Source organism: Mycobacterium sp. GA-1199, from assembly GCF_001500045.1.
Taxonomy (GTDB): domain Bacteria; phylum Actinomycetota; class Actinomycetes; order Mycobacteriales; family Mycobacteriaceae; genus Mycobacterium.
Map to the genome: position 1 here is coordinate 54033 of NZ_LQIX01000010.1, position 57671 is coordinate 111703.

At 67.5% G+C, this 57671-nt stretch carries 44 protein-coding genes and 1 tRNA gene (2 of these 45 cut by a window edge); 22 read left to right on the plus strand and 23 right to left on the minus strand.

Annotated elements, in window-relative coordinates; translation table 11 throughout:
* Positions 1 to 67: the 5' portion of a hypothetical protein gene (locus AU198_RS08300; protein ID WP_064347462.1), read on the minus strand. It extends 344 nt beyond the left edge of the window; the window shows 67 of its 411 coding nt (coding positions 1-67); the start codon lies at positions 65 to 67; the stop codon falls past the left edge of the window.
* A gap of 49 nt (positions 68 to 116) precedes the next feature.
* Here AU198_RS08300 and pdxR point away from each other — a divergent pair, with 49 nt between their 5' ends.
* A complete protein-coding gene (gene pdxR / locus AU198_RS08305; RefSeq protein ID WP_231744607.1) occupies positions 117 to 1508 on the plus strand; it encodes a MocR-like pyridoxine biosynthesis transcription factor PdxR in 1392 nt (463 codons plus the stop codon).
* Position 1509: 1 nt separating this feature from the next.
* On the opposite strand, the gene AU198_RS08310 is transcribed toward pdxR, so the two are convergent.
* Positions 1510 to 1596 (minus strand) — tRNA-Ser (locus tag AU198_RS08310).
* A gap of 49 nt (positions 1597 to 1645) precedes the next feature.
* The gene (locus tag AU198_RS08315) at positions 1646 to 2158 is read right to left on the minus strand and encodes a MarR family winged helix-turn-helix transcriptional regulator (protein ID WP_064347464.1); all 513 of its coding nucleotides are present in this window, start codon (positions 2156 to 2158) and stop codon (positions 1646 to 1648) included.
* Positions 2159 to 2236: 78 nt separating this feature from the next.
* Between AU198_RS08315 and AU198_RS08320 the strand changes: the two genes are divergently transcribed.
* Positions 2237 to 3211 (plus strand): NAD(P)H-quinone oxidoreductase, encoded by a 975-nt coding sequence (locus AU198_RS08320; RefSeq protein WP_064347466.1) that lies wholly within the window; start codon positions 2237 to 2239, stop codon positions 3209 to 3211.
* A gap of 8 nt (positions 3212 to 3219) precedes the next feature.
* On the opposite strand, the gene AU198_RS08325 is transcribed toward AU198_RS08320, so the two are convergent.
* Positions 3220 to 4416: a cysteine desulfurase-like protein gene (locus AU198_RS08325; protein WP_064347468.1), complete on the minus strand. Its 1197-nt coding sequence runs from the start codon at positions 4414 to 4416 to the stop codon at positions 3220 to 3222.
* 404 nt (positions 4417 to 4820) lie between these two features.
* Between AU198_RS08325 and AU198_RS08330 the strand changes: the two genes are divergently transcribed.
* From AU198_RS08330 to AU198_RS08350, 5 genes are read left to right on the plus strand one after another with little or no spacing between them, the layout of a single operon-like run.
* A complete protein-coding gene (locus tag AU198_RS08330; RefSeq protein WP_064347470.1) occupies positions 4821 to 5324 on the plus strand; it encodes a bacterial proteasome activator family protein in 504 nt (167 codons plus the stop codon).
* Between the two features lie 9 nt (positions 5325 to 5333).
* A complete protein-coding gene (gene wzt / locus AU198_RS08335; protein ID WP_064347472.1) occupies positions 5334 to 6125 on the plus strand; it encodes a galactan export ABC transporter ATP-binding subunit Wzt/RfbE in 792 nt (263 codons plus the stop codon).
* 38 nt (positions 6126 to 6163) lie between these two features.
* Positions 6164 to 7078, plus strand: a complete 915-nt coding sequence (gene glfT1 / locus AU198_RS08340) for a galactofuranosyltransferase GlfT1 (protein ID WP_082690927.1) — start codon at positions 6164 to 6166, stop codon at positions 7076 to 7078.
* Positions 7075 to 7905, plus strand: coding sequence for a galactan export ABC transporter permease subunit Wzm/RfbD (wzm, locus tag AU198_RS08345; protein ID WP_064347474.1), 831 nt, complete (start codon positions 7075 to 7077; stop codon positions 7903 to 7905). Before glfT1 ends, wzm begins: the two co-directional genes overlap by 4 nt.
* A 43-nt stretch (positions 7906 to 7948) precedes the next feature.
* Entirely contained in the window at positions 7949 to 8266 is a 318-nt protein-coding gene (locus tag AU198_RS08350; protein ID WP_064347475.1) for a TFIIB-type zinc ribbon-containing protein, read from the plus strand.
* Between the two features lie 6 nt (positions 8267 to 8272).
* On the opposite strand, the gene AU198_RS08355 is transcribed toward AU198_RS08350, so the two are convergent.
* Positions 8273 to 9010: a phosphotransferase family protein gene (locus tag AU198_RS08355; RefSeq protein WP_064347477.1), complete on the minus strand. Its 738-nt coding sequence runs from the start codon at positions 9008 to 9010 to the stop codon at positions 8273 to 8275.
* 107 nt (positions 9011 to 9117) lie between these two features.
* Here AU198_RS08355 and AU198_RS08360 point away from each other — a divergent pair, with 107 nt between their 5' ends.
* The 5 genes from AU198_RS08360 (at position 9118) to AU198_RS08380 (ending at position 16948) form a co-directional block, all read left to right on the plus strand.
* The gene (locus AU198_RS08360) at positions 9118 to 9513 is read left to right on the plus strand and encodes a GtrA family protein (RefSeq protein ID WP_064347557.1); all 396 of its coding nucleotides are present in this window, start codon (positions 9118 to 9120) and stop codon (positions 9511 to 9513) included.
* Positions 9514 to 9648: 135 nt separating this feature from the next.
* The gene (gene dprE1 / locus AU198_RS08365; protein ID WP_064347478.1) at positions 9649 to 11049 is read left to right on the plus strand and encodes a decaprenylphosphoryl-beta-D-ribose oxidase; all 1401 of its coding nucleotides are present in this window, start codon (positions 9649 to 9651) and stop codon (positions 11047 to 11049) included.
* Positions 11050 to 11832, plus strand: coding sequence for a decaprenylphospho-beta-D-erythro-pentofuranosid-2-ulose 2-reductase (dprE2, locus tag AU198_RS08370; RefSeq protein WP_064347480.1), 783 nt, complete (start codon positions 11050 to 11052; stop codon positions 11830 to 11832).
* Entirely contained in the window at positions 11832 to 13703 is a 1872-nt protein-coding gene (locus tag AU198_RS08375) for a galactan 5-O-arabinofuranosyltransferase (RefSeq protein ID WP_082690924.1), read from the plus strand. The genes dprE2 and AU198_RS08375 overlap by 1 nt, the downstream gene beginning before the upstream one ends.
* An 11-nt stretch (positions 13704 to 13714) precedes the next feature.
* Positions 13715 to 16948, plus strand: coding sequence for an arabinosyltransferase domain-containing protein (locus tag AU198_RS08380; protein ID WP_064347482.1), 3234 nt, complete (start codon positions 13715 to 13717; stop codon positions 16946 to 16948).
* Between the two features lie 53 nt (positions 16949 to 17001).
* On the opposite strand, the gene AU198_RS08385 is transcribed toward AU198_RS08380, so the two are convergent.
* Positions 17002 to 17964 (minus strand): hypothetical protein, encoded by a 963-nt coding sequence (locus AU198_RS08385; RefSeq protein WP_082690928.1) that lies wholly within the window; start codon positions 17962 to 17964, stop codon positions 17002 to 17004.
* Between the two features lie 192 nt (positions 17965 to 18156).
* On the opposite strand from AU198_RS08385, the gene AU198_RS08390 reads away from it, so the two are divergent.
* The 6 genes from AU198_RS08390 to AU198_RS08415 all read left to right on the plus strand — a co-directional run bounded on the left by AU198_RS08390 (position 18157) and on the right by AU198_RS08415 (position 28531).
* Entirely contained in the window at positions 18157 to 21417 is a 3261-nt protein-coding gene (locus AU198_RS08390; RefSeq protein ID WP_064347484.1) for an arabinosyltransferase domain-containing protein, read from the plus strand.
* Positions 21414 to 24623 carry an arabinosyltransferase domain-containing protein gene (locus tag AU198_RS08395; RefSeq protein WP_064347486.1) on the plus strand — a complete coding sequence of 1070 codons (3210 nt, stop codon included), beginning with the start codon at positions 21414 to 21416 and terminating at the stop codon, positions 24621 to 24623. Before AU198_RS08390 ends, AU198_RS08395 begins: the two co-directional genes overlap by 4 nt.
* Before the next feature lie 35 nt (positions 24624 to 24658).
* Positions 24659 to 25567: an MBL fold metallo-hydrolase gene (locus AU198_RS08400; RefSeq protein ID WP_064347488.1), complete on the plus strand. Its 909-nt coding sequence runs from the start codon at positions 24659 to 24661 to the stop codon at positions 25565 to 25567.
* 119 nt (positions 25568 to 25686) lie between these two features.
* Entirely contained in the window at positions 25687 to 26310 is a 624-nt protein-coding gene (folE, locus tag AU198_RS25710) for a GTP cyclohydrolase I FolE (protein WP_082690929.1), read from the plus strand.
* A 5-nt stretch (positions 26311 to 26315) separates the two neighbouring features.
* Complete coding sequence (locus tag AU198_RS08410) at positions 26316 to 27782, plus strand: DHA2 family efflux MFS transporter permease subunit (RefSeq protein ID WP_231744608.1); 1467 nt, start codon at positions 26316 to 26318, stop codon at positions 27780 to 27782.
* Positions 27779 to 28531, plus strand: coding sequence for a dihydrofolate reductase family protein (locus AU198_RS08415; RefSeq protein ID WP_064347491.1), 753 nt, complete (start codon positions 27779 to 27781; stop codon positions 28529 to 28531). The genes AU198_RS08410 and AU198_RS08415 overlap by 4 nt, the downstream gene beginning before the upstream one ends.
* 92 nt (positions 28532 to 28623) lie before the next feature.
* On the opposite strand, the gene AU198_RS08420 is transcribed toward AU198_RS08415, so the two are convergent.
* From AU198_RS08420 to glf, 12 genes are all read right to left on the minus strand, one after another.
* On the minus strand, positions 28624 to 30174 hold the full coding sequence (locus AU198_RS08420) for an acyl-CoA carboxylase subunit beta (protein ID WP_064347494.1): 1551 nt from the start codon (positions 30172 to 30174) through the stop codon (positions 28624 to 28626).
* Entirely contained in the window at positions 30171 to 35612 is a 5442-nt protein-coding gene (gene pks13, locus AU198_RS08425; RefSeq protein WP_197416065.1) for a polyketide synthase Pks13, read from the minus strand. The genes AU198_RS08420 and pks13 overlap by 4 nt, the downstream gene beginning before the upstream one ends.
* Positions 35613 to 35662: 50 nt before the next feature.
* Positions 35663 to 37552: a long-chain-fatty-acid--AMP ligase FadD32 gene (fadD32, locus tag AU198_RS08430; protein ID WP_064347498.1), complete on the minus strand. Its 1890-nt coding sequence runs from the start codon at positions 37550 to 37552 to the stop codon at positions 35663 to 35665.
* Between the two features lie 168 nt (positions 37553 to 37720).
* Positions 37721 to 38725: a carboxylesterase Culp6 gene (gene culp6 / locus AU198_RS08435; protein WP_064347500.1), complete on the minus strand. Its 1005-nt coding sequence runs from the start codon at positions 38723 to 38725 to the stop codon at positions 37721 to 37723.
* An 18-nt stretch (positions 38726 to 38743) separates the two neighbouring features.
* Positions 38744 to 39199 (minus strand): DUF732 domain-containing protein, encoded by a 456-nt coding sequence (locus AU198_RS08440; protein ID WP_064347502.1) that lies wholly within the window; start codon positions 39197 to 39199, stop codon positions 38744 to 38746.
* 57 nt (positions 39200 to 39256) lie between these two features.
* Positions 39257 to 40144: an alpha/beta hydrolase-fold protein gene (locus AU198_RS08445; protein ID WP_064347563.1), complete on the minus strand. Its 888-nt coding sequence runs from the start codon at positions 40142 to 40144 to the stop codon at positions 39257 to 39259.
* Positions 40145 to 40338: 194 nt separating this feature from the next.
* Positions 40339 to 41388: an esterase family protein gene (locus AU198_RS08450; protein WP_064347504.1), complete on the minus strand. Its 1050-nt coding sequence runs from the start codon at positions 41386 to 41388 to the stop codon at positions 40339 to 40341.
* Positions 41389 to 42031: 643 nt separating this feature from the next.
* Positions 42032 to 44104, minus strand: a complete 2073-nt coding sequence (gene aftB, locus AU198_RS08455) for a terminal beta-(1->2)-arabinofuranosyltransferase (RefSeq protein ID WP_064347506.1) — start codon at positions 44102 to 44104, stop codon at positions 42032 to 42034.
* Entirely contained in the window at positions 44082 to 45014 is a 933-nt protein-coding gene (locus AU198_RS08460; protein WP_064347508.1) for a decaprenyl-phosphate phosphoribosyltransferase, read from the minus strand. The genes aftB and AU198_RS08460 overlap by 23 nt, the downstream gene beginning before the upstream one ends.
* Before the next feature lie 38 nt (positions 45015 to 45052).
* Entirely contained in the window at positions 45053 to 45625 is a 573-nt protein-coding gene (locus AU198_RS08465; protein ID WP_082690925.1) for a phosphatase PAP2 family protein, read from the minus strand.
* Entirely contained in the window at positions 45618 to 47555 is a 1938-nt protein-coding gene (locus tag AU198_RS08470; RefSeq protein ID WP_064347510.1) for a glycosyltransferase, read from the minus strand. Before AU198_RS08470 ends, AU198_RS08465 begins: the two co-directional genes overlap by 8 nt.
* Entirely contained in the window at positions 47552 to 48766 is a 1215-nt protein-coding gene (glf, locus tag AU198_RS08475; RefSeq protein ID WP_197416066.1) for a UDP-galactopyranose mutase, read from the minus strand. Before glf ends, AU198_RS08470 begins: the two co-directional genes overlap by 4 nt.
* 224 nt (positions 48767 to 48990) lie before the next feature.
* Between glf and AU198_RS08480 the strand changes: the two genes are divergently transcribed.
* Both AU198_RS08480 and AU198_RS08485 read left to right on the plus strand, forming a co-directional pair.
* The gene (locus AU198_RS08480) at positions 48991 to 49890 is read left to right on the plus strand and encodes a hypothetical protein (protein WP_064347515.1); all 900 of its coding nucleotides are present in this window, start codon (positions 48991 to 48993) and stop codon (positions 49888 to 49890) included.
* Between the two features lie 193 nt (positions 49891 to 50083).
* Positions 50084 to 51640 carry an N-acetylmuramoyl-L-alanine amidase gene (locus AU198_RS08485; protein ID WP_502689274.1) on the plus strand — a complete coding sequence of 519 codons (1557 nt, stop codon included), beginning with the start codon at positions 50084 to 50086 and terminating at the stop codon, positions 51638 to 51640.
* Between the two features lie 3 nt (positions 51641 to 51643).
* On the opposite strand, the gene AU198_RS08490 is transcribed toward AU198_RS08485, so the two are convergent.
* Genes AU198_RS08490 through AU198_RS08500 form a run of 3 tightly spaced genes read right to left on the minus strand, consistent with a single transcriptional unit; the run spans position 51644 to position 54028 of the window.
* Positions 51644 to 52459: a Cof-type HAD-IIB family hydrolase gene (locus AU198_RS08490; RefSeq protein WP_064347569.1), complete on the minus strand. Its 816-nt coding sequence runs from the start codon at positions 52457 to 52459 to the stop codon at positions 51644 to 51646.
* A gap of 25 nt (positions 52460 to 52484) precedes the next feature.
* Positions 52485 to 53246, minus strand: a complete 762-nt coding sequence (locus tag AU198_RS08495; RefSeq protein WP_064347518.1) for a lysophospholipid acyltransferase family protein — start codon at positions 53244 to 53246, stop codon at positions 52485 to 52487.
* A gap of 5 nt (positions 53247 to 53251) precedes the next feature.
* Positions 53252 to 54028 carry a lysophospholipid acyltransferase family protein gene (locus AU198_RS08500; RefSeq protein WP_064347520.1) on the minus strand — a complete coding sequence of 259 codons (777 nt, stop codon included), beginning with the start codon at positions 54026 to 54028 and terminating at the stop codon, positions 53252 to 53254.
* 176 nt (positions 54029 to 54204) lie between these two features.
* Between AU198_RS08500 and AU198_RS08505 the strand changes: the two genes are divergently transcribed.
* Both AU198_RS08505 and AU198_RS08510 read left to right on the plus strand, forming a co-directional pair.
* Positions 54205 to 55755, plus strand: coding sequence for an MBL fold metallo-hydrolase (locus tag AU198_RS08505; protein ID WP_064347522.1), 1551 nt, complete (start codon positions 54205 to 54207; stop codon positions 55753 to 55755).
* Positions 55752 to 56084: a hypothetical protein gene (locus tag AU198_RS08510; RefSeq protein WP_064347524.1), complete on the plus strand. Its 333-nt coding sequence runs from the start codon at positions 55752 to 55754 to the stop codon at positions 56082 to 56084. The genes AU198_RS08505 and AU198_RS08510 overlap by 4 nt, the downstream gene beginning before the upstream one ends.
* Here AU198_RS08510 and AU198_RS08515 read toward each other — a convergent pair.
* Together AU198_RS08515 and AU198_RS08520 are read right to left on the minus strand one after the other, a co-directional pair.
* Entirely contained in the window at positions 56081 to 56644 is a 564-nt protein-coding gene (locus tag AU198_RS08515; protein ID WP_064347525.1) for a hypothetical protein, read from the minus strand. The two genes, AU198_RS08510 and AU198_RS08515, sit on opposite strands and share 4 nt — an antisense overlap.
* Before the next feature lie 11 nt (positions 56645 to 56655).
* Positions 56656 to 57671 carry the 3' portion of a zinc-dependent alcohol dehydrogenase gene (locus AU198_RS08520; RefSeq protein ID WP_064347527.1) on the minus strand. The gene runs 133 nt beyond the window's last position, so 1016 of the gene's 1149 nt are visible here — the last part of the coding sequence; the start codon falls outside the window, past its right edge — the gene reads right to left on this strand; it ends in the stop codon at positions 56656 to 56658.

The window sequence follows — 57671 nt, forward strand, 5'->3', positions numbered from 1 at the left end:
AGAGCCCGAACACGATGAGCGTCACCTCGACGAACCCGGCCCTTGTGCGCGTCGGTGTCGATGTCATACGGTCACGCTAGTTCGTCACTGGCCTCAAGATAGGCACCACTTTGACAGTGAAATCGGGTACCACTTCAGGTCCCGAGTTGCTCGTAGAACTCGACCGGGACGCCGCCGATCCGCTGCACCGCCAACTGGCCGACGGGCTGCGGACGGCCATCAGAACGGGCCGCCTCGCACCGGGCACTCGACTGCCGTCCAGTCGCCTGCTCGCCGCCGACCTGGGAGTGTCCCGTCGGCTCGTGGTCGATGCCTACAGTCAGCTCGTCGCCGAGGGATTCCTGCTCGGCAGGCACGGATCGGGCACGGTGGTCGCCACGGTCGACACCGTCGACCGGCCGTCCCGCAGCGAGGCCGGGCCGGCGGCTCGCTACGACGTCGACTTCCTGCCGGGGTCACCGGATCTGCGGAGTTTCCCACGCGACGCCTGGCTGCGGGCGTTGAAGCAGGGCCTGGCCGATGTCGGGCCGGATGCGCTCGGTTACGTGGCGCCTCAGGGATTGTTCACCACGCGCGTCGCAGTGGCCGATTACCTGCGACGCGTGCGCGGTGTGCTCGCCGAACCGCAACACATTGTGCTGTGCTCGGGAGCGACACAGGCCATTGCGTTGCTCGCCCGGTCACTGCCGACATCTTCGCTTGCCATGGAGGACCCGGGATTCTGGTTACACCGAATGGTGCTGCGGAACAACGGGATCGAGCCCGTACCTGTTCCGGTGGACGAGGACGGCCTCGATGTCGGCGCGCTGACGGCCAGCGGTGCCGATGCAGTGCTCACCACCCCCGCGCACCAGTCCCCGACCGGGGTCGTGCTGTCGGCCGCGCGGCGCACCGAGCTGATGGACTGGGTTCGAGCCGGAAATCTGATCATCGAGGATGACTACGACGCCGAATACCGCTACGACCGTGCACCCGTCGGCGCGCTGCAGGGGATCGCGCCCGACCGCGTCGTCTATGTCGGCTCGACGAGCAAGACCCTGGCGCCCGGTCTTCGCATCGGCTGGATGGTGCTGCCCGCGCATCTCGTCGGCGCGGTCAAACTTGCCAAAGGTCTTGCGGACACCGGAAGTTCGGTGATGGACCAGTTGGCGTTCGCGCAGCTCCTGCGATCGGGAGGATACGACAGGCACCTGCGCCAGATGCGTCGCCGATACCTGACCCGGCGCAATGCCCTGCTGGGGGCCCTGGGTCGGCACCTGCCGCAAGCGACCGTGCTCGGGGCCGCGGCCGGGGTTCACCTGACGGTGCGCTTCCCCGACGGGTTCCCGCTCGAGGAGTTGGTCCGGCGGGCCACCGAACAACGGGTGCGGGTCGAGCCGCTTGCACCCTGCTACGCCGATCCGTCGTCCGCCCCGCCCGGTCTGCTCCTGGGCTACGCGAACCTCAGCGAGTCACAGATCGATTCGGGCGTACGGGTGTTGGCGCGCATCGCGCACCCCATGTCGTGAGCGGTGGCGGAGGGATTTGAACCCCCGGACGGTGTTAGCCGTCTCTCGCTTTCAAGGCGAGTGCATTAGGCCGCTCTGCCACGCCACCGCCGACAAGAGTACGGGGCGGCTCACACCGTCCGCGACGGGGAATCCCCTCAGACCCGGCCGAGCTTGGCGTTCATCGACCCGTTCTTGAGCCCGACGCTGATGCGCCGGCAGTTCTCACCCATCGCCGCGACCTGGGGCCGCGACAACCGGTCGAGGAAGTGCGCGCGCACGCTCTCGCCGTAGGTGATCATCGCCTCACGCACCGCCGTGCGCCCGTCGTCGGTGATGCTGGCGAGCACACCGCGGCCGTCGTCGGGACTGGCCCCGCGACGCACCAGGCCTGCCATCTCCAGGCGACGGATCTGCCGGGTGACCCGGCTCGGCAACGACATCAATCCCTCGGCGAGATCACCCATTCGGGCCGATCCGGTCGGTGACTTGTCGAGGATGTCGAGCAGCCTGACGTCGTTGAGCGTCAGGTGATGCTTATCCACCAGCGACCGATTCAAAGTCGCATACAGCCGCAGCGCGGCATCCAAAAAGTTTTGCCAGGACCGCTGCTCCGCGATGTCCAGCCCCGGCATGTCCCCCGCGGTACGACCCGCAATTATCCCCTCCATGCGGTCATAGTAAACGGCCCTGACATTGCTGGCGACCAATTCTCAAGACTGTTGTCGCAGGCTAGTAGCGTTATCGGAATGCATGCAATCGTGGCCGGCCCGGGAGGCCGATTGAACTGGCAAGAGGTTCCCGACATCGCACCGAACAAGGGCGAAATTCTGATCAAGGTGGCCTCTGCCGGCATCAATCGGGCCGACCTGTTGCAGGCCGCGGGCAAGTATCCACCGCCGCCCGGCGCCAGCGAAATCCTCGGACTCGAGGTGTCAGGAACGGTCGAGGCGGTCGGTGAGCAGGCCTCCGATTGGGCAGTCGGACAACAGGTCTGCGCGTTGCTGGCGGGCGGGGGCTACGCCGAGTACGTGGCTGTACCGGCCGGGCAGGTGATGGCGCTTCCGGACTCGGTGTCCCTGCACGAGGCCGCCGGCCTGCCCGAGGTGGCTTGCACCGTGTGGTCGAACCTGGTGATGACAGCGGGGTTGACGGCCGGGCAGCTGGTTCTCATCCATGGGGGTGCCAGCGGCATCGGCACCCACGCCGTCCAGGTGGCCCGCGCGCTCGGATGCCGCGTGGCCGTGACCGCCGGATCGGCCCACAAGCTGGACCTGTGCGCCGAACTCGGGGCCGAGGTGGCGATCAACTACCGCGACGAAGACTTCGTCGAACGCGTCAAGGCCGAGGGTGGCGCCGACGTGATCCTCGACATCATGGGCGCGGCCTACCTCGACCGCAACATCGACGCGCTCGCCAACGACGGGCGACTGGTGATCATCGGGATGCAGGGCGGCGTGAAGGCCGAGCTCAACATCGGCAAGCTGCTCGCAAAGCGCGCGGGCGTCTTCGCCACCGCTCTTCGCGCGCGGCCGGTCAGCGGCCAGGGAAGCAAGAGTGACGTCGTCGCCGAGGTCGTGGCCAACGTCTGGCCCATGATCGAGCGCGGTCAGGTGCGGCCGATCATCGGCGCCGAATACCCGGTTCAGGAAGCCGCGGCGGCGCACGAGCTGCTGCAGTCAGGCGAGGTGTCGGGGAAAGTGGTTCTGCGCGTGGCCGATTAGCGCAACCGTCAGCCCAGCGAGGCGAGCGCGCGCACCAGCTGATCGACTTCGGCGGTGGTGGTGTAGTGCGCCAGTCCCACCGTTACCGCGCCGCCGACGTCGTTGACGCCGATCACGTCCAGCACGCGCGAACTCGCATTCGATATCGCCAGGATGCCGTTGTCGGCCAGGCGCTGAACCACCCGTTCAGCGGGTACGCCGTTGACCGCGAAACTGAGCACGGGGATTCGCGATTCGGGCTGACCGATGACCATCACCGTCGATAAGGATCGTAGCGAGATCAGCAGATAGTCGAACAGCCGGCTCATATAGGCGTTTGCGGAATGCATCGAGATCGCGAGGCGTTCGCGGCGCGTGCCACGCGCGTTCTCGTCCAGGGAGGCCAGATACTCGATGCTGGCCACCACTCCGGCAAGCAGACCGAACTGATGCGCGCCGACTTCGAGCCGCGCCGCTCCGGTCGCATCCGGATCCAGCGACACCGAACCGAAGGAGTCGATGAGCGCCGGATCGCGAAAGACCAAGGCCCCGATGGGCGGACCACCCCACCCCAATGCGTTGACCGCGACCACGTCAGCTTCGATCTCATCGATGTCCATCAGCTGGTACGGCGCGGCCGCGGAGTGGTCGACGACGACCAGTGCACCCTGATCGTGTGCCAGCTTCGTCACCGCGCGCAGGTCGGTCACGGTGCCCAAAGTCGATGAGGCAGAGGTGATTGCGACCAAGCGCGTCGGCTTGGTCACCAGGCTCTCCCACTGCCAGCTGGGCAGCTCGCCGGTCTCGATGTCGACCTCGGCCCACTTCACCTTGGCCCCATAGCGATTCGCGGCGCGCAGCCACGGCGCGATGTTCGCCTCGTCATCAAGACGGGTGACCACCACTTCGTAACCGAGACCGACACGCGACGACGACGCGTCGGCCAGCGAGGTCAGCAGGATTGCGCGGTCGGCGCCCAGCACCACACCGCGGGGATCGGCGTTGACCAGATCGGCCACGGCCAGCCGGGCGGCCTCCAACACCGCGGCGCTGCGCTGCGCCGACGGGTGCGGACCCACCGGGGTGGGCATCGACCCGCGGAACGCCGTGGACACCGCGCGGCCGACCGTGTCAGGCGACAACATGCCGTGCTGGGCGTCGAAACGCACCCACCCGTCGCCCAGAGAGGGGTGCAAGCCGCGCACCCGGGCGACGTCGTATGCCATGCCAGCCCACCTTCGAGCGTCCGTGAGTTCGCGAACTCACACGATTCTGGCCGATACTCGGCCCGACCCGCCATGTCGGACTGGGTCTGCTGGGCAGCCATACTAGTCCAGTGACCTTGGCGTTCGGAGTGCTAAACCGGTTGCCGTTGCTGGTCACCCCCGCACGACGGCCGGGACGCGGCATTGAGTTAACGTACGTCTGCATCACCCGTGGTGACATTCGGTGACTCCGTTTGCTCGACCGCCGAGGACAGCCGACGGGCCGGTTTGCGGTCACCTACCGGACTTCGCCCGTCCCCGGCGTGGGGACCGCCTCGCGCACGACCGGACTAGTGTCGCTAGTTGGCTCGGGATCGCGGGGCGCAGCGACGAATGCCGTGGAGATTAGAGGGAACGCAGGGAGTATGACCGACGACGACAACATCGAGATCATCAGCGGTGCCGACACCGACGCCGAAAATGACGAGACCAACGACGGCAAGTCGTTGACCGACCTCGTCGAGCAGCCGGCGAAGGTGATGCGGATCGGCACCATGATCAAGCAGTTGCTCGAGGAGGTGCGCGCAGCGCCGCTCGACGACGCCAGCCGCAATCGGCTCCGCGAGATCCACCGCACGAGCATCACCGAACTCGAGGACGGCCTGGCTCCCGAGCTTCGCGACGAGCTCGAGCGGCTCACGCTGCCGTTCACCGAGGAGGCGGTGCCTTCGGACGCCGAGCTGCGCATCGCGCAGGCACAGCTGGTGGGGTGGCTGGAGGGCCTGTTCCACGGCATCCAGACCGCGCTGTTCGCCCAGCAGATGGCCGCACGCCAGCAGCTGGAGCAGATGCGGGGCCAGGGCGCGCTGCCGCCGGGGGTCGCGGTGCGCGGCGGTCCGTCGCATCCGGGGACCGGACAGTACCTGTAGGGGCATGCGTTGGTCCCACACATCGAGACCCGCAACGCGTGGGTGGAGTTCCCGATCTTCGATGCGAAGTCACGCTCGCTGAAGAAGGCGTTCCTCGGTAAGGCCGGCGGCGCGATCGGACGCAACGACTCCAACGTCGTGGTCATCGAGGCGCTGAGGGACATCACGATGTCGTTGGAACTCGGCGACCGGGTGGGTCTGGTGGGGCACAACGGTGCGGGCAAGTCGACTCTGCTGCGGCTGCTGTCGGGTATCTACGAGCCCACCCGGGGGGTGGCGACCGTCCGCGGCCGGGTGGCGCCGGTGTTCGACCTCGGCGTCGGGATGGATCCGGAGATCTCCGGCTTCGAGAACATCATCATCCGCGGCCTGTTCCTGGGGCAGACGCGCAAGCAGATGTTGGCCAAGATCGACGAGATCGCCGAGTTCACCGAGCTCGGGGATTACCTGTCGATGCCGTTGCGCACCTATTCCACCGGAATGCGGGTGCGTCTGGCGATGGGGGTGGTGACCAGCATCGACCCCGAGATCCTGTTGCTCGACGAGGGCATCGGCGCGGTGGATGCCGAGTTTCTGAAGAAGGCGCAGACCCGGTTGGCCGAACTCGTCGCGCGCTCGGGCATCCTGGTGTTCGCCAGCCACTCCAACGAGTTCCTGGCCCGGCTGTGCAACACCGCGATGTGGATCGACCACGGCACGATCAAGATGACCGGCGGCATCGAGGACGTCGTGCGTGCCTATGAGGGCGAAGACGCCGCCCGGCATGTCCGGGAAGTGCTCGAAGAGACGCGCCAGAAGTGACCGCCGACGAGCGCTTGCCCGAGGAGCCCAGCCCCGTCATATGCGCGGTGGTGGTCACCCACCGTCGTCCCGACGACTTGGCGAAGTCACTGGAGTCGGTGTCGGCCCAGACCCGCGCCCCCGACCACCTGATCGTCGTCGACAACGACGACGATCCCCGCGTCGCCGAGCTGGTCGCCGGGCAACCCCTCCCATCCACCTATCTCGGATCCCGCCGAAACCTCGGCGGGGCAGGCGGTTTCGCGTTGGGCATGCTGCACGCGCTGGCGCTCGGCGCGGACTGGGTGTGGTTGGCCGACGACGACGGCCGTCCCGCCGACTCGGAGGTGCTGGGCACGCTGATCGACTGCGCCGCCCGACACGGACTCGCCGAGGTGTCGCCGATGGTCTGTGACATGACCGACCCCGGACGGCTGGCGTTTCCGCTGCGTCGCGGGCTGGTGTGGCGTCGCCGCGTCGACGAGTTGCGCACCGAATCGACTGAGGTGGGGGCACCTCCCGCTTGCGGGGGACTGTTGCCGGGCATCGCATCACTGTTCAACGGCGCGCTGTTCGCCGCTGCGACGCTGGAGGCGACCGGCGTGCCTGACCTGCGCCTGTTCGTGCGCGGCGACGAGACCGAACTGCATCGCAGGCTGGTCCGGTCCGGGCTGCCGTTCGGCACCTGCCTCGACGCGGTGTACCTGCATCCGCAGGGCGGTGACGAGTTCAAACCGATCCTCGGCGGCCGGATGCATACGCAATATCCGGACAACGCGGCCAAACGCTTCTACACCTACCGCAATCGCGGATATCTGTTGTCCCAGCCGGGATTGCGTCGACTGCAGTTACAGGAATGGGCGCGCTTCGGTTGGTTCTTCCTGGTGTCCCGCCGCGACCCGGCCGGGCTGATGGAGTGGATCCGGTTGCGGCGCATGGGCCGCAAGGAGAGGTTCGGGAGGCTTCAGCCGTGACGTTCACCGACGCCGCTGCGCAGTCGAAGACCATGAGCCGGGCCTGGGGCGACCTGGTCGCCGGCTTCGGCAAGCACGAACTGTGGTTGCACCTCGGCTGGCAAGACATCAAACAGCGTTACCGCCGCTCGGTTCTCGGCCCGTTCTGGATCACGATCGCCACCGGCGCGACAGCGGTCGCGATGGGGCTGCTCTACTCGAAGCTGTTCAAACTCGAGCTCTCCGAACATCTTCCGTACGTCACCCTCGGACTGATCGTGTGGAACCTGATCAACGCGGCGATCCTGGAGGGCGCCGACGTGTTCGTCGCCAACGAGGGTTTGATCAAACAGCTGCCAACACCGCTGTCGGTACACGTCTACCGGCTGGTGTGGCGACAGATGATCCTGTTCGCCCACAACATGATCATCTTCGTGATCATCGCGATCATCTACCCCAAGCCGTGGAGTTGGACGGACTTGGCGGTCATTCCGGCGCTGGGTCTGATCGTGCTCAACTGCATCTGGGTGGCGTTGTGTTTCGGCATCCTGGCCACCCGCTACCGCGACATCAGCCCGCTGCTGGTCAGCCTGGTGCAGCTGTTGTTCTTCATGACCCCGATCATCTGGAACGAGTCCACCCTGCGACAGCAGGGCGCCGAGCGGTACACCAAGATCGTCGAGCTCAATCCGCTGCTGCACTATCTCGACATCGTGCGGGCCCCGCTGCTCGGCGCCGACCAGGAACTGCGCCACTGGGTGGTGGTGATCGTGCTGACCGTGGTCGGGTGGATCTTCGCGGCGTTCGCCATGCGGCAGTACCGCGGCCGCGTCGCATACTGGGTGTGAGCCCACGCGGAACTTCGGCGTCGGCCGCTACCGTTATGCGGTTATGAGCATCCCGCCATATCAGCCGCCGTCATCTCCGCCGTCCGCGCCGACGGGCACGTTGACCTGCCCGAAGTGTGCGGGCTCGATGCGGACCTACGAACGCAACGGCATCCACCTGGAGCAGTGCGACACCTGCCGGGGCATCTTCCTGGACTTCGGCGAGCTCGAGTCGCTGACGCAGATGGAGAACCGGTTCGTGCAGGCAGCGCCGCCCCCGCCGCCGGCCCAGCCGGGATACGGATACGGCCCGGGTTGGGGGCATCGCGGCAACAAGTACTACCGCAAGCAGGGGTTCGGCCGGCTGTTCTTCTCCAGCTAAGGGGTACTAGAGCATCCGCGCGCAGGCAGCCATCAGCAGTTCGTCGTCGCGATGGTGCGCGGCGGCCTGCACGACGGCCGCGCGCGCGAACGCGTCGAGCACCGGCCAGGGGTCTCCGTCGGGCAGCGCGGGACCGCCGGCGGCGCGGTAGGCGTCGACGAAGTTGGTCCAGTCGGCATCCGGGATCAGCCCTGCCGCCCAGAATCCGGCCGGTCGAGCCAGATCCCATGCCGGATCGCCGACGCCCAGGTCGTCGACGTCGAGAAGAATCCACCGTGAGTCGTGACGGCCGAGCTGACCCAAATGGAAGTCGCCGTGCACGAGTGTGGTTGGACGGTCGGCAGAACCCGCGCGCCAGACCGCGTCGGGAAGGCCGGCCGCGGCACGGCGCAGTGTCGGCTCGCCGCCGCGAATCGCGCCGACCGCCCGGCGCAGGCGGTGAGGCCAGCCGTGTGCAGGCGTCCGGGGCGGTGGTGGTTCCCGGTGCAGCCGGGCCAGCAGTTGTCCGGCTTGCGCCCACGGCACCGATTCCGGTTGTGGTGCAGGAATTTCCACGCGTGGCCACCGGCTGCGCCACCGCGCTCCGACCCGCTCGGGAACCGCCGACAGCGGTGACAGCAGGCAGTCCGACCGGGCGGCGATGCCCAGCCGGACCGTCAACGCCCGAGGGTCGGTACCCGGCCGGTGCAGCTTGTGGACGACGTCGCCGTCGACGGTGATCTCCGCACCGGACCGGGTCTGCACACCTGAAACCTAGCGAGGTGGCGGCGGCAGTCGCAGACGCATTCACGTGCGCGCCGGGTGTCGATGGGTTCGCGCCCACGTAAGCTGCCCGGGTGGCCGAGCCCCCGATGCAGCCCACCCTGAGCCTGGGCACCCAGATCTGGCGGTTCATCGTCACCGGCGGTTTCTCGGCGATCGTCGACTTCGGTCTGTACGTCGCCATGCTCGCCGCCGGTCTGCACGTCAACGTGGCCAAGACGCTGAGCTTCATCGCGGGCACCACAACGGCGTATCTGATCAACCGCCGGTGGACCTTTCAGGCGCCGCCGAGCACCGCGCGGTTCATCGCGGTGTGTGTGCTCTACGCGGTGACCTACGCCGCGCAGGTCGGCATCAACTATGTGCTGTACATGGCGTGGGACGACAAACCGTGGCGGGTGCCGGTCGCGTTCGTCATCGCCCAGGGCACGGCGACGGTGATCAATTTCGTCGTCCAACGTGCGGTCATCTTCCGGCTGCGCTGACGCGGCGTGTGGCGAGCGTGGACTTGTGTCACGCCGCCGGCCACAATTGCGTGACACAACCCCACACTGGGCGCGACCGTGGGACCTGAGTTCGGCTGGGCGGGGCGCCGGTGAGCGCACGGTACCCTCGTCACGATGTCCGAGAACCTGCCGACGACCTCGCGTGCCCTGACCGGCTTCGGCCGCACGGCACCGTCGGTCGCGCAGGTGCTGACCACGCCGGACGTCGACGTGATCGCCCGTGCGGTCCGTGAGACCGCCGACCGCGGCGCCTCCAGCCCGTCTTTCCTGCACCGCGGCGTCCTCGCCCGCGGGCTGGGCCGCTCCTACGGCGATCAGGCGTGCAACGGCGGTGGCCTGGTCGTGGACATGACCGCGCTGCACAGAATCCACTCGATCAGCGCCGACACGGCGGTGGCCGACGTCGACGCGGGCGTCAGTCTCGACCAGCTGATGAAGGCCGCGTTGCCGTTCGGGCTGTGGGTGCCCGTGCTGCCGGGCACCCGGCAGGTCACCGTCGGCGGGGCGATCGCCTCCGACATCCACGGCAAGAACCACCACAGCGCGGGCAGCTTCGGCAATCACGTGCTGTCGATGGACCTGCTGATGGCCGACGGCGAGGTCCACACCCTCACACCCGACGGGCCGGACGCCGAGCTGTTCTGGGCGACGGTCGGCGGTAACGGCCTCACCGGGATCGTGGTGCGCGCCCGAATCGCGATGACGCGCACCGAAACCGCGTACTTCATCGCCGACGGCGTGTCCACCGCCGACCTGGATGAGACCGTCGCCGTGCACCTCGACGGCAGCGAGGACCGCTACACCTACTCCAGCGCGTGGTTCGACCTGATCAGCCCGCCGCCGAAACTCGGAAGGGCCGCGATCAGCCGCGGCAGCCTCGCGACGCTGGATCAGTTGCCGCCAAAGCTGGCCAGGAACCCGCTGAAATTCGATGCGCCTCAGCTACTTTCGGTGCCCGACATCTTCCCCGTCAGCGCCATGAACAAACTCTCGTTCATGGCGATCGGCGAGGTGTACTACCGCCTCGGCGGAACCTACACCGGCAAGATCATGAACCTGTCGCAGTTCTACCACATGCTCGACCTGGTCAGCGGGTGGAACAACGCTTACGGCCCAGCGGGTTTCGCGCAGCACCAGTTCCTTGTGCCGCCCGATGCTCTCGAGGAGTTCAAGGCCATCATCCGCTGGATCCAGACCCGCGGGCATTACTCGGCGCTGAACGTGTTCAAACTGTTCGGGCCCGGTAACCGCGCGCCACTGAGCTTCCCGATGGCGGGCTGGAACGTGGCGATGGATTTCCCGAACAAGCCCGGCATCAACGAATTCCTCAACGAGCTCGACGAACGCGTCATGGAATTCGGCGGCCGGGTCTACACCGCGAAGGACTCCCGGGTCAGCGCCGAGCGGTTCCACAAGATGTATCCGCGGATCGACGAGTGGATCGCCGTGCGCCGCAAGGCCGACCCGAACGGCGTCTTCGCATCCGACATGGCACGACGCTTGGAGCTGCTGTAGATGGTTCTTGATGCCGTAGGTAACCCCCAGACCATCCTGCTGCTCGGCGGGACATCGGAGATCGGCCTGGCGATCTGCGAGCGCTACCTGCGCAACGCGCACGCCCGCATCATCCTGGCCGACTTGCCGAACCACCCCCGCAAGGACGAAGCCATCGCCGCAATGACCGCCGCGGGGGCCAAGTCCGTTGAATGGATCGACTTCGACGGCGCCGACACCGCCGGTCACCGCGCCGTGATCGACAACGCCTGGAGCGACGGTGACGTAGACGTCGCGATCGTGGCCTTCGGGCTGCTCGGCAACGCCGAGGAGCTGTGGCAGGACCAGTCCAAGGCCGTGCAGGTGGCCCAGATCAACTACACCGCAGCGGTTTCGGTCGGCGTACTGATCGGCGAGAAGATGCGGGCCCAGGGCTTCGGGCAGATCATCGCGATGAGCTCGGCGGCCGGTGAACGGGTGCGGCGGTCCAACTTCGTGTACGGATCGACCAAGGCCGGCCTCGACGGCTTCTACCTCGGCCTCGGAGAGGCGTTGCGGGAGCACGGAGTTCGGGTGCTGGTGATCCGGCCCGGCCAGGTCCGCACCACGACCACCATCGAGCACTGGAAGGCCACCGGCGCGAAGGAGGCGCCGTTCACCGTCGACAAGGAAGACGTCGCCGAACTGGCCGTCACGGCCGCCGCCAAAGGCAAGGAACTGGTATGGGCGCCGGGAGCGTTCCGGTACGTGATGATGGTGTTGCGCCACATCCCGCGGCCGATCTTCCGCAAGCTACCCATCTGATGCCAGGCGGCGCACGGGCCCTGCCGATCAAGGTCGCCGGCCAGATGGTGGCGGCCGCCGCGGTGGCGATCGTCGTCGCGATCGTTTCACTGGCCGCGATCGCGCGGGTGGAGTGGCCCGCGTACAACTCGTCCAATCAGCTGCACGCGCTGACCACGGTGGGCCAGTTCGCCTGTCTGGCCGGGCTATTGGGCAGCGGATGGATCTGGCGGCGCGGCCGCCGGCTGCTCGCGAAGACCGGGGCGACGCTGTTCCTGTCCGCCTTCTCGGTGGTGACGCTCGCGATGCCCCTCGGCGCGACCCGGCTCTACCTGTACGGCATCTCGGTCGATCAGCAGTTCCGCACCGAGTACCTCACCCGGCTGGCCGAGGACGCAGCGCTGCGGGATATGACCTACATGGGTCTGCCGCCGTTCTACCCGCCGGGTTGGTTCTGGATCGGCGGCCGCCTGGCCGCGCTGACCGGAACCCCCGCGTGGGAGATGTTCAAGCCGTGGGCGATCATGTCGATCACCGCCGCGATCGCGGTGGCGTTCGTGTTGTGGGCGGCCATGATTCGCTTCGAGTACGCGCTCGTCGTCACCACCGCCACCGCCGCGGCCACGCTGGCGTACTCCCCGGCCGAGCCCTACGCGGCGATCATCTGCGTGCTGCTGCCGCCGGTGTTCGTGCTGGCGTGGTCGGGTCTGCGGGGGGCGACGCGTAACGGCGGCTGGCCCGCCGTCGTCGGCACCGGACTCTTCCTCGGCGTCGCCGCGCTGTCGTACACACTGCTGTTCGCCTACGCCGCATTCACGTTGGCGATCATGGGGCTGCTGCTGGCCGTCGCGCGTAAACGCATCGACCCGCTGCTACGGCTGGTGGTCATCGCCGTCATCTCGGGTGCCATCGCGCTGATCGGCTGGGCACCGTGGCTGCTGGCCGCGGCCGACGGCGAACCCGCCGACTCGGGAACCGCGCAGCACTATCTGCCGACCGACGGCGCACAGTTGGAGTTCCCGATGCTGCACTTCACGCTGCTCGGAGCGCTGTGCATGCTCGGCACGCTGTGGCTGGTCTGGCGTGCGCGCTCCTCCACCCGGGCCGGCGCTCTGGCGATCGCCGTGCTCGCCGTCTACGCCTGGTCGCTGCTGTCGATGCTGACCACGCTGGCGGGCACCACATTGTTGTCGTTCCGACTGAACCCGACGCTGACCGTGCTGCTGACGGCGGCGGGCGCCTTCGGTTTCATCGAAGTCACGCGTGCCGTCGCGGCGCGGGTGCGACCCGAGAACGCGCGGCGCGTCGTCGCGGCGGCCACCACGCTGGGCGCGATCGGCGCCGTCACCTACAGCCAGGACATCCCCGACGTGCTGCGGTCCGACATCGTCGTCGCCTATACCGACACCGACGGATACGGTCAGCGCGCCGACCGGCGGCCGCCGGGTGCCGAGCGCTACTACCGCGAGATCGACGACAGGATTACCGAGGTGACCGGTCGACCCCGCGACGAGACCGTCGTGCTGACCGCCGACTACAGCTTCCTGTCCTATTACCCCTACTACGGCTTCCAGGGATTGACCTCGCACTACGCGAATCCGCTCGCGCAGTTCGAGAAGCGTGCCGAAGCGATCGAAAGTTGGGCCACGCTCACCGACGCCGATGAGTTCATCGAGGCGCTCGACGCGTTGCCGTGGGAGCCGCCGACGGTGTTCTTGATGCGCCGCGGCGCTGACGACACCTACACGTTGCGGTTGGCCTCCGACGTCTACCCGAACCAGCCCAACGTGCGCCGCTACCACGTCGCCCTGGACGAGACATTGTTCGACGACCCCCGCTTCGAGGTCTCCAGCATCGGCCCGTTCGTGTTGGCGATCCGCAAGCCCAATTAGGATCGAACGCCGTGGTCGGTGAAGCCGGGGTCGGATCGAACCATCGGACGGTGCGCCTCATTGCCATCGTCGCCGGATTGCTCGGCGCACTCCTGGCGATCGCGACGCCGTTGATGCCGGTCACGCAGACGACCGCCCAACTGAACTGGCCGCAGAACGGCGTCCTGCGCAGCGTTGACGCCCCGCTCATCGGCTACGTCGCGACCGACCTCGAGATCTCGGTGCCGTGTCGCGCGGCGGCCGGGCTGGCCGGGCCCGGCGATCAGGGCCGCACGGTGCTGTTGTCGACCGTGCCCAAACAGGCGCCCAAGGCCATCGACCGCGGCCTTCTCATCGAGCGGGTCAACGACGACCTGCTGGTGATCGTGCGCAACACCCCGGTGGTCAGCGCACCGCTGGATCAGGTGCTCAGCCCGCAATGCCAGCGGCTGACGTTCACCGCACACGCCGACAAGGTGACCGGTGAGTTCGTCGGGCTCGTCCAGGGTCCGGGACGGATTCCGAGCGAGGACCCGGGCGAACCACTGCGCGGTGAGCGCGGCGGCTACGACTTCCGCCCCCAGATCGTCGGCGTCTTCACCGACCTCAGCGGTCCGGCGCCACCGGGACTGGAATTCTCCGCGACGCTCGACACCCGCTACAGCACATCGCCGACGCTGCTCAAGACGCTGGCGATGCTCATCGGGGTGGCGATGACCGTCATCGCCCTGGTCGCACTTCATCTTCTCGACACCGCCGACGGCCGCGGCGTCAGACGGTTCCTGCCCCCGCGGTGGTGGACGCTGCGCCCGCTCGACGGCGTCGTCACCGCGGTCCTGGTGTGGTGGCACTTCGTCGGCGCCAACACCGCCGACGACGGCTACATCCTGACGATGGCGCGGGTCTCCGAGCACGCCGGCTACATGGCCAACTACTACCGGTGGTTCGGCACGCCCGAAGCGCCGTTCGGCTGGTACTACGACCTGCTGGCGTTGTGGGCGCACGTCAGCACGCACAGCGTGTGGATGCGGCTGCCGACGTTGGTGATGGCGCTGGCGTGCTGGTGGGTGATCAGCCGTGAGGTGATCCCGCGCCTGGGCCACGCGGTGAAGTCCACGCCGGCGGCGGCGTGGACGGCGGCGGGTCTGTTCCTGGCGTTCTGGCTGCCGCTGAACAACGGGCTACGGCCCGAACCGATCATCGCGCTGGGCATCCTTCTCACGTGGTGCTCGGTCGAGCGCGGGGTGGCCACCAGCAGGCTGCTGCCCGTGGCGATCGCGATCATCATCGGTGCGCTGACGCTGTTCTCCGGCCCGACGGGCATCGCCGCCGTGGGCGCGCTGCTGGTGGCCGTCGGGCCACTGAAAACCATTGTCGCCGCGCATGTCTCGCGATTCGGCTACTTGGCGCTGCTGGCACCGATCCTGGCCGCGGCCACCGTCACGATCATCCTGATCTTCCGGGACCAGACGCTGGCCTCCGAACTGCAGGCCAGCGCCTTCAAATCCGCGGTCGGGCCGAGCCTGAGCTGGTTCGACGAGCACATCCGCTACGAGCGGTTGTTCACGCTGAGCCCCGACGGTTCGGTGGCGCGCCGGTTCGCCGTGCTCACGCTGCTGCTGGCGCTGGCCGTTGCCGTCGCGATGTCGTTGCGCAAGTTCAAGATTCCCGGCACGGCGTTAGGGCCCAGCCGCCGCATCATCGGCATCACGGTCATCTCGTTTTTGGCGATGATGTTCACCCCGACCAAGTGGACCCATCACTTCGGTGTATTCGCCGGGCTGGCCGGCTCACTGGGCGCGCTGGCCGCAGTCGCCGTCACCGCCACGGCGATGCGCTCGCGCCGCAACCGCTCGGTGTTCGGCGCCGCGGTGCTGTTCGCGATGGCGTTGTCGTTCGCCACCGTCAACGGCTGGTGGTACGTGTCGAACTTCGGTGTGCCGTGGTCGAATGCCATGCCCGAGTGGAAGTTCGGCTTCTCGACGATGCTGCTCGGGCTGGCCGTGCTGGCCCTGCTCGCTGCCGCGTGGTTCCACTTCTCCGGGCGCGACTCGTCGCCGCCCGGCCCGCAACGGCGCTGGCAACGAATGCTGCAGGCGCCGTTGGCCATCGCCACATGGCTGTTGGTGGTTTTCGAGGTGCTCTCGCTGACGTTGGCCATGATCGACCAGTATCCGGCGTGGAGCGTCGGCCGGTCCAACCTCGAAGCCGTGGCCGGCAGGACGTGCGGGATGGCCCAGGATGTGCTGGTCGAGGAGGACCCCAACGTCGGCATGCTGACGCCGATCGACACGCCCGTCGGTGAGGCGCTCGGCGCAGGCACCGCACAAGGGTTCAACCCCAACGGGATTCCCAGCGACGTCTCCGCCGACGAGACCATGAGCGGACAGGGCACCTCCACCAACTTCGCCGACACCGACAGCGACGACGACCAGGCGGGCAACGGCGGGACCGAGGGCGGCACGACCGCCGCCGCCGGTGTCAACGGTTCACGGGCCCGTCTGCCCTACAAACTCGATCCGGCCACCACGCCGGTGATGGGCAGCTGGCGTGCCGGCACCCAGCAGCCCGCGCAGTTGCGCTCGGCCTGGTACCGGCTGCCGGACCGCGACGACGCCGGCCCGCTGCTGGTCATCTCGGCCGCCGGCCGGTTCGACGCGGGTGAGGTCACGGTCCAGTGGGCGACCGACGAGCAGGCGGCCGCCGACGAGCCGGGTGGTGCGATCGGGTTCGCCGACGTCGGCGCCTCCCCCGCGTGGCGGAACCTGCGGGCTCCGCTGTCCGCGATACCGCGCGACGCGACCCAGATTCGGCTGGTGGCCTCCGACGAAGACCTCGACCCGCAGCATTGGATCGCGGTGACGCCGCCGCGGATCCCGGAGCTGCGCACGCTGCAGGACGTCGTCGGATCGTCCGATCCGGTGCTGCTCGACTGGCTGGTCGGGTTGGCGTTCCCCTGCCAGCGGCCGTTCGGCCATCAGAACGGCATCGTCGAGGTGCCCAAGTGGCGGATCCTGCCCGACCGGTTCGGGGCCGAGGCGAACTCGCCGGTGATGGACTACCTCGGTGGCGGGCCGCTCGGCATCACCGAACTGCTGGTGCGCGCCACGACGGTGCCCACGTATCTGCAGGACGACTGGTTCCGCGACTGGGGCTCGCTGCAGCAGCTCACGCCGTGGTACCCGAATGCCGCCGATGCCCGCCTCGACCTCGGCACGGCGACGCGCAGCGGGTTGTGGAGCCCGGCGCCGCTGCGCCTGTCCTGATTTGTTGCTCGATTGCCCTTAGCTGGTTGAGCGCAAGCGCCTGGTGCATGCGATCAACCCGTTAGTGCGACCGCAGGACCGCATGCCGGGCACCCGCGCACGCGACCCGTCCAGCCGCGACGCCTGAGCACGCCGCCGATCAGCTGGGCGGTGCGGCATGTATCGCCGAAGACCAGTCCGTAGGTAAGCCGAATGGTGACCAGATCCGACCGGCTCAACTCCGCGAGATCACGCAGCGCATCGCGGTCGCGGTCGCGCGGCGAATCGTGGAACGCGCGACCGTCGAGCTCGACGACAACACCTTGGCGCCCGTAGCGCACATCCTGGTAGGTGGCCCGGCCGGTCGCGGTGCTGCGCGTCTGCCGCTTTCCTCTGGGCAACCCGTGCGCTCGTTCGACCCGAAGCAGATAGCCGCGCTCCAGCACCGAACACGCGCCGTCGCGAAGGTCGATGAGCATCGCCTCCAAGGTGCGCCGCCCCGGGACACGCCCGCGAGTTTCCAACGTCTGCAGTGTCCGCTGCGGGGTGGTGCGCCACGTTGCACACACTCGCGCCAACTCTGCGAACGCCGCCGCGACGTCCTCCTCTCGGAGTTCGGCGGCGATCACGTCGATCAGCGCGTGCTCCACTCGAATCGCCGGAGGATTGCGAAAGAGGTCGGCGCGGTCCGCGAAATCGGGCGTCCGGTGCAGCACGATGCTTGGCAGGCTCCGCAGATGGCGCGACGAGTCGATCGCGATGTGTACAACAGTCGGCGGCGGATCGGGCAGTGCCGAGGCATGTGACAGCGCCGCCGGCCAGAACGCCAACACCGCGGCCCAGTGCCGCTGGATCTGCGTGAGGCGGCCACTGTGATTGACGTAGACACCGCGCTCGAGCGGTACCAGTTCGCGACGGCGCACCAGTCGGGCGATATCGAAATCGGTGCCACCCGCGGCCAGTACTTGGCGACGCGCGAGCACTCCGTCCTGCGACGCCGTGGTGGCCGCGACGTGCCCGAGATGCCAGCGCGTCACGCGGATAAGCGTGTACCTGTCGCCGCCCGAGGGCCAGGCCGACGCCGCCACAGCTGTGGATAACCACCTACCCGGTGGATCGCACGTACGTGGTACTTGGGATCCACCGGTTAAACCTCACCACGTGCGACCCGGTCGCGATCGGCCGTGCGTCATCAACTCCGGTGAGCGCTTCGCCTACCATCGACGCTCGTGCCTGCCCATCGGATCGCGCGATTGATCGCCGTCGTCGCAGGCATCGCCGGTGTGCTGCTGTGCGGGCTGGTCCCGCTGTTGCCGGTCAAACAGACCACTGCGACCATTCTGTGGCCGCAGGGCACCGGACCCGACGGGTTCGTCAGCGACATCACCGCCCCGCTGGTCTCCGGCGCGCCGCAGGCCCTCGACATCTCGATCCCCTGCCGGGCTGTCGCCACGCTGCCCGACGACGGCGGCCTGGTGCTGTCGACCATTCCGCCGGGCGGCATCGACGCCAGCCGCAACGGGCTGTTCGTGCGCGCGACCTCCGACGTCGTCGTCGTGGCGTTCCGCGATTCCGTCGCCGCCGTCGCACCGCGACCCGCCGTGGAGGGCGGCGCCTGCAGCACACTGCACATCTGGGCCAACCCGGGCGAGGCCGGCGCCGACTTCATCGGGCTGCCCGGAGCCGCAGGGACCCTGCCCGCCGAGGAGAAGCCGCAGGTCGCCGGCGTCTTCACGGATCTGGAGGTCGCGCCACAGGAGGGGCTGTCGGCGCGCGTCGACGTCGACACCCGGTTCATCACCTCGCCCACCGCACTCAAGCTCGCCGTGATGGTGCTGGGGGTCTTGTGCGTGATCGCGTCGATCGTCGCGTTGGCGGTGTTGGACCGCCACAGCGGTCGCCGCGTGGCGGGCGCATGGCGCCGGTTCTGGCGCGTCGGCTTCTGGCACTGGGTGGCCGACCTCGCCGTCGTGGGCACCTTGCTGCTGTGGCACGTCATCGGCGCGCTGTCGTCGGACGACGGCTACAACCTCACCATCGCCCGGGTCTCCGCCGACGCCGGCTACACCGCGAACTACTACCGCTTCTTCGGCGCCACGGAGGCCCCGTTCGACTGGTACCAGTCCCTGCTGGCGGCGTTCGCCTCGGTCAGCACCGCCAGCGTGTGGATGCGGGTGCCCGCGACGCTGGCGGCGATCGGCGCCTGGTTGATCGTCAGCCGCTGCATCCTGCCCCGCCTCGGCCGCCGGCTCGCCGCCAACCGGGTGACGGTGTGGACGGCCGGAGCGGTGTTCCTGGCGGCATGGCTGCCGTTCAACAACGGCCTGCGACCCGAACCGCTCATCGCGTTCGGCACCGTTGCCGTGTGGGTGCTGGTGGAGAACGCCGTCGCCACCCGGCGGACGTGGCCGGCCGCGGTGGCCATCGTCGTCGCGGTGTTCAGCGTGACGCTGGCGCCGCAGGGGCTGATCGCGATCGCGCCGCTGTTGGTCGGGGCCCGCGCGATCGTGCGCACCATTCGCGCGCGCCGTCCGGTCGACGGTGTGCTGGCCCCACTCGCCGCGCTGCTGGGTGCGCTCGCGCTGATCTTCGTGGTGGTGTTCCGCGACCAGACTCTGGCCACGGTGGCCGAGTCGGCCCGCATCAAGTACGTCGTCGGCCCGACCATCGCGTGGTACCAGGAGTTCTTGCGCTACTACTTCCTCACCGTCGAGGACAGCGTCGATTCGTCACTGACCCGACGCTTCGCGGTGCTGGTGCTGTTGCTCTGCCTGTTCGGGATGCTCGCGGTGCTGCTGCGGCGCGGCGGCGTCGTCGGCATGGCGCGCGGACCGGTGTGGCGGCTGATCGGGTCGACCGCGATCGGCCTTCTGCTGCTGACGTTCACGCCCACCAAGTGGGCCGTGCAGTTCGGCGCCTTCGCCGGGCTGGCCGGTGCGCTCGGTGCGGTGACGGCATTCGCGTTCAGCCGCGTCGGGTTGCACAGCCGGCGAAACCTCGCGCTCTACGTCACCGCGCTGCTGTTCGTATTGGCCTGGGCCACATCGGGTATCAACGGCTGGTTCTACATCGGCAACTACGGTGTCCCGTGGTTCGACAAGCAGCCGGTGATCGCCGGTATCCCGGTGACCGGGATCTTTCTCGCCTTGGCGATCGTGACCGGTCTGCTCGCCGGGTGGCTGCACTTCCGCATGGACTACGCAGGACACACGGAGGTCGCCAACACCAAGCGCAACCGCGTGCTCGCCTCGACGCCGCTGCTCGTGGTGGCGACGATCATGGTGGTGCTCGAGGTCGGGTCCATGGCCAAGGGCGCCGTGCAGCGCTACCCCGTCTACACCACCGCCAAGGCCAACTTCTCGGCATTGACGTCCGGGCTCTCGGACACCAGCTGCGCGATGGCCGACGATGTGCTCGTCGAACCGGACACGAATGCCGGGATGCTGCAACCGGTTCCGGGACAACGCTTCGGCGAGTACGGCCCGCTCGGCGGGGAGGACCCGGTCGGCTTCAATCCCAACGGCGTCAGCGACACCCTCGAACCGCCCGAACCGATCACCGCCAACCCCGGCACGGTCAACTCCGACGGATCGCCCAATGAACCGAACATCGGCATCGGCTTCGCCGCGGGCACCGGCGGCGGCTACGGACCCGTCGGCGTGAACGGCTCGAACGTGTTCCTGCCGTTCGGACTCGACCCGGAACGCACGCCGGTGATGGGCAGTTACGACGAAAATACCGTCGCGGCCAAGGTGACGTCGGCGTGGTATCAGCTCCCGCCACGCACCCCGGACCGGCCGCTGGTCACCGTCGCGGCCGCGGGAGCGATCTGGTTCTACGAAGAGGACGGCTCGTTCAACTACGGGCAGTCGCTGAAGCTGCAGTGGGGTGTGCACCGCCCGGACGGCAGCTATGCGCCGCTGACCGAGGTGCAGCCGATCGACATCGGCCCCGGTCCCCAAAAGGCCTGGCGCAACCTGCGTTTCCCGCTCACAACGGCGCCACCGGAGGCCAATGTCGCGCGCATCGTCGCCGATGACCCCAACCTGTCCACCGACCAGTGGTTCGCGTTCACCCCGCCGCGCGTGCCGGTGCTGGTGACGGCCCAGCAGTTCCTCGGCTCGCAGACGCCGGTGCTGATGGACATCGCGACGGCCGCGAACTTCCCCTGCCAGAACCCGTTCTCCGAACGCCTCGGCATCGCCGAACTGCCGGAATACCGCATCCTTCCGAATCTCAAGCAGGTGGTCGTGTCCTCGAACCAGTGGCAGTCGGCCGAGGACGGCGGTCCGTTCCTGTTCATTCAGGCGCTGTTGCGCACCTCGACCGTGCCCACTTACCTGCGCGACGACTGGTACCGCGACTGGGGTTCGATCGAGCGCTACCTGCGGGTGGTGCCCGAATCCGAGGCTCCCGACGCGGTCGTCGAACAAGGAGCGGTGCGCGTATTCGGTTGGAGCCGTAACGGACCCATCAGGGCGCTGCCATGAGCCGGACGCCGAGTTCTGAAGTGCGGATCGCCCGCTGGGTGGCGGCCATCGCGGGGCTGATCGGCTTCGTGCTGTCGGTGGCGACGCCCCTGCTACCGGTGGAACAGACCACGACGACGCTGAACTGGCCGCAGCAGGGGGAGTTGAACAGCGTCACCGCGCCACTCATCACGCAGACGCCGGTGCGGATGACGGTGACGGTGCCGTGCGAGGTGATCCGCACGATGCCGCCGCGCGGCGGAATGGTGCTCGGCACCGCGCCCAAGGACGGTAAGCAGGCCGCGCTGCAGGGCCTGTTCGTGACGGTCAACCCGCAACGCGTCGACATCACCGACCGAAACGTGGTGGTGGCCAGCGTCCCCCGGGCCCGGGTGGTCGGCACCGGAGAGTCCCCGGGGTGCTCACGGATCGAGATCACCTCCTCCGAGGAGGGCACGTTCGCGAGCTTCGTCGGCCTGACGAGGGCCGACGGCTCCCCGCAGTACACCGGTTTCCCGGACCCGAACCTGCGCCCAGCGATCGTCGGGGTGTTCACCGATCTGACCGGCCCCGCCCCGCCGGGGTTGAGCCTGTCGGCGGAGATCGACACCCGGTTCACCACCGAGCCGACGCCGTTGAAGCTGACGGCGATGGTGCTGGCCATCGTGTCGACGGCGATTGCACTGCTGGCGTTGTGGCGCCTGGACCGCATGGATGGCAGGCGGATGCGGCGGTTGATCCCGCAGCGGTGGCGGACGTTCACCCCCACCGATGTGGTGGTGGTCGGCGGCTTCGCCCTCTGGCACGTGATCGGGGCCAACTCCTCTGACGACGGCTATATCCTGGGGATGGCCCGGGTCGCCGGACACGCCGGGTACATGTCGAACTACTTCCGATGGTTCGGCAGCCCCGAGGACCCGTTCGGCTGGTACTACAACCTGCTGGCGATGATGACGAGCGTCAGCGACGCGAGCATCTGGATGCGGCTGCCGGACCTGGTGTGCGGAATCGTGTGCTGGCTGTTGCTTTCTCGCGAGGTGCTGCCGCGACTCGGTCCAGCCGTCGCCGCGAGCAAGCCCGCGCTGTGGGCGGCGGGTCTGGTGCTGCTCGCGGCGTGGATGCCGTTCAACAACGGCCTGCGCCCCGAGGGCCAGATCGCCACCGGCGCGCTGATCACCTATGTGCTGATCGAGCGGGCCATCACCTCCGGACGGCTCACTCCCGCGGCGTTCGCGATCATCACGGCGGCGTTCACGCTCGGTATCCAGCCGACGGGGCTGATCGCGGTCGCTGCGCTGCTGGCAGGCGGCCGACCGCTGTTGCGCATCCTGGTGCGTCGACGGCAGGTGGTGGGCGTCTGGCCGCTGGTGTTGCCGCTGCTGGCGGCGGGCACGGTGATCCTGACGGTGGTCTTCTTCGATCAGACCATCGCAACGGTGTTGGAGGCCACCAGGATTCGCACCGCCATCGGCCCGAACCAGGAGTGGTACACCGAGAACCTGCGCTACTACTACCTGATCCTGCCGACGGTCGACGGTTCGCTGTCGCGTCGCTTCGGGTTCCTGATCACCGCGCTGTCGCTGTTCGCCTCGATGTTCATCCTGTTGCGGCGCGGACGCGTGCCCGGTGTGGCACGGGGCCCCGCGTGGCGGCTGATCGGGATCATCCTGGGCACGGTGTTCTTCCTGATGTTCACCCCGACCAAGTGGGTGCATCACTTCGGTCTGTTCGCCGCCGTCGGCGCCGCGATGGCGGCGCTCGCGACCGTGCTGGTGTCGCCGGCCGTACTGAGGTGGTCACGCAACCGGATGGCGTTCCTGGCCGCCGTGTTGTTCGTGCTCGCACTGTGCTTCGCGACCACCAACGGCTGGTGGTACGTGTCCAGTTACGGCGTGCCCTTCAACAACGACGAACCGGCCATCGGCGGCGTCACCGTCAGCACGATCTTCTTCGCGCTGTTCGCGATCGCGGCGATATGGGCGGCCTGGCTGCACTTCTCGTCGCGGACCCGCGGCGAAGGCCGCATCGCCCGGGCGCTGACCGCGGCGCCGATACCGGTTGTCGCGGGCTTCATGGTGGTGGTGTTCGTCGGTTCGATGCTCGTCGGCGCGGTTCGCCAGTACCCCACCTACTCGAACGCGTGGGCCAACCTGCGCGCCTTCGCCGGTGGCTGCGGCCTGGCCGACGACGTACTCGTCGAACCCGACGCCAACCAAGGCTTTCTGACAGCGCTGCCCGGACAGTACGGGCCGCTGGGTCCGCTGGGCGGAGACCGGCCCGTCGGGTTCACCGCCGATGGTGTGCCGGAAAAGATTGTCGCCGAGGCCATCCGGATGAACCTGCCGATGCCGGGCACCGACTACGACTGGGACCAGCCCACCGAGCTCGAGGAGCCCGGGGTCAACGGATCCACGGTGCCGCTGCCCTATGGGCTCGACCCGAACCGGGTGCCGCTGGCGGGCACCTACGTCGAGGGACCCCAGCAGCAGAGCCGGTTGACGTCGGCCTGGTACGAACTGCCGGCCCCCGACGATGCGCACCCGCTGGTCGTCGTCACCGCCGCCGGAACCATCACCGGCGACAGCGTGTTCAACGGGCGCACCGAGGGCGAGACGGTCGAGTTGGAGTACGCGCGCCGCGCTCCCGACGGCGCCCTGGTACCCGCCGGCCGGATGGTGCCCTACGACCTGGGCCCGATCCCGTCGTGGCGCAACCTGCGCTTCCCCCGCGCCGACATCCCCGCCGACGCGGTCGCAGTTCGCGTTGTCGCCGAGGACCTTTCGCTCACGCCGGGCGACTGGCTGGCGGTGACTCCACCCCGGGTGCCCGAACTGCGGTCGGTACAGGAGTACGTCGGCTCGGAGCAGCCGGTGCTGATGGACTGGGCCGTCGGACTGGCGTTCCCGTGCCAGCAGCCGATGCTGCACGCCAACGGCGTCACCGAGATTCCGAAGTTCCGCATCACTCCGGACTACAACGCCAAGCGCAAGGACACCGACACGTGGCAGGACGGCCTCAACGGCGGTCTGCTGGGGATCACGGATCTGCTGATGCGCGCGCACGTGATGGCGACGTATCTCTCGGAGGACTGGGGCCGGGACTGGGGCTCGCTTCGCCGGTTCGAGATGACCCCCGAGGCGCAAGGAGCGACGCCGGCGACACTGGACTTCGGCACGGCCACCCACAGCGGCCTGTACAGCCCGGGCCACATCCGCATCAAGCCGTAACCCATCGGCCCGGCCGGTCCTCTAGCCTGGGTGCCGTGGACCGGATCCGGTGGGGCGGCGCGACACTCACACGTGCGGTGGAGTGGCAGGTCGACAGCCTCCCGAGGGCGATCTTTCCGCACACTCCCGCGCAGGCCTGGGACGACCATGCCGACGAGCTCTCCCCGACCTACTGGACTGACGCCGGATGGCGCATCGCCCTGCAGATCTGGGCGATCCAGGTCGACGGCCTGACGGTGCTGATCGACACCGGCGCGGGCAACGGCAAGAGCCGGCCGCGGATGGCGGTGCTCTCTGGCCTGCAGACCGAGTTCCTTTCCGCGTTGTCCGCCGCGGGATTCGACCCCGCCGACGTGGATGTGGTCGTCAACACGCACCTGCATTTCGACCACGTCGGCTGGAATACTTTGTGGAGCAACGGTTCCTGGGTGCCGACGTTTCCCAACGCCCGCTATCTGGTACCCGAGGCCGACTACCGTCATTTCGGGCCCGACGGCCCCGCGTACTCGACGACGCCGCGTACAGAGGACGACGAATCCGTTCAGCGACACGTCCGAACGGTGTTCGAGGACAGTGTTTCCCCGGTGCAGGAGCAGATGGAACTGTGGTCGGGGGATCATCAGCTCAGCGAATCGCTGTGGCTGCGCCCGGCGCCGGGTCACACCCCGGGATCGTCGGTGGTCTGGCTCGACGCCGGCCGGCCCGCGGTGTTCGTCGGCGATCTGACGCACTGCCCCATCCAGGTTCAGCGACCGGACGATCCCTGCGCCTGGGACGAGGACTTCAGAGAGGCTGCGACAACACGCAAGCGCGTCCTCACCGAGGCGTCGCGGCGGCGCGCTGCGGTGGTGCCCGCGCACTATCCCGGTCACGGCGGCGCCACCGTCGTCGCCCGCGGTGACGCATTCATGTTCGACGACTGGCTCCCGTTTCCGTCGATCTGAATTTCACAAATCAACTGACGGCGAGGTAAAGCCTCTGCTAGTAGTAATTTGAAGCTGCTCGAAATGCTTCGGTAGCAAATTACATTGTGGCGCTTTCTGTATGCGGTGAGGAGGCATTGATGTTGCAGACTCCCGAAGCGCCGCATTCCGGAAACGGTCAACTACCGCGGGCCCGCGTATTCGATCAGGAGGCAGTCGAAGCCGCCATTTTCGATCTGCTCGTCGCCATTGGTGAAGATCCTCACCGCGACGGGCTGCGCGACACTCCTGCACGCGTCGCGCGGGCATATCAGGAGACTTTTGCAGGTCTGTATGCCGATCCCGACGACGTTCTCACGACGATGTTTGATGAGCACCATGGCGAACTCGTGCTCATCAAGCAAATTCCGATGTACTCCACATGTGAACATCACCTGGTTTCTTTCCACGGAGTCGCCCATGTCGGCTACCTTCCCGGCGAGGACGGCCGCGTCACCGGCCTGTCGAAAATAGCGCGTCTGGTCGACCTGTATGCCAGGCGCCCGCAGGTGCAGGAACGACTGACCGGGCAAATAGCCGAGGCGGTCATGAACAAATTGCATCCTCGGGGCGTAATTGTCGTCATCGAGGCTGAGCACCTGTGTATGGCAATGCGCGGTGTGCGAAAGCCCGGCGCTGTCACGACGACGTCCGCGGTGCGCGGGCAGTTCCAGACCGATCCGGCGTCCCGGGCAGAGGCGCTGCATCTCCTCTTACGAAGGTGATCGCGGTGCCCACGCCGAACGCGCCGGCCGAAAGGCCGTCGCTGCGCGCGGTGTGGGCCATGATGATCGGCTTCTTGCTGATCATCGTCGACTCCACGATCGTCGCCGTCGCCAATCCGGTCATCAAAGAGGACTTCGCGGCGCACTACCATGCCGTCATCTGGGTGACCAGCGCCTACCTGCTGGTGTTCGCGGCCCTGCTGCCCGTGGGTGGCCGCCTCGGCGACCGCTTCGGCCCGAAGAGCCTGTACGTCGCCGGCCTTGCGGCGTTCACGCTCGCGTCGCTGTGGTGCGGGGTGTCCGAGTCGATCGGGATGCTGATCGCCGGGCGGGTCGCCCAAGGCATTGGCGCGGCGCTGATGACACCACAGACGCTGTCCGCGGTCACCCGCATCTTCCCGGCCCAGCACCGCGGCGTTCCCATGAGCCTCTGGGGTGCGACAGCGGCTGTCGGCCTACTGATCGGTCCGGTGGCCGGTGGACTGCTGGTGGACACGTTGGGCTGGCGCTGGATCTTCCTTGTCAACATTCCGATCGGCGCCGCGGGACTTGTGCTGGCGCTTCGACTGATTCCCGCCCTGCCCGCGCGACCGCATCGACTCGACGCGCTCGGCGTGCTGCTGTCCGGGACCGGTATCTGCCTGATCGTCTTCGCGCTGCAGGAGGGCCGTCATCACGAGTGGGGGCCGACGACTTGGATCGCGATCGCCGGCGGATGCGTATTCCTGGCGGGTTTCGTTGTGTGGCAGGCGATTCAGCGTTCGGAGCCGTTGGTACCCCTGGACCTGTTCCGCCACCGCGACTTCGTCCTGTCGAATCTCGGCATCGCGCTGATCAGCTTCACGATCGTCGCGTTCGCGGTTCCGCTGATGTTCTATCTGCAAGACGTGCGCGGTATGTCCGCAACGCATGCGGGCCTGGTGACGGCCCCGATGGCTGTCGCGACCGGTGTCGGGGCCCCGATCGTCGGAAGGCTCGTCGACCGCGTCGCGCCACGGTCCATCGTGTGCCCCGGCTTCACGCTGACGGCCGTCGCGTTGATCTGGCTTGCGCTGGAGATGAACCAGTCGGCACCGGTCTGGCGAATGACGTTGCCGCTCATGCTCATCGGTGCCGCGGGTGCACTCACGTGGGAACCGTTGGCTGTCATCGCATCCAGGACGCTGCCCGACGATCTGGCCGGCGCGGGCTCGGCCGCCTTCAACACGATTCGACAGGTCGGGGCCGCGCTCGGCAGCGCGAGCATCGCCGCATTGTTGGCAGCCGTGGCCGACATCGAGTCCCATGATGCTGCAGAACCGGCGCCGGCGTTGTCCACAACCGCCGCCATCGAGGCGATGTCGCACTCGATGCTGTTGCCCGCGGCGGCGGCGGGGATCGGTGCGATTGCGGCGTTCTTCTTCACCGGCCTTTCCCCGCGAGCCGTCCAAGCCGTGAGCCACTCCGAGAGAAATGTGAGCACTGCGCCATGACCGCTGTCGCCGCGAGGCCACCGTCGGCTCTGCACGAGGTGGAGACGCTCACCGATGACGCGCTGCGCGACCTGCTCGCCTATCCCGAAACCCCGACCGCTCCAAGGCTTCGGGCGAATTTCATCGCGAGCATCGACGGCGCCGTGACGCTCGACGGCGCCGGCCGCAAGCTGGGTACGCCGACAGACCGACGGGTCTTCGCCCGGTTGCGTGAAGTCGCCGACGTGATCCTGGTGGGTGCGACCACCGCAGCGTCCAAACCGTATGCCGATCTGCGTGTCGATGCGAACTCGCTGGGATGGCGGCTCGCCCACGGGCTGGCGTCGGCATTGCGGTTGGTCGTCGTCTCCAGTCGAGGTGTGATCCCGTCTCATCTGCTTACGGCGACGGTTCCGCCCATCGTGTTGGTCTCTGCGAGTGCCCCGAGTTCAGCGCGGCGAGCGCTGGAAGCGTCGGGGGCGGTGGTGTGCGAGATGGCGGAGGGGCGAATCGACTCTGCCGCAATACGTCGCGCCCTTGGCGATCTGGGTCTGCACCGGGTGCTGGTGGAGGGCGGGCCGACGCTGTTCTCCCACCTGGTCGCAGACGACGAGATCGACGAGTTGTGCCTCACCACCAGCCCGATGATGGTGGCGGGTCCCGCGCGCCGGATCGCCGCCACACCCGCGCATGTCGAGCTCCATATGCGGCGCAGCGACGTGCTGCTCGGCGACGACGGCACCGTCATCGTCCGATGGGTTCGGCGCTGACTGCACGCTCGCGCGGCGACGAACGTGCGCTAAGCGTCGAAATTTCGCGGCGTGTCGTGTGCAGACATGCACGCTCGCGCAACAGAGGGGGACTAGATCGGGGTCAGGCCGTGCTTGCGTTGCACACGGGTGATCTGCTTGTCGCGCAACAGGTTCAACGATTTACGCAGTAACAGCCGGGTCTCGTGCGGCTGGATCACCGCGTCGATGAAGCCTCGCTCGGCGGCGATCCACGGCGTGGCCATGTTGAGGTTGTAACCCTCGATGAAGTCGGCGCGGATCTTCTGCACCTCCGGCGCCGTCGGATCCGGGAACCGCTTCACCAGCAGCTGGGCCGCGCCCTCGGCACCGATCACCGCGATGCGCGCGGTCGGCCAGGCGAAGTTCAGGTCCGCCGAGAGCTGCTTGGATCCCATCACCGCGTATGCGCCGCCGTAGGACTTGCGAATCGTGATGGTCACCTTCGGCACGTCTGCCTCGACGACGGCGTTCAGGAAGCGGCCACCGCGCTTGATGATGCCGCCCTTCTCCTGCTGGACACCCGGCATGAAGCCCGGCGTATCGACGACGAAAACCAAAGGCAGGTTGTAGGAGTCGCAGAACCGGATGAACCGTGCCGCCTTGTCGGAGGCCTCGTTGTCGATCGACCCGGACAAGTGCATCGGCTGGTTGGCGACCACCCCGACCGGGCGGCCGTCGACCCGCGCGAACGCGGTGATGATCGCCGGGCCCTGCTGCTCGGCCACATCGAACACGTCCCCGTCGTCGAAGATCCGCAGCAGGATCTCGTGCATGTCGTAGGCCATGTTGTCGCTGTCCGGCACGATCGAGTCGAGCTCGTAATCGTGCGGTGTGAGCTCGGGCTCCAGACCGGGGTTGACGATCGGCGGATCGTCGAATGTGTTGGCGGGCAGAAACTCCAGGTAATCGCGCACGTACTGGAACGCCGCGGCCTCGCTCTCCACCACCTGGTGGATGTTGCCGTACCGGGCCTGGGCATCGGCGCCGCCGAGCTCGTCGAGCGAGACGTCCTCACCGGTGACGTCCTTGATCACGTCCGGTCCGGTGACGAACATGTAGCCCTGGTCGCGGACGGCCACCACCAGATCGGTCTGGATCGGCGAATACACCGCTCCGCCCGCGCATTTGCCGAGGATGATCGAGATCTCGGGGACCAGCCCGCGAAGCAGTTCGTGGCGGCGCCCCAGCTCGGCGTACCACGCCAGCGACGTCACGGCGTCCTGGATCCGCGCGCCCGCCGAATCGTTGATGCCGATGATCGGGCAGCCGACCATGGCCACCCACTCCATCAGCTTGGCCACCTTGCGGCCGAAGATCTCACCGACCGAGCCCTGGAACACCGTCTGGTCGTGGCTGAACACGCCGACCGGCCTGCCGTTGATCCTGGCGTGCCCGGTCACCACCCCGTCGCCGAACAACGCGTTCGGATCGCCGGGCGTCTTGGCCAGCGCGCCGATCTCCAAGAAGCTGCCCGGGTCGACCAGAGCGTGGATCCGCGCGCGGGCGCTCGGGATGCCCTTCCTCTCCCGCTTGGCGACCGCCTTCTCCCCACCGGGCTCCTTCGCCTGCTCCAGCTTCTCGTGGAGTTCGGCGAGCAGTTCTGCGGTGGTTTTGGTCGTCACTTGGCCTGCTTCTCCTGATCGGTGTTGTCTGCCTCGATCTGGCTGATCGCCTCGCTCATGTGCGCGCCGACCTTCGCAATGTACGGCTCGTCGATCACCTGGATGTGCTCACCCCCGACCGGCACGACCTCCAGCTCCGAGACGAACTCGCTCCAGCCGCCGTCGGGTTGGCGGGTGGCGTAGCGCGGCTCGAAGTAGATCGCGTCGTCGTGGTAGCGGTCGGCCATGTACAGCGTGACCTTGCCGTCGTACGGCTTGATCTCGGCGGTGTCGATGGCCCGCTGATCCAGGTACGACGTGCGCTGGTGCTCGATGATGCCGCCAGGGATCTGCACGCCGCTCTGGCTCACCACGTCGAGGACGTACTTGACCTGTCCCTCGTCGTCGAGCGCCTCGAGTTCCTCGTAGGGGATCTCCGGAATCTCGACATTGAACGTGCGCTCGGCGAAGCGGGCGTAGCGGTCCCAGCGCGCGCGGGTCTCCTCCTTCGTCTGGGGGATCTCCTCACTGGGACGGACCGCATCGATCAGACCGACGAACCGCACGTCGGCACCGGCCTGCTTGAGCCCGATCGCGCACGCGTAGGCGAGCACCCCACCCAGCGACCAGCCGGCGAGCATGAACGGTTTGCCACGCTTTCCGTCCGCCCAGCCGTTGAGCTCCAACAGTTTCGGCACGTACTCCGCGGCGCGCTCCTCGATGGAGCCCTCCACGCGCTCGATGCCGTACATCGGCGTGTCGGGCGGCAACCGCTTGAGCAGCGGCTCATAGACCACCGTCGAACCGCCGGCGGCGTGGAAGACGAAGACCGGGATCCGGTCCGAGCCGTCGGCTTCCCGCAGAGTCCGTACGAAGCCGTCGAGCTTGCCGCCCTCGAGGTAGTCGCGGACGGTGGTGGACAGCTCCTCGATGGTTTTGGCGGAGCGGACGTCGTCGACGGTGATGGTGCCCTCGTCGACGCGCTCGGTCAGCCGTTCGGCGATCTTCGTCGCGGTCGCGTCATCGACATCGGGCAGGTCGTTGAAGATGCCGCCCGGCGACTTGCCGGTGACGATCGCCCAGGTCGCGAACGTGACGCGTTCCGCGGCGTCGCGCGGCGGCACATCGGAGCCCAGCGCCTCGGTGACCGCCTCCTGGGTGAGGATCTTGCTGGCGGCCGCGACCGTCGACTGTGACGGGCCGCCTGCGGCGGCTTCGGGTTTGGGGCCGCTCGGATCGGTGGGCGGCGGCGGAATCGCCGGGCCGGACGGGTCGGTGGGTGGGGGCGGTATGTCGGATTCCGTTGCGGTGCCCGCACTGGTCACCTCGGAGGCGATGCCGGTCTTCTCGGCCAGCACCTGCTCGAGTTCGGCGACGGTGGTCGCACCGCCCATCAGCTCGGCCTGTTCGGCCGCGATCTCCTCGGCGGTCTTGGTCTTCTGGTGCTCGGCGAGCTGGTCGACCTCGTCGCGGTGCTCGATCGCGTATTGGATCAGCTTCTCGACCGCGTACAGGTTGGCGTCGCGCACCGCGGTCAGCTGGATCGGCGGCAGGTCGAAGTCGTACTCGACGCGGTTCTTGATCCGCACGGCCATCAACGAGTCCAGGCCGAGCTCGATCAGCGGCACCTCCCACGGCAGGTCCTCGGGCTCGTAACCCATTGCCCCACCGACGATGGCGCCGAGGCGGTCGCGGATCGACTCACCGGAGTCCGGTGACCACTTCGCGAAGCCCGCGGCCAGGCCCGCCCCGGCCGTCAGGTTGTCCTGCAGGATCTCCGCCGTGTCTTCCTCCGGCTCATCCGCAGGCATCGCCGAAACCTGTTCGGCGACCGCCGCTCCGGTCGCCACCGCGACGGGCAGCGCCGCCGCGGTACCGGTGCGGCTCACCACGGCGTCGTACACCAGGGTGAAGGACTCGTCGATGCGTGCGTGCACCTGAACGGCGGCCCCACCGGGATGGCGGGTCAGCGTCGTCACCAGCCGCGCGCCCTCGCCGGGCACCGCGCGCTGTTCGGAGGCGACCAGCTTGGCGTCGGGAATGACCTGCGCCGCAGCGGCTTTCACCAAGCCGGCCAGATCAGGCTCGCCCTTGGGGGCGTACTCCCAGACGTGCCTTCCGTCCGGGGTGGCGACGTGGTTGCCCGGCATCATCACCGAGCTGTCGCCGGTGAACCGCGCATCGAGCCAGTGCGGTTTGCGCTTGAAGCGGGTCGGCGGGATGTTCGCGAAATCCAGTGCCCCGGCCAAACCCTTGGAGCGGCGGGGGAACAGCGTGCGGAAGTCCAGATCCTGGCCGTGCACGAACAGCTGTGCCATCGCCGCGGTCATCGAGTCGACCTCGTCCTGCTTGCGCGCCAGCGTCGCGATCAGTTGCGCGTCGTGCAGGCCCGCCGCCGCCGTCGTCAGGCCGACCTGCATGAGCGCCACGGGATTCGGAGCCAGCTCCAGGAAGGTCGTGTGGCCGTTGTCGACCGCATTGCGGATGCCGTGGGTGAAATAGACGCTGTGGCGCAGCCCCTTCTTCCAGTAGTCGACGTCGTGGATGGTCTCACCGGGTCGGATGTAGCGGCCCTCGTGCACCGTCGAGAAGTAACCGATCTTGGTGGGATGCGGTTCGATGCCGACGAGTTCGGCGGCCAGCTCGCCGAGCAGCGGGTCCATCTGCGAGGTGTGGCTGGCACCCTTGGTCTGCATCTTGCGGGCGAATTTGCCCTCCTGCTCGCAGCGCTCGATGATCGCGTCGACCTGATCGGGCGGGCCGCCGATGACGGTCTGCGTCGGCGCGGCGTACACACACACCTCGAGATCCTTGAAATCGGCGAAAACCGTGTCGATCTCGTCGGCCGAGTACTCGACGAGCGCCATCAACCGGATCCACTCGCCGAACAGCATGGCCTCGCCCTCACCCATGAGGTGCGCACGCGAACAGATGGCGCGGGTGGCGTCCTGAAGAGACAGGCCGCCCGCGAAGTACGCCGCTGCGGCCTCGCCGAGCGACTGGCCCACCACCGCAGCGGGTTTCGCGCCGTGGTGCTTGAGCAACTCGCCGAGCGCGATCTGCAGGGCGAAGATCACCGTCTGGACGACCTCGATCGGGTATTCGCAGGTCTCGTTGGTGTAGTCGACCGCGTCATCGAGGATCAGCTCGAGGATCGAATAGCCCCGCTCATCCTGGATGAGGGCGTCGACCTTGTTGATCCACTCGGCGAATACCTCGTTGCGCAGGTACAGGTTCTTGCCCATCTTTCGGTGCTGCGCACCGAAACCCGCGAGCACCCACACCGGGCCGTTGGTCACTGGGCCGTCGGCGCTGAACACACTCGGGTGTTGCTTGCCCTCGGCCACCGCGCGCAACCCCTTGACGGCCTCATCGTGATCGTGGGCCAGCACCACCGCGCGCGAACGCCCGTGGTTGCGCCGCGACAGCGCGCGACCGATCGACTCCAACGACGACGCACGCCCTTCGGGGCTGTCGATCCAGTCGGCCAGTTCGGCGGCCGTGGCCTTCTTCCGTGAGGTCAGAAAGCCCGAAACCGCCAGCGGCACAACCGGTGCCGGCTGTTCACCCGCCTCCATCTCCGCGCGCGCGACCTCGAGCAGGCGCTTGGCCTCGTCGGTCAGCCCAGGTAGTTCGGGTTCATCGTGTTGCGTGTGGGCGGGCCGGTCCAGAGCGTCGTCATCGTCATCGTCATCGTCATCGTCGACGAACTCGCCGTACTCGTCCATCCGCACCCCGCCGATGTAGACGGCGTTCGCGTCCGACGACTTGTCCTGCTCGGCTTCGGGTTCGGGCTCCGGTTCGGGTTCGACGAGGTCCGATGGCAGCACCTCGCGCAGGACGAGGTGGGCGTTGGCGCCGCCGAAACCGAAGCCCGAGACGCCGGTGATCGCATAGCCGCTGTAGCGCGGCCAGTCGGTGACGGTGTCGGCGACCTTGAGGTGCACACCGTCGAAGTCGATGTAGGGGTTGGGGCCGGTGTAGTTGATCGACGGCGGGATCTTGTCGTTGCGCAGCGCCAGCGTCATCTTCGCCAGGCTCGCCGCGCCCGCCGCCGACTCCAGGTGTCCCACATTGGATTTGATTGCGCCCAGCAGCGCGGGCTTGTCGACCGCCCGACCCCTTCCGACGACGCGGCCGAGCGCGTCGGCCTCGATCGGGTCACCGAGGATGGTGCCGGTGCCGTGCGCCTCGATGTAATCGACGAGGCGCGGATTGATGCCGGCGTCCTTGTACGCCTTGCGCAGCACCTCGGCCTGCGCGTCCGGGTTCGGCGCGAGCAGACCGTTGGACCGGCCGTCATGGTTGACCGCGCTGCCCGCGATCACGGCGAGGATCTCGTCACCGTCGCGGCGCGCATCCGAAACCCGCTTGAGCACAAGCATTCCGCCGCCCTCGGAACGGGCGTAGCCGTCGGCGTCCTGCGAGAACGACTTGATGCGGCCGTCCGGCGCGAGGACCCCGCCGACCTCGTCGAAGCCGACCGTCACCAGCGGGGTGATCAACGCGTTGACGCCACCCACGACGGCGACGTCGGCTTCACCCGAGCGCAGCGCCTGCACACCCTGGTGTGCGGCGACCAGCGAACTCGAGCAGGCGGTGTCGACGGCCACCGACGGGCCGCGGAAGTCGTAGAAGTACGAAACCCGGTTGGCGATGATCGAGCTCGCCGTACCGGTGATCGCGTACGGGTGCGCGATCGACGGGTCCGACATCGCCAGGAAGCTGTAGTCGTTCAGCGAGCTGCCGATGTAGACACCGACGTTGCCGCCGCGCAGGCTCGACGCCGGGATACGGGCGTTTTCCAGTGCTTCCCAGGTCAATTCGAGCGCCATCCGCTGCTGCGGATCGATGTTGTCGGCCTCCATCTTCGACAGCGCGAAGAACTCGGCGTCAAACCCCTTGATGTCGGTGAGGTAGCCGCCGCGGGTGCGGGCCTTGGCCACGCGCTCGGCGATGCGGGGCTCGCCGAGGAACTCCTCCCAGCGACCCTCCGGCAGATCGGTGATCGCGTCGCGGCCCTCCATCAGCGCCTGCCACGTCTCGTCGGGGGTGTTCATGTCCCCGGGGAAGCGGGTGGCCAGACCCACGATCGCGATGTCCTCGACGTCGCGCGTGCGCGTCCAGTCCTCGTCGTCATCGCCGGCGTCCTCGGGCTCCGGCTCGCCCTCGACGATCACCGTGGCCAGCGATTCGATGGTGGGGTGGCGAAACGCCACGGTGGCGGTCAACGTGACGCCGGTCAGGTCCTCGATGTCGCTGGCCATCGCGACGGCGTCGCGCGAGGACAGCCCGAGTTCGACCATCGGCGCGCTCTCGCTGATCGAGTCGGGTGACTGCCCGGTGGCGTTGCCGATCCAGTTGCGCAGCCACTCGCGCATCTCGTTGACCGTTATGTCCGTGCGTGGCGCAGTCAGCGGCTTCTCGGGGGCGAGCTGGATCTCGTCGCCGGACGGCATTTCGGGTTGCTGCGAATCGTCTTGTGTATCAGCCATATTCGGGGGGAGTCTCAGTCTGTCTCGTCGGGGAACGCGTTGGCGATCTTCCCGCTGCGCAGACTGCCGTCCAGGTAGGCCGAGCGGCACGCGCGACGGCCGATCTTGCCGCTCGACGTGCGTGGGATTGCGCCGGCGGGGGTCAGCAGCACATCGCGCACGGTGACGCCGTGACGCACGGCGATCGCCGCGCGGATGTCGTCGGCGATGGGACCCATGTCGAGCTTGTGGGCGCCGGGCGCACGCTCACCGACGATCACCAGCTGTTCGGAGGTGTCGTCGGGATCGCGCTTGAGTCCGGAGTGGGCGTTCTCGAACACCTCGTCGGGCAACTGGTTGGCGGGCACCGAGAACGCCGCAACGAACCCGGTGCGCAGCGCCTTGGTGGCCTCCTGCGCGGAGTACTCCAGGTCCTGCGGGTAGTGGTTGCGTCCGTCGATGATCACCAGATCCTTGACGCGACCGGTGATGTAGAGCTCGCCGTCGTAGTAGGCGCCGAGGTCGCCGGTGCGCACCCAGGTCGCGTCGTCGGTCGCACCTTCGGCGTGCGACGGGTTGGTCCGCGACTTGAGGATGTTCTGGAACGTCGCGATGGTCTCCTCGGGCTTGCCCCAGTATCCGGTGCCCATGTTCTGACCGCTGATCCAGACCTCGCCGATCTGTCCGTCGGGCAGTTCCGTGGCGGTGTCGTTGTCGACGATGACCGCCCATTCGGCGATGCCGATCTTGCCGGCGCCGGCCTGCGGCACGGCCTTGGGTGAGTCCTCCGCAACGGGAACGAAGCGGTGGTTGTTGAGCTCGTCGCGGTCGACCAGGGTGATCGTCGGCTCGGCCTCCATCGGCGTGGTGGACACGAACAGCGTCGCCTCGGCCAGACCGTAGGAGGGCTTGATCGCCTTGGGCTGGAAACCGAACGGGCCGAACGCCTCGTTGAACCGCCGCACGGTGGCCGCCGAGATCGGCTCGCTGCCGTTGAGGATGCACTTGACGTTGGACAGGTCCAGCGGCGGCTCGCCGTCCTTGGGTACACCGCGGGCCGCGGCATGGTCGAACGCGAAGTTCGGGGCCACCGAGATGGTCCCGCCGGTGTCGCCTTCCTTGCGGGCCATTTCGCGGATCCACCGACCGGGGCGGCGCACGAAGGCGGCCGGGGTCATGAACGTGATGTAGTGGCCCAGCATCGGCGACAGCAACACCGTGATCAGGCCCATATCGTGGAAGAAGGGTAGCCAGGACACACCGCGGTCGCCCTCTTCGCCTTCCAGCGCCTCGATCACCTGCACCACGTTGGTGGCCAGGTTCAGGTGGGTGATCTGCACACCGGTCGGGATCCGCGTGGAACCCGAGGTGTACTGCAGGTAGGCGATGGTGTGCTCGTCGACCTCGACGGGCTCCCAGGTGGCACCGACCTCGTTGGGCACCGCGTCGACGGCGATCACGCGCGGACGCTGGTTGGCCGGGCGGGTGCGGAAGAACTTGCGCACACCCTCGGCGGCCTCGGTGGTGGTCAGGATCGCCGACGGATGGCAGTCGTCGAGCACGGCGTGCAGGCGGCCCACGTGGCCCGGTTCGTTCGGGTCGAACAGCGGCACCGCGATGCGGCCCGAATACAGCGTGCCGAAGAACGCGACGAGATAGTCGAGGTTCTGCGGGCACAGGATCGCGACCCGGTCACCGGGCTGGGTGACCTGTTGCAGACGAGCACCGACCGCGCGGTTGCGGGCACCGAAGTCGGCCCAGTGCAGATCGCGGGCGACTCCGTCGCGCTCGGTGGAGAAGTCCAGGAAGCGGTAGGCGAGCTTGTCTCCACGCACCTTCGCCCATCGTTCGACGTGTTTGACCAGGCTCCCGTTGTCGGGAAACTTGATCAGTCCATCCTTGATGAACGGGTTATGGAACCCCATCGCACTCTCCTGTCAACGGCACACACTTCTGGATGCCGAATCGCATGATCCCCGAGCCGCCCCCAACCCCCGCAAAATCGTACCGGTCGGCTATCCACTAAATGCTCTTAGTTTTTTCTTAATGTTAAGTGACGTGCTGTCGCCGTCCAAATCAGGTCTGGTCACAGGTCAGCCATGTTTCGGCTGCGGGGCGTTATCGATCAGTTCCTGCGCCCAGCGCTGCGTCCACTGGGTGGCCGACAGCCCGTCGAGATTCCAGAACTGCGTGGTGGCGTACATCGCGTGGATCGGTTGCCCCGCACCGCCGAGCAGGATGTCGATGGTCTTGGGCAGGTTCATGATGTTGAACGCCTCCGGCGGCGCCGAGCAGATCAGGTCGCCGGGAGCGCAGATCTCCTTGACGCGATCGTTGAGCATTCCGAACCCGCCGGGCCGCGGGCCCGTCATGGCCAGGCCCATACCGTCGAGCATCGGCACATCGCGCAGCGTGATCTCGGCGCCCTGACCAGGCGGATTGGGGCCGACGTCGACGCCGATACCGGTCTGCCTGCGGCCGTCGGCGATCAACGTCACACCCAGCACCAGGTCCTCGTCGACGGGGCCGCGCCCGTTGCCGATATCGCTGGCGATGTCCCCTGCGATGACGGCGCCCTGTGAGAACCCGACGATCACGTAACTGGTCAGCGGGCAGCGCTCGTTCATCTCCGTCATGGCTTTGACCGTCGCGTTGAAGCCCTCGGCGCGGCTGTCGTTGTAGGTCATCTGGCCGTCCTGCGAGAACGGATTGTGGAACTGCGCCGTGTACGGGACGGTGAACACCTCGAGCCGGTCGTTCGCGAACTGCCCGCGGATCGGGTTGGTGACGCCCAGCAGCAGCGCGATCGGGAATTGAGTCGGGTTGAACGGGTCGAGTTGCGGTGAGGACTCCCAGGTGCCCGGAACGGAGATCATCTGCACATCGGGGCAGCTCGCGTCCTGGAACTCCGGTCGCGGCTTCTTGGTCGGGCTGATCCCGGTCGGCGGCACGGCCGTGGGCGGGACCCCGGTCGGGCCCTCGGGCTTTCGCAGGATCACCACGACGATGATGATGAGTAGCACCACCACGAGCGCCATCGCGCCGGCCGCGACGAGCGCGAGGATACGGTGGCGTTTCCGCCGGTTGGTAGTGGCCATGTATCGGTTGGGCTCCTGCTAGCAGAGTCGTTCGGTTGCGATGCGAATGTAATCGGCGGTCGCCGCGTGCACGTTGACGGTCGGCTTTCTACCGGAGATGTGATCCATCGCATCGCCGCGCACCAGCGGATAGATCGAATCCCAGACCTTCTGGTCGTCGTGCCTGGCGGCACGGGCCTGGCACACGTAGGACCCGATGCGTAACGCCAGCAGGTCGCTGGACGGTGTCACCCCGGCCGTGGTGAGAGCGTCGAGATAGCCCTTCTGCCGATCGGTCAGCACGAGCGAGTTGGAGTGCCCGGTCGCCGAGGGCGGGGCCGACGGCTCACTGGGCTGGCCGGGCGCGGGCGCCGCCTCCGACGTCGGCAAACCCATGGCCGCCATGACATCGGGGCCGGAACACCCGGTCAACAACGCCGTCGCCGAAGCTATCAGCAGCGACCCTGCCGCAGTCGTCCGTACCGAGCGTTGCACTCCTCCAAGGTACCGGCTGCCGACATGCGGTCCCGGTTCTGAAGTGCGGCTCGCCGGCTAAGCGATCGTCGCCGCCAATTCGCCGCTCATGGCCGCGAGCTGACCGCTCCAGGAACCCCAGTCGTGGGTACCGCTGGTCGGGAAGTCGAAGTGTCCGTTCTTGCCGCCGACGGAGCGGTAGTGCTGGTAGAACTCGCGATTGGTGCCCTGTGCGATGTCGCAGTAGCCGATCATCGCGGGGGGATCGGTGCACCCGCCGGCCGGGGCGCTCCACACCCACAACCGGGTGTTGTTGTCGGCCAGCAACTGCACATGGACATTGGGCGAATGCCACTTCCACCGGCCCAGCTGTGGCAGTCCCCACATGTTGCGGGTCTCGACGCCGCCGAACTGAGCGAGCCCGGCGGTGATGGCGCCGTCGACGCCGGTGCGCTCGGGGGTCAGGAAGCCGGACAGGGAGCCGGCGAAGCGGTAGCGGTCCGGATGGAAGGTGGCCATCGCCATCGCGCCGTAGCCGCCCTGCGCCGCACCGACGATGCCGTGCCCCGACGGCGCCAGGCCCTTGTTGGCGGCCAACCAGTTCGGCAGTTCGTCGGCGAGGAACGTCTCCCACTGCCGGCTGCCGTCGGCCTCCCAGTTCGTGTACATGCTCCACGCGCCGCCGGCGGGCGCGGCCACCGAGATGCCCTTACCCGCGAGGGTGTTCATCGCGTTGCCCGCGGTGACCCAGTTGCTGACGTCGGGCGCGGCGTTGAACGCGTCGAGCAGCACGACCGCGTGCGGACCGCCGCCCTGGAATGCGACCGGGATGTCGCGTCCCATCGCCGCCGACGGCACCATCAGCATCTCGACTTGCGCCTCGGCCTTCGGCGCGAGGGCCGTACCCGCGGTCCACAAGCCGGCGGCCAGCGCCACGGTCAAGATCGCCCGGAAGATCCCCTGCATCGGCTCGCCCACCTCACCTTGGTCTGCTGTCCCCGCGCGAGGTAGTCAATCACACACGGCCGCGGGCGTGGTCGGAAAAGGGCGCCGCGGACGTGAGGAGCGAAAAGCCGCCGCGGACACGAGGAGCACAAATAGCCGACGGCGACGACCCCGCAGGATCGCCGCCGCCGACTATGAACCTATTGGCGTACCAGTCAGTTACCGGCATCCGTCGTCGTGACCGAGGCCTCGGTCGCGATCGGGGTCGACGGCTGCGGCGTGGCGCCGAGCACGCGCTGGATGTCCGGCTTCATCTGCTGGAGCTGCTGGCCCCAGTACGGCCAGTCGTGCGTACCGCCCTGCGGGAAGTTGAACACACCGTTCTTGCCGCCCGCGGCCAGGTACTGCTCCTGGAACGTCTCATTCGTGCGCAGCGTGAAGCTCTCCAGGAACTTCGCGTTGAAGTTGTCACCGGCGACGCGGCCGTTGATCTCGGCCGGCTTGCCGTTACCGCAGAACACCCAGATGCGGGTGCCGTTGGCGACCAGCTGGTCGATGTTGACCATCGGGTCGTTGCGCTTCCACGCGGGATCGCTCGACGGACCCCACATGTCCTCGGACTCGTAGCCGCCGGCGTCACCCATCGACAGGCCGACCAGCATGGGCCACCAACCCTCGGAGAGGTTCAGGAAGCCGGACAGCGAGGCGGCGTACTGAAACTGCTGCGGGTAGTAGATCGCCAGCGTCATCGCGGCCGATCCGGCCATGGACAGCCCGACTGCGGCATTGCGGTTCGGGTTCACGCCCTTGTTGGCCGCGAGGTACGCGGGCAGTTCCTGGGTCAGGAACGTCTCCCACTTGTAGGTTGAGCAGCCTGCCTTGCCGCAGGCCGGCTTGTACCAGTCGCTGTAGAAGCTGGACTGGCCACCCACCGGCATGATCACCGCGAGGCCGGAGTCCAGGTACCACTCGAAAGCAGCGGTCTCGATGTCCCAGCCGTTGAAGTCATCGCGTGCACGAAGACCGTCGAGCAGATACACGCCCGGTGCGTTCGGTCCGCCGTTCTGGAACTGAACCTTGATGTCGCGGCCCATCCCTGCGGACGGGACCATGAGGTACTCGACCGGCAGACCCGGACGAGAGAAAGCCCCCGCGGTGGCCGAGCCTCCGATGGCGCTGATCAAGCCGGGCAGCACGGCGGCCGCAAGGGCGGCTCCCGCAAGCCGGCGGATCCAGGCACCCCGGATCTTGCCAACGAACTTCATGCTTCATCTATCCCATCTGTTGTATGCCGCACGCGGAACCGCCCCTCAGGCAAGCCGCGTAACCCGTGCAGTCAACCACACGTCGGCGTGATCTTCCCATTCGAGAGATGTCCACCCTGGTCACGCCGCTCCGCCGCGGAGTGTTGCGACCAGGTCTGGTTTCAGGGCTCACAGTTGCGCACCCCAGTCCGCCACGCGTGATTTCCCTGGTAAGGGAACTCGAACGTGGCGTTGTTTCCTCCGGCCGTCAGGTAGGCCGTCTGGAAGTCTTTGTCGTTCTTCACCGCCATCGATTCGACGCTGTCGGCACCCACGTCCGATGGCGCGGATCCCCCTGGGGCACAGTGAATCCACAGCCGAGTGTTGTTGGACGCCAACCTGTCCCGGATCGCCTGATTCATCGACGGCGCCGACGGGTTCCGGAACCCGAAAGCGCCGCCGCATAAGCGAACTGATGCGGGTGGTGGGCCGCCAGGTACCCGACGGGAAAGTCCCGCGCGGGAGAATGCGTCGGCCTGGGGCGCCGCACCGACCGCCAACGCGCGGCGAAGCCAGGTTCGCACAGGTCGGTCCATCCGTTCATATCTCGGGCGCAGCGAAAGAGCAGTTCGCGTTTGTCTATCGGCCCAGAGGGGTCGCGGCGTTACGGACCTGTGGCGGGCATCCCCGTGTACGGCTCGGATACCGGTTCCGGCACCGGCAACCCACAGCGTGCGAGCTCGTAGAGGGGTACGCGGTCGATCCGGTACTGCGTGAACTGGTAGGCGTGCACGAGGTTGGACAGGAACCGCCGCGGGGTCATCGGGCCGCGCACCGAGTTCAGCATCGCGTCGGTCTCCGGGCATTCCAGCGCCGCCTCGGCCTGTCTGACCCAGTCCTCGTCGACGTAACCCGGAATGTACGGGGGCTCTTTGAGAAACGGCCCCTCCGCGATCGCCCAGTCGGGGAACAGGTTCTTGTCGTGGCCGATTCGGCCGTCCTCGAGGCGCTCGGTGTGTGCGGCCAACGGATTGGCGAGCCCGATCTGGTCGATGACCCGGACGTCGAGCCCGACGTTCATGCCCAGCATCCCGAGATTGGTGAAGAAGACCGTGTGCGGGCCTCGGTAATCGTCCGGCGCATCCGGTGGAGGCGGCAGCGCGGGCACCACGTCCCACTGGTTGTAGTTGCCCGACGGCAGCAGCAACGCACCGTCGGGTGTGTTCTCCAACGCCTCGAGCACGGCGCGCATCCGCGGATAGTCCAGGTAGTCCGCGGCGGTCAGCGGGTGCGCATGGCCGGTGGCCTGAGAGTAGAACCGCCGCTCGTCGACGATTCCGGAGTACGTGACGCGGGTGGCGTCCCGGCCCATTCCCGGCGAATTGGCCGCCCACAGCGCCCATCCCGCGACCGCCAACCACAACACGGTGGTGGCGCCGACGAACAGGTAACCCGCGCCGCGGGCCATCCGGGTCTCGTCGGGAAGTACGACAGGGATCACCGCGATCGGCGCCAGCATGACGAACAGCGGTGTGAGAAGCACCCTGCCGTGCATGAAGTCCCCACCCTGACGGATCCAGTAGATCGCCTGCAGCAGACCGCTGACGAGGAAGAAGATCACCACCGCGGCGGGGCTCTGCACCATCCGCGCCAGGCGCCCGGAGCCAGGGGCCAACGCACCGCGGTTCGGACGGGGACGGCCGCGGATGACCCAGACGACCCCAGCGAGCCCGGCGAGCAGGATCGCCGGCGCCCACAACAGGTAGGGCTGATTGAAGTTCGCCAAGTAGACGAAGCCCTGCGACCATTTCGCGCCACTCGCGTCCTTGGCCACCGCGGTGTTGGGAACCACCAGGCCGTAGTAGCCCATCCGGAAAATCTGGTAGGCCACCGGAAGCAGGCCGCCGGCGACGACGATCACCGCGCGGCGACGCCAATCGCGTGCCGCGATCAGCATCATCACGAGTGCGAACCCGCCGATCAACGCCAGTTCGGGCCGGACGAGCACGCTCAGGCCGGCAACGAAAGCCAGTGCGACGTCGAAGGTTCGACTGCTCGGGCGCGAGGCCTGGGTTGCCAGGGGTTGTCGGCGGATCACCGGTGCGCCTGCGCGCAGGACAGGAGCCGCGGCGCGGTGGCCGCGCGGCTGCTGGGACCAGCACACCATCATCCACCACAGCAGGCCCAGATACGCCAGCACCAAACCGTTTTCGAGTCCGGAGGTGGCGAAGTCACGCGCGGGCGGAAGCGCGATGTAGACCAGTACGCCGGCAGGCAGCATCAGCGCACGCCTGCCTTGCAGGCTCGGTGCATACAGCCGTCCGGTGCCCAACATCACCAAGGCCACACCCGCAAGGCTGAGCACCAGCGCCAAGACGAGCACGACGTACTCCAACCGCACGGAACCGCCCACCAGTGCGCCGAGATAGACCAGGTAGGTCCACACGGTCGAGGTGTTGGCCTCGACGCGCTCACCGGCGTTGAACACCGGGCCGTTGCCTGCCAACAGGTTTCGGACGGTGCGCAGCACGATCAAACCGTCGTCGGCGATCCAGCGCCGCTGCCATGCGCCCCAGCCGAACAGCACCACGACCACCAGCACGCTGAGCCACAGGCTGATCCGGACCGTGTTGTCGTACCGGAACGCGGGCCAGCGGGCGAGGCTGCGTTCGATCTCACCGACCCATCCGCCCGGCGCCGGCGGGCGGGTGGTCTCAGCTGAGGAAGACGGCGGCACCGATGGTCCCGATCCACGCCAGCAGCAGCAGCTGCAGAACCCGGTCTTTGAGCGCGATCTCCTCGGGCTCCCCGGCCAATCCGCCGTCGACGTCGACCGCGTACCGAAGGATGGCGATGGTGATCGGAATGATCGTCACCGCATACCACGACGCGGTGGAGCCGTCGCGCTCGAAGGCCCACAGGCCGTAGCAGAGCACCATCGCGGTGGCCGACAACGTCCACACGAAGCGCAGATACGACGCCGTATAACTCTCCAGAGACTTTCGGATCTTGGCGCCGGTGCGTTCGGCGAGCTGCAGTTCGGCGTACCGCTTGCCGGCCACCATGAAAAGCGAACCGAACGTCATCACGAGCAGGAACCATTGCGACAGCGGGATGCCCGCCGCAGCGCCACCGGCGATTGCGCGGATCAGGTACGCCGACGACACGATGCAGATGTCGAGCACCGCCTGGTGCTTGAGCCCGAAGCAGTACGCCAACTGCATCGCGATGTATACCGCGATGACCACCGTCAGGTTCAGCGACGCGAGCACCGAGATGCCGAGCGCCGCAACCGCCAACACCACAGATGCGGTGTAGGCCAACCATTCCGGCACCACGCCGGCCGCTATCGGCCGGAACCGCTTCGTGGGATGCTGGCGGTCGGCCTCCACGTCCCGCGCGTCGTTGACCAGATAGATCGACGAGGCCGCCAATGAGAACGACACGAACGCCACGAGGATGTTGACCGCGACGCCGCCGTAGTCGTACTGGACGTCGCCGCCGAGGGAGGCGATCGGCGCGGCCAGCACGAGCAGGTTCTTCACCCACTGCCGCGGCCGGATCGCCTTGATCAAACCGGTCGCGGCGTTACGCGGCGGGCCTTTCTGTGATGCCGGTTGTCCACTCGGTGCCGGTTTTTCGCTCATAGGCCGTACGCTCTCTGCGCTGCTGTCACTGGAGATGCTCATGCGTTCCCTTCGGCGCGGTCGGCCACCGTGCCGACGGCCTTGGCGACGACAGCCCCGACGGCGACGCCGGTGAGGACGTCGCTGGGGTAATGCACGCCGAGCACCAACCGCGACAACGCCATCGGCGGTACCAGCAGCGCCGGCAGCGGCAGCCCGGTGACCCTGGCCATCAGCACCGACGCCGCCGTGGTCGACGTCGCGTGCGCGGACGGGAAGCTCAGCCGGCTCGGTGTGCCCACGTTGACCGAGATCGCGGGGTGGTGCGGCCGTTCGCGGCGGACCACCCGCTTGATCAGAACCGCGGCGGCGTGTGCGGCGAATGCACCGGCCCCCACGGTCAGCCAGTCGCGCCGACGGTCGGCCTGAAAGAGCGCTCCCAACACGGCGATTGCCAACCAGCCCAGGCTGTGCTCGCCGAAATGGGACAGTGCGCGCGCGGCCGACAGGACGGCGGGGCGGTCACCGAGCGCGGACTGCACCGCGACCAGAGCGGCCTCCTCGCCGCGCTGGTCGCGCGGGCGAAGAGCCGGGTCCTCGCCCGCAAGGCGCAGGAGCGAGCTCTCATCCATGTGCAGACGACTCCAGAAGGACCGTCTCCCACTTCTGCTTGCTCGTCAGAGTCGGCAGCGCCTCGCGATACACCTTGCGCATCCGGTTGAACCTTCGCGCGAGCCGCGCCTGGCGCTTGAGCGATTCCCGCAGCAGTTCGAACATCTTCTCGCGGTCGCGCTGGCGGTACACGACACCACGGCCGTCGGCGGTTGTCACGGTGACACCGTCCACCCGACACAGCGAGAACCACCGGGCATCCTGGGTGGCGACGTTGATCTGGGGCCGACGATGGTGTTCGGGGTCATGCGGCCGCAGCTGGTGAATCACGCCGCGTGACAACCGCGTCGAGATGGCCAGCGCATTGGTGGGGATCCGCACCTTTCTGCGCCAACGCTTGTCCGAAGGTGTCGGAAGTTCGGCCGCGCTCGGCAGTACCACCGCATCCGGATACTCCTGGCGCATCTTGCGCACCTCGGGCAGCGCCGACTCCAGGATCGAGAACAGGTGCTCCGGTCCGGCCAGGAAATCGTCCATCGCCTTGTTCTGGATCGCGACGGTCGAATACTCAAGGCACAGCAGGTGTTTGAGTGTCGCCTTGAGGTGGCTGGCGATCAGCCCCCTGACGTTGCCGTCCCAGTGCAGCGCAGCGACGACCAGTCGGTTGCGCAGGTGGAAGTACGCCTGCCAGTCGATCGCGTCGTCTTTGTCGCTCCATGCCATGTGCCAGATCGCGGCGCCGGGCAATGTGACGGTCGGATAGCCGTGCTCACCGGCGCGCAGGCCGTAATCGGCGTCGTCCCACTTGATGAACAGCGGCAGCGGCTGGCCGAGCTCCTCGGCGACCTGGCGCGGGATCATGCACATCCACCAGCCGTTGTAGTCCACGTCGATGCGCCGGTGCAGCAGTCTGCTGCGCTCCGAATCCTCGTCCGCCAGCGCGTGTTTGGCGAAGTTGTGGTCATACTCGGTGTTGACCGCGTTGGTCCACATGAAGTTCTCGGAGTCGACCATCTCGCCCATGACGTGCAGGTGCGAGGGCTCCTGCAGGTTGAGCATCTGGCCGCCGACCAGCGTCGGTGTCTTTGCGAACCGGTTCATCGCCAACGCCCGCAGGATCGAGTCGGGCTCGACGCGGATGTCGTCGTCCATGAACAGGATCTGTTCGCAGTCGGTGTTCTTCAGCGCCTCGTACATCACCCGGCTGTAGCCGCCGGAGCCGCCGAGGTTGGGCTGATTGTGGATGGTCAACCGGTTCCCCAGGGCGGCCGCCACCTCGCCGAAATTCGGATGGTCCTTGGCCTTGTTGTTTCCCTGATCGGAGACGATGACGGCACCGATCACCTCGTCCACCAACGGATCCGACGTCAGCGCCGCCAGCGCGTTGACACAGTCCGCGGGGCGGTTGAAGGTCGGAATGCCGACGGCGATGTTGGCCCGGCCCGGCGCGGGCACCGGGGCGTACCAGCCGGCGTGGTGCAATGTCGAGGCGGCGTCGGTGGCGATGTCGAACCAGATCCAACCCCCGTCCTCGAACGGTCCCAGCTCGACCTCGAACTCGACATGGGCGGGTTCGCCGTCGCGCTCGCTGACGATCGGGGCACCGCCGACGGTGATCCGCGCGCCGGTGGCCTTGGACCGGTAGACGTCGACGCGCGCACTGCCGGTCAGCTCGACCCGAAGCACCACCGATTGCAGGATCGACCAACGCCGCCAGTAGCTCGCCGGAAACGCGTTGAAATAGGTCGCGAACGACACCTGCGACTCGGTGCCGATCTCGAGTTCGGTGCGCGACGGCGCGTGCGCGCGCTTGGCGTTGGTCTCCGCTTCCTCGATGTAGAGCTTGCGGACGTCATGCGGTTCGCCTGGACGCGGCAGAATCACGCGGGCCAGCAGGCCGACCGCCTTTGATTCGATGGATTCCAGTGCGCCGGAAGGAATCTCGCTCATGCGCTACTGCTTTCTGGGCCCGGTTCGGTCAATGGCACACCCTCATTCAGATGCGGTGCGAGTGTGTTGTCGTACATGCTCAGCGCGCTGGCGATGGCCATGTGCATGTCCAGGTACTGGTAGGTCCCCAGCCTGCCCCCGAACAGCACCTTCGCAGAAGCGGTTTCGGCCTTGGCCCGGGCCCGGTAAGCGGCCAGCAACGCTCTGTCGGCTTCGGTGTTGATCGGATAGTAGGGCTCGTCGTCGTTGTCGGCGAACCGGGAGAACTCGCGCATGATGACCGTCTTGTCGGTCGGGTACGCGCGCTCAGGGTGGAAGTGCCGGAACTCGTGGATCCGGGTGTAGGGCACGTCGAGGTCGTTGTAGTTCATCACCGGCGTGCCCTGGAAGTCCCCGGTTTCGAGCACCTCCAACTCGAAGTCGAGCGTGCGCCAGCCCAGCCGTCCTTCGGCATAGTCGAAGTACCGGTCGAGCGGCCCGGTGTAAACGACCGGCGCACCGGGGTTCTGCGCACGCAGGGTGTCGCGGACGTCGAACCAGTCCGTGTCCAACCGGACCTCGATGCGGTCGTCGGCGGCCATGTTCTCCAACCACCTGGTGTAGCCGTCGACCGGCAGCCCCTCGTAGGTGTCGTTGAAGTAGCGGTTGTCGAACGTGTAGCGCACCGGAAGCCGGGTGATGTTGGCGGCGGGCAGATCTTTGGGATCGGTCTGCCACTGTTTGGCCGTATAGCCCTTGACGAACGCCTCGTAGAGCGGGCGCCCGATCAGCGAGATGGCCTTCTCCTCGAGGTTCTGCGCGTCCTCGGTCTTGATCTCGGCGGCCTGCTCCCTGATCAGTTGTCGCGCCTCATCGGGAGTGAAGTACTTGCCGAAGAACTGCGACACCAGCCCCAGCCCCATCGGGAACTGGTAGGCCTGCCCGCCGTGCATGGCATACACCCGGTGCTGGTATCCGGTGAACTCGGTGAACTCATTCACGTAGTCCCAGACCCGCTTGTTGGAGGTGTGGAACAGGTGCGCGCCGTACTTGTGTACCTCGATGCCGGTCTGCGGCTCGGCCTCGGAGTAGGCGTTACCGCCGATGTGCGGGCGGCGCTCGATGACGAGAACCCGCTTGTCCAGCTGGGTTGCCACGCGCTCGGCAATCGTCAGGCCGAAGAATCCGGAGCCGACGACAATGAGGTCATAACGAGCTGTCATCGGCAGCAAGGGTATCCGACCGCGACCATCGCGCCCGAATCCGACAGGAGCCCAATATTGCGATCGGCTCACGATTACATATCGTCACTTTCGTCTCAGTAGTCACATCAGTACCGTCGATCACGTCGGTTCCGACTACCGACAGCGCACGACCTGGGCTGTTCACCTGAATCGCCTAGCCGAACCACAAAGCGACCACTAATAGTCGTAGCCCATGTATTGAGGAGACTTCCGTGCCGAACCGACGTCGACGCAGGCTGTCGACAGCCACGAGCGCAGTCCTGGCCTTGGCAGTCGCGAGTCCCGCTGCAGTAGTCGCCGTGACCGAGCTGTCGGAGGCCACCGAGCCGGCCCCCCAGCACCGCGAATTCGTCCAGGCGGCAACGATCACCGATCTTCCGAACGAGCTGATGTCAGCCCTGTCCCAGGGCCTCTCGCAGTTCGGCATCAACCTTCCGCCGATGCCGACCGGAATGCTGACCGGGACGGGATCGAGCTCGCCCACCACGCTGACGTCTCCGGGGCTGACCACACCGGCGCTGACCACGCCCGAGTTGACGTCGCCCAGCCTGACCGCGCCCGGGCTCAGCACGCCCGGCCTGACGGCTCCGAGCCTGACGGCCCCGAGCGCGACGGTTCCCGGTGTCACCGCGACCGCACCTTCACTGACCGATCCGGCGTTGACCAACCCCGCGCTGACCAGCCCGGCGCTGACCAGCCCGACCGGTGACGCCGGCCTGACCACGCCGGGCCTGACCACGCCCGGACTGTCGACGCCGCCGGCGCTGACCGATCCGGCGCTGGGCGCCACGCCGATCTCGTCGGCCACTGGACTGCCCGCTCCGAGCGAGGTGCCGATCGCGGCGCCGATCGGGCTGGACCCGGCCGCAGGCACCTATCCGATCCTCGGCGATCCCTCGCTGGCGACGATGCCCGCGGCCACCGGCACCTCGGGTAGCGGCGGAATCATCGGCGAGCTGTCCAGCATGGCCGATCAGCTCGGCGCGGGACAGGCGATCGACCTGCTCAAGGGCATGGTGATGCCGGCGATCATGTCGGCGGCCAAGCCGCCCGGCGCACCGGCGGCGCCCCCGGTTCCGGCCCCCGTGCCGGCACCAACACCCGGCGCTTAGATACCTGTCACCAGACGGCACCGCAGAAGCCGCTTCGGCTCTGCGGTGCCGGTGCAGGTTAGGCAGTCGATCAGTTCTGCTTGGAACCGTGTCGTACCACGAGCATCAGCTGGCACATACGTAACATCAGGCCGTGCCGACTCGCCGTCCCACACCGTCGCTTCTGTTCACCGCTCTTGCGGCGACGGTCGTGATGTTGCCGATGGCGCTGTTCGGTTTGCCCGGCGACGGTGACGACGAAGCGATCACCGAGGCGCCGCACCTGGCGCAGCAACCGCTGACCGGGCTCGGCGGCGGGGAGACGATCCGCGAGCTTCACCAGGACACGCCGTTCTCGATGGTGGCGCTGACCGCACAGGACTTCACCGGCACCACCGCACGGGTGCGCGCCAAGAAGTCCGACGGCACCTGGGGGCCCTGGTACGACGCCGAACCCCTCGAGGGTGTCGGCCCGGACACTCCGACCGAGGGGCCTGTCGGCACCGAACCCGTCTTCGTGGGCCGCACCACCACGGTGCAGATCGCGGTGACCCGCCCGCCCGACGCGCCCAAGACCCAGGATGCAGCGCCCAAGATCCCGGAACTGGGCTACGTCCCGGCGAACACCGAGCACTCCTTCGGACAGAACCTCAACGCGGTGCTGATCAGCCCGCCGCAGGCGCCGCCCGTCGACACGCTGCCTCCCCCGTCGGCGGTGAGCGCGCCCGGGGTCCCGCCCAACATCATCAACCGCGCGCAGTGGGGCGCCGACGAATCGATGCGGTGCGGAGATCCGCGGCTGGATCTCGGGGTCCGGGCGGGGGTGGTGCACCACACCGCGGGAAGCAACGAATACGCCCCGCAGGACTCGGCGGGCATCATCCGCTCGATTTACGAGTACCACACCCGCACGCTGGGCTGGTGCGACATCGCATACAACGCCCTGGTCGACAAGTTCGGGCAGGTCTTCGAGGGACGCGCCGGCGGTATCACCCGACCCGTCGAGGGCGCGCACACCGGAGGCTTCAACCGCGACACCTGGGGTGTGGCGATGATGGGCAACTTCGAGATGGTGCCCCCGACACCGATTCAGCTGCGCACCACGGCCCGGCTGCTGGGATGGCGACTGGGCTTGGACCACGTCGACCCCCGCGGCACCGTGGTGTTGGCCTCAGGTGGCGGGTCGTTCTCGAAGTTCCCGACCGGGGCGACACCACTGCTGCCCGCGATCTTCACCCACCGCGACGTCGGCGCCACAGAGTGCCCCGGTAACGCCGCGTACGCGCTGATGGATCACATCCGCGACATCGCCGCACGCTTCAACCAACCGCCGGGGCCCGACGACCTCGCCGAATCATTGCGCGGCGGAGCGATATTCGCGAAGTGGGAAGCCATGGGCGCGATGAAGAGCCCGCTGGGCAGGCCCACATCGCTGGAGGCCTCGGGCGAGGGCGGCGCCCGCTATGTCACGTTCGAGCGCGGTGCGATCTACTGGTCACCGGAGAGCGGTGCCGAACCGGTCACCGGCGAGATCTACAGGGCGTGGGGGGCACTGGGTTTCGAACGTGGTGCGCTCGGACTGCCGACCAGCGGTGAAATTCAGGAGCCGCTGTGGATCGTGCAGAACTTCCAGCACGGCACGCTGAACTTCGACCGCGAGAAAGGCACGGTGACACGCGTTTTCGACGGGATCCCCGTGGAGCTGCCGAAACCGGACTTCGACACCCCGCCCGTGCAACTCGAGCGATTCACCCCACCGATCAGCACCTGAGGCCTAGGCCCACCAGCGCTCGAGCACACGCGCGACGCCGTCGTCGTTGTTGGTGGAGGTGACCTCGTCGGCCGCGGCCAGCGCCGCCGGATGGCCGTGTCCCATGGCGACTCCCAGCCCGGCCCACTGGAGCATCGGCACGTCGTTGGGCATGTCGCCGAATGTGACGATGTCGTCGGCGCTGATGCCCAGCGGTTCGGCCACCTCGGCGACCCCGGTGGCCTTGCTGATGCCGACCGGCATGACCTCGATCAGGCCGTTGTTGGTCGAGTACGTGATATCGGCAACGTGCCCGATGTGATCGGCGAGCGCGGCCGCCATGTCAGAGCTGCGCGCGCCCGCCTTACGAACGAGCAGTTTGACCGCCGGCGCGCTGAGCAGGTCCTCGAACGACACCTCGGTGTTGTCCGGATTGAGCCACGCGTGTTCGTATCCGGGCGAGCTGACGAACTGCGGGGTGGCGGCGTCGTGGGCGCTGTTGCCCACCCGCTCGACAGCCAGGCCCGCCCCCGGGATCGCCCGCGTCGCGATCTCGGCGAGCTCGGCGAGCACGTCTGTGGTCAGCGTGCGCGCGGACACGATGCGGTCGTTGGCGGGGTCGTAGAGCACCGCGCCGTTGGCGCACACCGCCATCGGGGCGAAGCCCAACGCATCGACGACCGGTTGCACCCACCGCGGCGGCCGTCCCGTGGCGATCATGAACTCCGCGCCCGACTCCACCGCGGCGGTGACCACGGCCCTGGTGCGCGCAGAGACCTTCTCGTCGTCGTCGAGCAAGGTCCCATCGACGTCGGAGGCGATCAGCAGGGGCGTGTTCACAGCGCTGACCACCGCGGGCCGGGGCTCACCGGCGACTCTTGGTTTCGCGCAGGGCACGCTTGCGGGCCCGCTCGGCCAATTCGGCCTCGTCGAGCACCTTCGCCTCGTCCAGGGTGGGTGCGGAGCCGCCGAGTCGACGCGGCACCCAGTGCACCCCTTCCGGGTGCGGATAGTCGCGCTGCGCCTCGTGCAACAGTTCGGTCATCACCGAACGCAACTCCTGCAACGTCTGCTCCATCGTCTCGCGGGCCCGTACGGGGTTACCCACCTGCACCGTGATCGGAATCCTGTTGCGACGTAGACGACGGGGATGATCCTTGGTCCACAGCCGCTGCGCACCCCAGACGATGAGCGGGACGATCGGCACGTCGGCGTCGCGCGCCATCCGGGCCGCACCGGTCTTGAAGTCCTTGAGCTCGAAGCTTCGGCTGATGGTGGCCTCCGGATAGACGCCGACGAGCTCACCGGCGCGCAGGCGTTCGACAGCCACGGCGTAAGCCCCCGCGCCGGCACGGCGATCCACCGGGATCGTGCCGGTGCGACGGATCAGGAAGTTGACGACCTTCACGTCCTGCATCTCTTCTTTGATCATGAACCTCAGGCGCCGCTTGCGATAATGCACCGCCAGCGCGGCGGGCAGCCAGTCGACGTAGCTCGTGTGGTTGATCGCGATCACCGCACCCCCGCCGGCGGGAATGTTCTCCAGGCCCCGGTAGCTGATCTGGTAGCCGTTGATCCTGACCGCCGCCTTGACCAGGACCTCGAGCGTGTAGAAGACCGGCTCCATGGCGGCTACCCGGTCGCTCCGCTGGGGTCGGGACGCTGAGCGCGCCTGGCCGCCTTCTCGGCCGCCTCCTCCGCGTCCATCCGGTTGGCCTCGGCGAGCGTCGGCGCACCACCGCCCAACCGGTGAGGCACCCAGAACTCGCCGGCCGGATGCGCGCCGTACTCGTCCTGCACACGCTCCAGCAGGTGTTGCATGCGCGAGTGCAGCAGCGTGGTCAACTCCGGCGCCGGCAGTGTCGGCGGGATCGGTTCGCCGACCGCGATCGAGATCGGCACCTTGGGCCGCCACATCTTCTTGGGGTGTCCCTTGGTCCAGATCCGCTGGGCGCCCCAGACGATGTGCGGGACGATCGGCACGTCGGCGGCGATCGCCATGCGGGCCGCGCCGGACTTGAACTCCTTGATCTCGAAGCTGCGGCTGATCGTGGCCTCGGGGTAGACGCCGACCAGTTCACCCTCCTTGAGCTTCTGGCATGCCTGGGCGAACGAGTCGGCGCCGCTGTCTCGGTCCACCTCGATGTGGCGCAGGCTGCGCATGATCGGTCCGGTGATCTTGTTGTCGAAGACCTCTTTTTTCGCCATGAACCGGACCTTGCGGCCGAGCCCCTGCCGGTAGGCGGGCAGCCCCGCGAAGGTGAAGTCGAAATAGCTCGTGTGGTTGATGGCGATGACCGCGCCGCCGGTCCTCGGCAGGTTATCCATACCGGTGACGGTGAATTTGAGCCCCTGCACGCGCCAGATCATCCGCGCCAGCGCGATGACGGTGCCGTATACCGGTTCCACATCAGGCAGCCTAGTCGCGCGGACCTTCGAGGTCGGCGCTGCCGAGTCCGGCGACGTTTTACCGGCCCGGCGCTCCGCACGCGGCGTTCGAAGCCGGTGCGGCCCCGCGTGGGACGAACAGGGGCATTCGGCGGCTAGAATCGCCGCAAGCAGCCACCTTGGCAGGAAGGGTATTTGTGCAGGTCACCAGCATCGGCCACGCGGGTTTCCGCATCGACACCGCGGCCGGGAGCATCCTGTGTGACCCGTGGGTGAATCCGGCGTACTTCGCGTCGTGGTTCCCGTTCCCCGACAACAGCGCCCTGGACTGGGACGTGCTCGGCGACTGCGACTACCTGTACGTGTCGCACCTACACCGCGACCACTTCGACCCCAAACTGCTGCGCGAGCACGTCAACAAGGACGCGGCCGTGCTGCTACCGGACTATCCGGTGCCCGATCTGCGTCGCGAACTCGAGAAGCTGGGCTTTCACCGGTTCTTCGAGACGACCGACTCGGTGCGCCACACCGTGTCCGGGCCCAAGGGCGATCTGGGTGTGATGATCATCGCGCTGCGCGCCCCGGCCGACGGCCCGATCGGTGACTCCGGGCTCATCGTCGACGACGGCCAGACCGTGGCGTTCAACATGAACGACGCCCGGCCCGTCGATCTCGATGTGGTGCACGCCGACTTCGGCCACGTCGACGTGCACATGCTCCAGTACTCGGGCGCCATCTGGTACCCGATGGTCTACGACATGCCCGCGCGCGCCAAGGAGGCGTTCGGGATCCAGAAACGTCAGCGCCAGATGGACCGCTGCCGTCAGTACATCGCGCAGGTCGGGGCCAGCTGGGTCATCCCGTCCGCGGGCCCGCCGTGCTTCCTCGATCCGGAGTTGCGCGACCTCAACGACGACCACGACGATCCGGCCAACATCTTTCCCGACCAGGTGGTGTTCCTGGACCAGATGCGCGCGCACGGCCACGACGGCGGGCTGCTGCTGATTCCGGGCTCGACGGCTGAATTCACCGGCTCACAACTGGATTCGCTGAACCACCCGCTGCCAGAGGCCGAGGTGGAGGCGATCTTCACTACCGGCAAGGCCGACTACATCGCCCACTACGCCGAGCGGATGGCGCCGGTGCTGGCCGCGGAGAAGGCGAGCTGGGCCGACGCGGCGGGCGAGTCACTGCTGGAGCCGCTGCGCACGGCATTCGAGCCGATCATGATCCAGAGCGATCAGATCTGCGACGGCATCGGCTACCCGGTCGAGCTGAGGCTCGGCTCCGAAACGGTGGTCCTCGACTTTCCGAAACGCATTGTGCGCGAACCGGTTACCGCAGAGAAGTTCCGCTACGGTTTCGCGATTCCGCCGGAGTTGGTGCGCACGGTGTTGCGCGACAACGAGCCGGACTGGGTCAACACCATCTTCCTGTCCACCCGGTTCCGCGCGTGGCGGGTCGGCGGATACAACGAGTACCTGTACACCTTCTTCAAGTGCCTGACCGACGAGCGAATCGCATACGCCGACGGCTGGTTCGCCGAGGCGCACGACGACTCGGCATCCATCACCCTGGACGGCTGGGAGATCCAGCGCAGATGTCCGCACCTGAAGGCCGACCTGTCCAAGTTCGGCGTCGTGGAGGGTTCGACGCTGACCTGCAACCTGCACGGGTGGCAGTGGAATCTGCAGAACGGACGTTGCCTGACCACCAAGGGCCACGAGTTGCGGAGTACGCGGAAGTGACTGTCCCGCAACAACTCTACGACGACGGCATGGTTCAGGTCGACCGGGAGGCGGTCACGCTGCGCCGGTACCACTTCCCCTCGGGGACATCGAAGATCATTCCGCTGGGATCGATCCGCGGGTACACCGTATCGCCGCTGAACTGGGTGCACCGCTACCGGTTCTGGGGCAGTTCGGATCTGCGCCGCTGGCTGCCGCTGGACATGCGCAGGCCGCTGAAGGACAGGCTCGTCACTCTCGACGTCGACGGCAACCGGTGGCGCCCGGCGTTCACGCCCGAACACCCCGACCAGCTCATCGAAGTCCTCGACGAGCTGCTGCAGCCTTAGCCGCGGTTGCGGCGCAGCCGGCGCGCCGCCAGCAGCCCCGCCCCGGCCATCGCCACCCACGGGCCGCCCACGATCAGCGGGTCCAACCACATGTGATTGGCGTCGGCCCGTTTGCTTTTCGCGCGCGCGGCCAGGCCGTTGTAGGTGAACTCGGTTTTGACGCCCGTCTCGGTGATCGGGTTGTCCGGGCGCAGGCTGAGCAGCGACTGCAGGTGGTGTTCGACGGCGTCCACGCGGTCGGCGAGGATCAGCAGCAGCCAGTGCGCGGCACGGCCCTCGCTGTACGTGCGGTACGAGTAACGCCGGATCGCACCCGAGAGCCCCCGCGGCGGCGTCGACGTGCCGAACACCGGTGTGAGGAACTCATGCTCGATGGACCGCTCCCTCGGCCACTTCTCGGGTTGCCGCTCGGGGAAGTCCCAGTGGGCGCCGGTCTCGACCGGCTTCAGCTTGGGCACCGAGGGCCTGTCGGCCGGGTCGAGGTCGGCGCCCCAACCCGGGATGCGGGCGCGCAGATCGTCGGGGCTGGGCACGGGTGGACGGTCGGCGGTGTAGGTCATGACGATCTCCCTCAGGCGGCGTCGGGCACGATGACCGGCTTGATGCAGTCGTCGAGCTTGGCGGAGAAAATGTGGTATCCCTCGGCGATGTGCTCGAGCGGGATACGGTGCGTGACAATGTCATTGGGCTTGATATAGCCGTTCTGGATGTGCGAGAACAGCCGTGGCCACTGACGTTTGACGGGGCACTGGTTCATCCGCAGCGTCAGTCCCTTGTTGAGCGCGTCACCGAACTTGACCGCGGAGAAGATCGGCCCGTAGGCCCCGACCACCGAAATGGTGGCGCCCTTGCGCACCGAGTCGATCGCCCAGTTCAGCGCGACCGGAGAACCGCCCTGCATCTTGAGCTTCGCGCCGGTCACGTGTTGGAGCAGGTTCCCGTCGGCCTCGGCGCCGACCGCGTCGATCGCGACGTCGGCGCCGAGATAGCCGGTGGTCTTCTTCATCTCCACGACGATGTCGTCGTACTCGACGAAGTTGTAGGTCTCGGCATGGGCGAACGTGCGGGCCTTCTCCAGCCGGTACTCGAGGTGGTCGATCACGATCACCCGGCCCGCACCCATGAGCCACGCGGATTTGGCGGCGTACAACCCGACCGGTCCGGCGCCGAACACCACCACGACGTCGCCCTCGACGATGTCACCGAGTTGCGCGCCGAAGTAGCCGGTGGCCAGCGCGTCGGTGCACATCAGCGCGTCCTCGTCGGCCATCCAGTCCGGGATGATCGCCGGGCCCACATCGGCGAACGGCACCCGCACGAATTCGGCCTGCCCGCCGTCGTATCCGCCGCACGTGTGCGAGTAGCCGTAGATGCCGCCGACCGCCGTGGCATTCGGATTGACGTTGTGGCAGTTCGAATACAGCCCCCGAGCGCAGTACCAGCAGGAGCCGCAGAAGACGTTGAACGGCACCATGACGCGGTCGCCGGGCTTGAGGTTTCGCACCGACGGGCCGACCTGCTCGACCACGCCGATGAACTCGTGGCCGAAGGTCATTCCGACCCGGGTGTCGGGCATCATGCCGTGAT

Excerpts from the sequence above, each read along its gene's own strand:
- AU198_RS08315 (WP_064347464.1), bottom strand. The coding sequence starts at position 2,158 with ATGGAGGGGATAATTGCGGGTCGTACCGCGGGGGACATGCCGGGGCTG.
- AU198_RS08320 (WP_064347466.1), top strand. The coding sequence starts at position 2,237 with ATGCATGCAATCGTGGCCGGCCCGGGAGGCCGATTGAACTGGCAAGAG.
- AU198_RS08325 (WP_064347468.1), bottom strand. The coding sequence starts at position 4,416 with ATGGCATACGACGTCGCCCGGGTGCGCGGCTTGCACCCCTCTCTGGGC.
- AU198_RS08330 (WP_064347470.1), top strand. The coding sequence starts at position 4,821 with ATGACCGACGACGACAACATCGAGATCATCAGCGGTGCCGACACCGAC.
- AU198_RS08350 (WP_064347475.1), top strand. The coding sequence starts at position 7,949 with ATGAGCATCCCGCCATATCAGCCGCCGTCATCTCCGCCGTCCGCGCCG.
- AU198_RS08360 (WP_064347557.1), top strand. The coding sequence starts at position 9,118 with ATGCAGCCCACCCTGAGCCTGGGCACCCAGATCTGGCGGTTCATCGTC.
- dprE1 (WP_064347478.1), top strand. The coding sequence starts at position 9,649 with ATGTCCGAGAACCTGCCGACGACCTCGCGTGCCCTGACCGGCTTCGGC.
- dprE2 (WP_064347480.1), top strand. The coding sequence starts at position 11,050 with ATGGTTCTTGATGCCGTAGGTAACCCCCAGACCATCCTGCTGCTCGGC.
- AU198_RS08375 (WP_082690924.1), top strand. The coding sequence starts at position 11,832 with ATGCCAGGCGGCGCACGGGCCCTGCCGATCAAGGTCGCCGGCCAGATG.
- AU198_RS08395 (WP_064347486.1), top strand. The coding sequence starts at position 21,414 with ATGAGCCGGACGCCGAGTTCTGAAGTGCGGATCGCCCGCTGGGTGGCG.
- folE (WP_082690929.1), top strand. The coding sequence starts at position 25,687 with ATGTTGCAGACTCCCGAAGCGCCGCATTCCGGAAACGGTCAACTACCG.
- AU198_RS08415 (WP_064347491.1), top strand. The coding sequence starts at position 27,779 with ATGACCGCTGTCGCCGCGAGGCCACCGTCGGCTCTGCACGAGGTGGAG.
- pks13 (WP_197416065.1), bottom strand. The coding sequence starts at position 35,612 with ATGCCGTCCGGCGACGAGATCCAGCTCGCCCCCGAGAAGCCGCTGACT.
- fadD32 (WP_064347498.1), bottom strand. The coding sequence starts at position 37,552 with ATGGGGTTCCATAACCCGTTCATCAAGGATGGACTGATCAAGTTTCCC.
- culp6 (WP_064347500.1), bottom strand. The coding sequence starts at position 38,725 with ATGGCCACTACCAACCGGCGGAAACGCCACCGTATCCTCGCGCTCGTC.
- AU198_RS08445 (WP_064347563.1), bottom strand. The coding sequence starts at position 40,144 with ATGCAGGGGATCTTCCGGGCGATCTTGACCGTGGCGCTGGCCGCCGGC.
- AU198_RS08450 (WP_064347504.1), bottom strand. The coding sequence starts at position 41,388 with ATGAAGTTCGTTGGCAAGATCCGGGGTGCCTGGATCCGCCGGCTTGCG.
- AU198_RS08460 (WP_064347508.1), bottom strand. The coding sequence starts at position 45,014 with ATGAGCGAAAAACCGGCACCGAGTGGACAACCGGCATCACAGAAAGGC.
- AU198_RS08465 (WP_082690925.1), bottom strand. The coding sequence starts at position 45,625 with ATGGATGAGAGCTCGCTCCTGCGCCTTGCGGGCGAGGACCCGGCTCTT.
- AU198_RS08470 (WP_064347510.1), bottom strand. The coding sequence starts at position 47,555 with ATGAGCGAGATTCCTTCCGGCGCACTGGAATCCATCGAATCAAAGGCG.
- AU198_RS08485 (WP_502689274.1), top strand. The coding sequence starts at position 50,084 with ATGTTGCCGATGGCGCTGTTCGGTTTGCCCGGCGACGGTGACGACGAA.
- AU198_RS08495 (WP_064347518.1), bottom strand. The coding sequence starts at position 53,246 with ATGGAGCCGGTCTTCTACACGCTCGAGGTCCTGGTCAAGGCGGCGGTC.
- AU198_RS08515 (WP_064347525.1), bottom strand. The coding sequence starts at position 56,644 with ATGACCTACACCGCCGACCGTCCACCCGTGCCCAGCCCCGACGATCTG.